At 70.0% G+C, this 55,228-nt stretch carries 54 protein-coding genes (1 of these 54 cut by a window edge); 35 read left to right on the top strand and 19 right to left on the bottom strand.

From position 1 onward, the window contains the following. Positions 1-197: 197 nt before the first annotated feature. Entirely contained in the window at positions 198-1,028 is an 831-nt protein-coding gene (kdsA, locus tag TSO221_RS04265; RefSeq protein ID WP_109117238.1) for a 3-deoxy-8-phosphooctulonate synthase, read from the bottom strand. Between the two features lie 59 nt (positions 1,029-1,087). Here kdsA and TSO221_RS04270 point away from each other — a divergent pair, with 59 nt between their 5' ends. Next, complete coding sequence (locus TSO221_RS04270) at positions 1,088-1,645, top strand: nucleotidyltransferase family protein (RefSeq protein ID WP_109117239.1); 558 nt, start codon at positions 1,088-1,090, stop codon at positions 1,643-1,645. Positions 1,646-1,657: 12 nt separating this feature from the next. Here TSO221_RS04270 and TSO221_RS04275 read toward each other — a convergent pair whose 3' ends face one another. After that, entirely contained in the window at positions 1,658-2,146 is a 489-nt protein-coding gene (locus TSO221_RS04275) for a response regulator (RefSeq protein ID WP_247877905.1), read from the bottom strand. 163 nt (positions 2,147-2,309) lie between these two features. Next, positions 2,310-2,912, bottom strand: coding sequence for a hypothetical protein (locus TSO221_RS35275; protein ID WP_158283987.1), 603 nt, complete (start codon positions 2,910-2,912; stop codon positions 2,310-2,312). Between the two features lie 211 nt (positions 2,913-3,123). Between TSO221_RS35275 and TSO221_RS04285 the strand changes: the two genes are divergently transcribed. After that, positions 3,124-4,521 (top strand): hypothetical protein, encoded by a 1,398-nt coding sequence (locus TSO221_RS04285; protein ID WP_109117242.1) that lies wholly within the window; start codon positions 3,124-3,126, stop codon positions 4,519-4,521. A 61-nt stretch (positions 4,522-4,582) separates the two neighbouring features. On the opposite strand, the gene TSO221_RS04290 is transcribed toward TSO221_RS04285, so the two are convergent. Continuing rightward, positions 4,583-5,359, bottom strand: a complete 777-nt coding sequence (locus TSO221_RS04290; RefSeq protein WP_109117243.1) for an alpha/beta fold hydrolase — start codon at positions 5,357-5,359, stop codon at positions 4,583-4,585. 125 nt (positions 5,360-5,484) lie between these two features. Between TSO221_RS04290 and murJ the strand changes: the two genes are divergently transcribed. Both murJ and fliN read left to right on the top strand, forming a co-directional pair. Then, positions 5,485-7,032, top strand: a complete 1,548-nt coding sequence (murJ, locus tag TSO221_RS04295) for a murein biosynthesis integral membrane protein MurJ (protein ID WP_109117244.1) — start codon at positions 5,485-5,487, stop codon at positions 7,030-7,032. 99 nt (positions 7,033-7,131) lie between these two features. Next, complete coding sequence (gene fliN / locus TSO221_RS04300; RefSeq protein ID WP_109117245.1) at positions 7,132-7,434, top strand: flagellar motor switch protein FliN; 303 nt, start codon at positions 7,132-7,134, stop codon at positions 7,432-7,434. A gap of 3 nt (positions 7,435-7,437) precedes the next feature. Here the strand turns inward: fliN and TSO221_RS04305 are convergent, their stop codons facing one another. Continuing rightward, positions 7,438-7,983 (bottom strand): septal ring lytic transglycosylase RlpA family protein, encoded by a 546-nt coding sequence (locus TSO221_RS04305; RefSeq protein WP_247877906.1) that lies wholly within the window; start codon positions 7,981-7,983, stop codon positions 7,438-7,440. Between the two features lie 515 nt (positions 7,984-8,498). Here TSO221_RS04305 and TSO221_RS04310 point away from each other — a divergent pair. Further along, on the top strand, positions 8,499-8,855 hold the full coding sequence (locus TSO221_RS04310) for a cupin domain-containing protein (protein ID WP_109117247.1): 357 nt from the start codon (positions 8,499-8,501) through the stop codon (positions 8,853-8,855). A gap of 63 nt (positions 8,856-8,918) precedes the next feature. Next, entirely contained in the window at positions 8,919-10,148 is a 1,230-nt protein-coding gene (locus tag TSO221_RS04315) for a diaminopropionate ammonia-lyase (protein ID WP_109117248.1), read from the top strand. Here the strand turns inward: TSO221_RS04315 and TSO221_RS04320 are convergent. Next, positions 10,100-10,837 (bottom strand): HAD family hydrolase, encoded by a 738-nt coding sequence (locus tag TSO221_RS04320; RefSeq protein WP_109117249.1) that lies wholly within the window; start codon positions 10,835-10,837, stop codon positions 10,100-10,102. The genes TSO221_RS04315 and TSO221_RS04320 overlap by 49 nt on opposite strands. Positions 10,838-10,968: 131 nt before the next feature. Between TSO221_RS04320 and speB the strand changes: the two genes are divergently transcribed. The 3 genes from speB to TSO221_RS04335 all read left to right on the top strand — a co-directional run bounded on the left by speB (position 10,969) and on the right by TSO221_RS04335 (position 13,496). After that, positions 10,969-11,940 carry an agmatinase gene (gene speB, locus TSO221_RS04325; protein ID WP_109117250.1) on the top strand — a complete coding sequence of 324 codons (972 nt, stop codon included), beginning with the start codon at positions 10,969-10,971 and terminating at the stop codon, positions 11,938-11,940. Continuing rightward, positions 11,941-13,101 carry an aminotransferase gene (locus TSO221_RS04330; RefSeq protein ID WP_109117251.1) on the top strand — a complete coding sequence of 387 codons (1,161 nt, stop codon included), beginning with the start codon at positions 11,941-11,943 and terminating at the stop codon, positions 13,099-13,101. 158 nt (positions 13,102-13,259) lie between these two features. Further along, on the top strand, positions 13,260-13,496 hold the full coding sequence (locus tag TSO221_RS04335) for a hypothetical protein (protein WP_109117252.1): 237 nt from the start codon (positions 13,260-13,262) through the stop codon (positions 13,494-13,496). Positions 13,497-13,560: 64 nt separating this feature from the next. Here TSO221_RS04335 and TSO221_RS04340 read toward each other — a convergent pair whose 3' ends face one another. From TSO221_RS04340 to TSO221_RS04350, 3 genes are all read right to left on the bottom strand, one after another. Further along, on the bottom strand, positions 13,561-13,938 hold the full coding sequence (locus TSO221_RS04340) for a hypothetical protein (protein WP_146208704.1): 378 nt from the start codon (positions 13,936-13,938) through the stop codon (positions 13,561-13,563). A gap of 9 nt (positions 13,939-13,947) precedes the next feature. Next, a complete protein-coding gene (locus tag TSO221_RS04345) occupies positions 13,948-14,349 on the bottom strand; it encodes a hypothetical protein (RefSeq protein WP_146208705.1) in 402 nt (133 codons plus the stop codon). Positions 14,350-14,502: 153 nt separating this feature from the next. Then, the gene (locus TSO221_RS04350; protein WP_109117255.1) at positions 14,503-15,177 is read right to left on the bottom strand and encodes an ATP-dependent Clp protease proteolytic subunit; all 675 of its coding nucleotides are present in this window, start codon (positions 15,175-15,177) and stop codon (positions 14,503-14,505) included. Positions 15,178-15,538: 361 nt separating this feature from the next. Between TSO221_RS04350 and TSO221_RS04355 the strand changes: the two genes are divergently transcribed. From TSO221_RS04355 to TSO221_RS04390, 8 genes are all read left to right on the top strand, one after another. Continuing rightward, a complete protein-coding gene (locus TSO221_RS04355; RefSeq protein WP_109117256.1) occupies positions 15,539-16,375 on the top strand; it encodes an ABC transporter ATP-binding protein in 837 nt (278 codons plus the stop codon). A 13-nt stretch (positions 16,376-16,388) separates the two neighbouring features. Continuing rightward, positions 16,389-17,201, top strand: a complete 813-nt coding sequence (locus TSO221_RS04360; protein ID WP_109117257.1) for an ABC transporter permease — start codon at positions 16,389-16,391, stop codon at positions 17,199-17,201. A gap of 25 nt (positions 17,202-17,226) precedes the next feature. Next, the gene (locus tag TSO221_RS04365) at positions 17,227-18,246 is read left to right on the top strand and encodes an ABC transporter substrate-binding protein (RefSeq protein ID WP_109117258.1); all 1,020 of its coding nucleotides are present in this window, start codon (positions 17,227-17,229) and stop codon (positions 18,244-18,246) included. A gap of 292 nt (positions 18,247-18,538) precedes the next feature. Beyond that, positions 18,539-18,970 carry an ArsC/Spx/MgsR family protein gene (locus tag TSO221_RS04370; protein WP_109117259.1) on the top strand — a complete coding sequence of 144 codons (432 nt, stop codon included), beginning with the start codon at positions 18,539-18,541 and terminating at the stop codon, positions 18,968-18,970. Between the two features lie 54 nt (positions 18,971-19,024). Further along, complete coding sequence (locus tag TSO221_RS04375) at positions 19,025-21,232, top strand: ATP-binding protein (protein ID WP_109117260.1); 2,208 nt, start codon at positions 19,025-19,027, stop codon at positions 21,230-21,232. Then, a complete protein-coding gene (locus tag TSO221_RS04380) occupies positions 21,232-23,175 on the top strand; it encodes a response regulator (RefSeq protein WP_146208706.1) in 1,944 nt (647 codons plus the stop codon). The genes TSO221_RS04375 and TSO221_RS04380 overlap by 1 nt, the downstream gene beginning before the upstream one ends. Before the next feature lie 99 nt (positions 23,176-23,274). Further along, the gene (locus TSO221_RS04385; protein ID WP_247877907.1) at positions 23,275-25,854 is read left to right on the top strand and encodes a response regulator; all 2,580 of its coding nucleotides are present in this window, start codon (positions 23,275-23,277) and stop codon (positions 25,852-25,854) included. 4 nt (positions 25,855-25,858) lie between these two features. Further along, complete coding sequence (locus TSO221_RS04390) at positions 25,859-27,745, top strand: response regulator (protein ID WP_109117263.1); 1,887 nt, start codon at positions 25,859-25,861, stop codon at positions 27,743-27,745. Here the strand turns inward: TSO221_RS04390 and TSO221_RS04395 are convergent. Together TSO221_RS04395 and TSO221_RS04400 are read right to left on the bottom strand one after the other, a co-directional pair. Then, a complete protein-coding gene (locus TSO221_RS04395; RefSeq protein WP_109117264.1) occupies positions 27,740-28,531 on the bottom strand; it encodes an alpha/beta hydrolase in 792 nt (263 codons plus the stop codon). The genes TSO221_RS04390 and TSO221_RS04395 overlap by 6 nt on opposite strands. Before the next feature lie 13 nt (positions 28,532-28,544). Then, complete coding sequence (locus tag TSO221_RS04400; RefSeq protein WP_199229382.1) at positions 28,545-29,177, bottom strand: dienelactone hydrolase family protein; 633 nt, start codon at positions 29,175-29,177, stop codon at positions 28,545-28,547. Positions 29,178-29,361: 184 nt separating this feature from the next. Here TSO221_RS04400 and TSO221_RS04405 point away from each other — a divergent pair, with 184 nt between their 5' ends. The 3 genes from TSO221_RS04405 (at position 29,362) to TSO221_RS04415 (ending at position 32,027) form a co-directional block, all read left to right on the top strand. Then, complete coding sequence (locus TSO221_RS04405; RefSeq protein WP_109117265.1) at positions 29,362-29,841, top strand: cupin domain-containing protein; 480 nt, start codon at positions 29,362-29,364, stop codon at positions 29,839-29,841. Between the two features lie 201 nt (positions 29,842-30,042). Further along, entirely contained in the window at positions 30,043-30,558 is a 516-nt protein-coding gene (cobU, locus tag TSO221_RS04410) for a bifunctional adenosylcobinamide kinase/adenosylcobinamide-phosphate guanylyltransferase (RefSeq protein ID WP_199229383.1), read from the top strand. Between the two features lie 5 nt (positions 30,559-30,563). After that, the gene (locus TSO221_RS04415) at positions 30,564-32,027 is read left to right on the top strand and encodes a cobyric acid synthase (protein ID WP_109117266.1); all 1,464 of its coding nucleotides are present in this window, start codon (positions 30,564-30,566) and stop codon (positions 32,025-32,027) included. Between the two features lie 11 nt (positions 32,028-32,038). Here the strand turns inward: TSO221_RS04415 and cbiB are convergent, their stop codons facing one another. Beyond that, positions 32,039-33,007: an adenosylcobinamide-phosphate synthase CbiB gene (gene cbiB / locus TSO221_RS04420; protein WP_109117267.1), complete on the bottom strand. Its 969-nt coding sequence runs from the start codon at positions 33,005-33,007 to the stop codon at positions 32,039-32,041. Between the two features lie 36 nt (positions 33,008-33,043). On the opposite strand from cbiB, the gene cobD reads away from it, so the two are divergent. The 10 genes from cobD to TSO221_RS04470 all read left to right on the top strand — a co-directional run bounded on the left by cobD (position 33,044) and on the right by TSO221_RS04470 (position 43,626). Beyond that, entirely contained in the window at positions 33,044-34,066 is a 1,023-nt protein-coding gene (gene cobD, locus TSO221_RS04425) for a threonine-phosphate decarboxylase CobD (protein WP_109117268.1), read from the top strand. A gap of 170 nt (positions 34,067-34,236) precedes the next feature. After that, positions 34,237-35,847: a diguanylate cyclase gene (locus tag TSO221_RS04430; RefSeq protein WP_109117269.1), complete on the top strand. Its 1,611-nt coding sequence runs from the start codon at positions 34,237-34,239 to the stop codon at positions 35,845-35,847. A 98-nt stretch (positions 35,848-35,945) separates the two neighbouring features. Beyond that, positions 35,946-36,470, top strand: a complete 525-nt coding sequence (locus TSO221_RS04435) for a GNAT family N-acetyltransferase (RefSeq protein WP_109117270.1) — start codon at positions 35,946-35,948, stop codon at positions 36,468-36,470. After that, the gene (locus tag TSO221_RS04440; protein ID WP_109117271.1) at positions 36,467-37,255 is read left to right on the top strand and encodes a YkgJ family cysteine cluster protein; all 789 of its coding nucleotides are present in this window, start codon (positions 36,467-36,469) and stop codon (positions 37,253-37,255) included. Before TSO221_RS04435 ends, TSO221_RS04440 begins: the two co-directional genes overlap by 4 nt. A 360-nt stretch (positions 37,256-37,615) precedes the next feature. Then, entirely contained in the window at positions 37,616-38,140 is a 525-nt protein-coding gene (locus TSO221_RS04445; protein WP_109117272.1) for a PAS domain-containing protein, read from the top strand. Continuing rightward, a complete protein-coding gene (locus tag TSO221_RS04450) occupies positions 38,115-39,419 on the top strand; it encodes a methyl-accepting chemotaxis protein (protein WP_146208707.1) in 1,305 nt (434 codons plus the stop codon). The genes TSO221_RS04445 and TSO221_RS04450 overlap by 26 nt, the downstream gene beginning before the upstream one ends. A 95-nt stretch (positions 39,420-39,514) precedes the next feature. After that, the gene (gene serS, locus TSO221_RS04455; protein WP_109117274.1) at positions 39,515-40,783 is read left to right on the top strand and encodes a serine--tRNA ligase; all 1,269 of its coding nucleotides are present in this window, start codon (positions 39,515-39,517) and stop codon (positions 40,781-40,783) included. Beyond that, positions 40,783-41,568 (top strand): 5'/3'-nucleotidase SurE, encoded by a 786-nt coding sequence (gene surE / locus TSO221_RS04460; protein WP_109117426.1) that lies wholly within the window; start codon positions 40,783-40,785, stop codon positions 41,566-41,568. The genes serS and surE overlap by 1 nt, the downstream gene beginning before the upstream one ends. A gap of 112 nt (positions 41,569-41,680) precedes the next feature. Further along, positions 41,681-42,349 (top strand): protein-L-isoaspartate(D-aspartate) O-methyltransferase, encoded by a 669-nt coding sequence (locus tag TSO221_RS04465; RefSeq protein ID WP_109117275.1) that lies wholly within the window; start codon positions 41,681-41,683, stop codon positions 42,347-42,349. Then, positions 42,346-43,626 carry a M23 family metallopeptidase gene (locus tag TSO221_RS04470; RefSeq protein ID WP_109117276.1) on the top strand — a complete coding sequence of 427 codons (1,281 nt, stop codon included), beginning with the start codon at positions 42,346-42,348 and terminating at the stop codon, positions 43,624-43,626. Before TSO221_RS04465 ends, TSO221_RS04470 begins: the two co-directional genes overlap by 4 nt. Here TSO221_RS04470 and TSO221_RS04475 read toward each other — a convergent pair. Next, a complete protein-coding gene (locus TSO221_RS04475; protein WP_109117277.1) occupies positions 43,583-44,458 on the bottom strand; it encodes an ATP-binding protein in 876 nt (291 codons plus the stop codon). The two genes, TSO221_RS04470 and TSO221_RS04475, sit on opposite strands and share 44 nt — an antisense overlap. 198 nt (positions 44,459-44,656) lie before the next feature. On the opposite strand from TSO221_RS04475, the gene yajC reads away from it, so the two are divergent. Genes yajC through TSO221_RS04495 form a run of 4 tightly spaced genes read left to right on the top strand, consistent with a single transcriptional unit; the run spans position 44,657 to position 48,075 of the window. Beyond that, positions 44,657-45,079, top strand: coding sequence for a preprotein translocase subunit YajC (gene yajC / locus TSO221_RS04480; protein WP_109117278.1), 423 nt, complete (start codon positions 44,657-44,659; stop codon positions 45,077-45,079). Between the two features lie 34 nt (positions 45,080-45,113). Continuing rightward, on the top strand, positions 45,114-46,712 hold the full coding sequence (gene secD, locus TSO221_RS04485; protein ID WP_109117279.1) for a protein translocase subunit SecD: 1,599 nt from the start codon (positions 45,114-45,116) through the stop codon (positions 46,710-46,712). 13 nt (positions 46,713-46,725) lie between these two features. After that, the gene (secF, locus tag TSO221_RS04490; RefSeq protein ID WP_109117280.1) at positions 46,726-47,682 is read left to right on the top strand and encodes a protein translocase subunit SecF; all 957 of its coding nucleotides are present in this window, start codon (positions 46,726-46,728) and stop codon (positions 47,680-47,682) included. Positions 47,683-47,700: 18 nt separating this feature from the next. After that, positions 47,701-48,075, top strand: a complete 375-nt coding sequence (locus tag TSO221_RS04495) for an Mth938-like domain-containing protein (protein WP_109117281.1) — start codon at positions 47,701-47,703, stop codon at positions 48,073-48,075. A 64-nt stretch (positions 48,076-48,139) separates the two neighbouring features. Here the strand turns inward: TSO221_RS04495 and TSO221_RS04500 are convergent, their stop codons facing one another. From TSO221_RS04500 to TSO221_RS04515, 4 genes are all read right to left on the bottom strand, one after another. Beyond that, entirely contained in the window at positions 48,140-48,745 is a 606-nt protein-coding gene (locus TSO221_RS04500; protein ID WP_109117282.1) for a superoxide dismutase, read from the bottom strand. A 63-nt stretch (positions 48,746-48,808) separates the two neighbouring features. Next, positions 48,809-50,098 carry a hydroxysqualene dehydroxylase HpnE gene (gene hpnE / locus TSO221_RS04505; RefSeq protein WP_109117427.1) on the bottom strand — a complete coding sequence of 430 codons (1,290 nt, stop codon included), beginning with the start codon at positions 50,096-50,098 and terminating at the stop codon, positions 48,809-48,811. Further along, a complete protein-coding gene (gene hpnD, locus TSO221_RS04510; RefSeq protein ID WP_109117283.1) occupies positions 50,095-50,976 on the bottom strand; it encodes a presqualene diphosphate synthase HpnD in 882 nt (293 codons plus the stop codon). The genes hpnE and hpnD overlap by 4 nt, the downstream gene beginning before the upstream one ends. Positions 50,977-50,988: 12 nt before the next feature. Then, a complete protein-coding gene (locus tag TSO221_RS04515) occupies positions 50,989-51,858 on the bottom strand; it encodes a squalene/phytoene synthase family protein (RefSeq protein ID WP_109117284.1) in 870 nt (289 codons plus the stop codon). 125 nt (positions 51,859-51,983) lie between these two features. On the opposite strand from TSO221_RS04515, the gene TSO221_RS04520 reads away from it, so the two are divergent. After that, entirely contained in the window at positions 51,984-52,838 is an 855-nt protein-coding gene (locus TSO221_RS04520) for a phytoene/squalene synthase family protein (RefSeq protein ID WP_109117285.1), read from the top strand. Between the two features lie 3 nt (positions 52,839-52,841). On the opposite strand, the gene TSO221_RS04525 is transcribed toward TSO221_RS04520, so the two are convergent. Beyond that, the gene (locus TSO221_RS04525) at positions 52,842-54,854 is read right to left on the bottom strand and encodes a HAMP domain-containing methyl-accepting chemotaxis protein (RefSeq protein ID WP_109117286.1); all 2,013 of its coding nucleotides are present in this window, start codon (positions 54,852-54,854) and stop codon (positions 52,842-52,844) included. Between the two features lie 93 nt (positions 54,855-54,947). Next, positions 54,948-55,228, bottom strand: partial view of a methylenetetrahydrofolate--tRNA-(uracil(54)-C(5))-methyltransferase (FADH(2)-oxidizing) TrmFO gene (gene trmFO, locus TSO221_RS04530; protein ID WP_109117287.1) — the final stretch only. 1,078 nt of this gene lie beyond the right edge of the window; 281 of the gene's 1,359 nt are visible here — the last part of the coding sequence; the start codon falls outside the window, past its right edge; the stop codon is at positions 54,948-54,950.

Consider the following 55,228-nt stretch of genomic DNA (forward strand, 5'->3'; position numbering starts at 1 on the left):
CAGCGTCACGTCGACCTCGACGGTCGGGTTGCCGCGGCTGTCCAGGATCTCGCGGGCGGTGATGTCGGTGATGGCGCTCATGTTGGCTGGTCCTCCGCTTCTTCGTCGCGTCGTTCGGGGCGTCGTACAGGCGCGCGGGCTTGATAGCTCCTGGAACCGGGGCTGGCAAGGCCGAGGTGCTGGGTTTTCCGGATGGGTCAGTCCTGCTTCGCCAGCCGGTCGAAGGCTTGGAGGCGCGCCAGCAGGGCCGGCATATCCTTCAGCGGAACCATGTTCGGGCCGTCGGAGGGGGCGCAGTCGGGGGTCTCGTGTGTCTCCATGAACACCGCGGCGACGCCCACGGCGATGGCGGCGCGTGCCAGCACCGGTACGAACTCGCGCTGGCCGCCGGACGTGGTGCCCTGACCGCCGGGCTGCTGGACCGAGTGGGTGGCGTCGAACACCACCGGGAAGCCGGTCTCCGCCATGATCGGCAGGGAGCGCATATCGCTGACCAGCGTGTTGTAGCCGAAGCTGGCGCCACGCTCGCACAGCAGGACGCGGTCATTACCGGACTCGATCAGCTTGGCGGCGACGTTCTTCATGTCCCATGGGGCAAGGAACTGGCCCTTCTTGACGTTCACCGCACGGCCGGTCTGCGCCGCGGCGATCAGCAGATCGGTCTGCCGGCACAGGAAGGCGGGGATCTGGAGGACGTCCACCGCCTCGGCCACCGGGGCGCACTGGTTCGCTTCGTGCACGTCGGTGATGACCGGGCAGCCGAAGCGTTCGCGCACCTCGGCGAAGATCGGCAGCGCCTTGTCCATGCCGAGACCGCGGGCGGTCTTGATCGAGGTGCGGTTGGCCTTGTCGAAGGACGACTTGTAGATCAGCCCGAGGCCGAGGGTGCCGCACATCTCGGCCAGCGCCGCCGCGGTTTCCAGCGCGTGGTCGCGGCTTTCCATCTGGCAGGGGCCGGCGATCAGCACGAAGGGCCGGTCATTGGCGATCGAAAGGGGGCCGATCTGGACGGTGCGCGGCGTGGTCATGGAACGGACTCCGGAAACGGGTGCTGGGCGGATGGGGGCGAACGCGCTAGCTATGAGCGATGCGGAGCAACGCGGATATCGTCGCCTTTATCGAAGGCCGCCCATTCATGATGGAGGCGTTGCGCGCTGTCGAGTCTCTTGGCCTGCCGGACGCTTGGATCGGCGCCGGCTTCATGCGCAACGCCATTTGGCGATATCTCCACGGGCAGGTTGTGGAGCCCGGTTCCGAGGATGTCGACGTGGTCTACTTCGATCCTGCGGACGCCCGTGTGGAGCGGGACCTCGGGTTAGAAATGGTGCTCGGCCGCGCTCTCCCCATGAACTGGTCGGTATGCAATCAAGCCCGCATGCACGGCCGCAACGGCGATGCTCCCTACCGTGACACGGCGGATGCTCTTCGCCACTGGCCGGAAACGGCAACGGCCGTCGCTGTGCGCTGGAGTGGCGGTCGAGTGGAGCTCTTGGCGCCATTCGGCCTGGAGGATCTTTTGGCGTTGAGGATCAGGCCGACGCCCGCGTTCCAACATAAGGTCGCGGTTTATCGCGCGCGCATCATTGAAAAGCGCTGGCGCGAGCGGTGGCCGCAGGCGGAGATCATCGAACCGGCCAGCGGTTGATCGGCGTTCTTGTCAGCCGCGCGCCCGCAAGCGGCGGCCGGCGAGGTCGAGGGCGGTCTTCAGCTGGGCCAGCGAGAACGGCTTGTGCACCACGCCCAGCGGGTAGGTTTCGGTGAGGCGGCGCATGGTGGCATGGTCGGCGTAGCCGGACAAAAAGACCGACCGGATGCCGAAACCCGCCGCCAGCCGGCGCGCTGCGACGATGCCGTCGCCGCCACCGGCGAGGCGCACGTCCATCAGCGCCAGTTCCGGCCGTTCGCGGTCGGCGAGGTCCACCGCCTCCTGCTCGGTGCGGGCTATGCCGCAGACGGTGTGGCCGAGGTCCTCCACCGCGTCCTTGATGATCTGCGCGATGGCCGGCTCGTCCTCGACGACGATCAGACGCAAGGTCCGGGCGGCGGCGACCGGCGGGGACGCGGCTGGGGCGGTGACGGGTGCGGCATCGGGCCCGCAGCGCGGCGGGGCAGGAACGAGAACCGTGTCGGGATCGTCCACTCGCACGATGCGCCTCCCCCTTTCTTTCGGGGCAAGGTTAAATTTTCTTTACCAATATAAAGTGGTATACGGGCAACTCGGGAAGATCAAGCGATAACTGCGCGGCATAGCCCGTTGCACCGGCGCGTATGGGCAAGGCGCGTTGATCGAAAGGGGTAGACGGAGGGGGTCAGCGCCGCGGCGGCCCAAGCCAGTCCACGGAACTGCCCGAGGAGGCTGCACGGGTTGGCCGCGGCGCGGCGGACCGCGGTGGCGGGGCGCCGGCCGATGTCATCCACGACATCGGGCCGATGCTGGCGACGACCGGAGCGAGCGGCGGAGGCGGGGGCGGGGCGACCGCCTGCATCGGTGGCGGCGAGGGCGGCGGCGAGGGCGCGGGCGCCACGTTCGCAGCGGGTGGTGGCTCGGGTAGCGGGGCCGGGGCGGCGTGCAGCAGGGAGGGTGGCGGCGGGTCGGGGCGGTCGGCATCGGCGACCGGGCCGGCGTTCACTTCGATGCGGCGGGCGGCGTCGCGGATGCTCAGCAACGTCTTGACGGCGGATTGCAGCAGCGGCGCCATGCGGGCGGCGTCGGCCAGTTCGGTCGGCGACAGCGCGGCGAACTGGGCGCGCACCTGCTCCACCGCGTCCTCGATGTGGGCGCGCAGATCGTCGGTGTCGCGCGCGACGCGCTCAAGGTCCTGCTTGAGCGACGAGATCTCGAGCGCCTGCCGCAGTTCGTGGAAGCCGATGGATTGCGCCGTGGCGCGCAGCGACCGGAATTCCTGGGCCATCCCCGATCAATCCTCGAAGCCCAAATGCCCGACGTTCTTCAGCCCCGGGCGCACCGTGTCACACGTTTAACCCCGTTGCGGAGTGCTGGAAACCGTTTGCGCCCTGCGGTTGCTTGTACTATTTTTCGCCGGCCGAAGGGAAGGGTTCCTTCGGTCGCGGTCCCGCCCCCGATTTGCCTCCCCCAAACCTCGTCAGGTCCGGATAGCCACGGTGTCGATCGATCGCACGGAACTCGAGCGGCTCCTTGCCGATCGCCCGCAGGGCAACCGCAGCGCCATGCAGGCGGTGCGCGACAGCTACGGCGACATCAGCCTGATGCGCGAACGCGGGCTGTCGTGGGCGCAGATCTCCGACGTGCTGGCCAAGCTCGGCATCAGCGCCCGCGGCGATCAGCCGATTTCCCCCGTCACCCTGCGCTCCGCCTTCTTCCTGGTCGGCGTCGAGATGCGCAACGGCGACGCCCCGGCCGAAGAGGGTGAGCCAGCCTCGCCGGAAACCCTGGAAGCCATCCATCGTGCCGCCATGGCCTCCGGCCGCCCCGGCGCCCCGGTGCCGGACATCTCCCTGGCGGTCGCCGATGTCGCCGAGTCCGGGCCGGAATCCGACCTGGAACCGGTCCTCGCCGCTCCGGCTGACGAACCGTCCCCCGAACCGCTCCTCCAGCCGGAGGAGCCGCGCACCGAGGACGCGGTCCTGGCGCCGCCACCGCTTCCTCCGCCCGCGCGCCCGCTTCCTCCCGTCCGCCCGCTGGAACAGCCGGGCTTCATCGATACGACGACCAGACATTCGAAAGGCGATCCCATGCTGGGTACGATCTTCGTCCTCAACGACCGCGGCGGCGTCGGCAAGACGCTGCTGTCCCATCACCTGATGGCGACGGCCATGCTGGAAGGCCTTCAGCTCAAGGTCGTGGAGTACGAGGTCAACGAGCGCCTCGCCCGCCTGTTCGGGCCGGAGGTGGTCGAGCACCGCCGCATCACCCAGGACTTCATGAACATGATGGGTTCGGGTGACGGATTCTACGAGTTCTGGGACCAGATCGGTCCCGAGCTGCAGCGCGGCGGCCGCCTCTATGACTTCGGCGGCAACATCAGCCAGTGGTTCTTCAACTGGGCCGAGGTGTCGGGCTTCGACTACTACGTCGGCGACGGCGAACGGCTGACCTTCATGGTGCCGGTCACCGTGGACCTCGCCTCGCTGTCCACCGGCATGGCGACGCTGGAGCGCATCGCCACCATCGCGCCCAAGGCCAGGCGCGTGCTGGTCGAGAACGGCACGTCGGGTCCGTTCAGCCAGCTCGAGGACAGCAACTACGCCCGCCGCAAGGCCGAGATGGTGGAGCGCGAGGGCGTCCAGGTCATCTCCATGGCGCCGTGCACCGCGCCGGCCTGGGCCCGCCTGACCGGCCACCGCCTGGATCAGGTGGCGCAGATGACCCGCGAGGACCTGGTGAAGCTGGGCATGACGCCGCCGGTGGCGTCGCGCTCGCTGATCATCATCCACGAGTGGCTGCGCAACATGCGCCAGGCGCTCGCCCCGTACATCGTGGACGCCTTCCGCCAGACGCCGGGCGTCGGCGGCAAGGGTGCCAAGCAGGGCGCGCTCTGAGCGACCGATCCGGTTTTCGGATGAGCACGGGGGCCGAGAGGCCCCCGTTTGCGTTCTGCGGTCAGATGAAGCCTTCGACCAACTCCGCGAACTCCTCAGGCCGTTCGGCGTGGATCCAGTGGCCGCCGGGAATCATCGCGATGCGGGCGTTCGGGAAGTGGCGGCGGATCTCCGGCTCGTACTCCGGCGTGATGTAGTCGGACCGGCTGCCGCCGATGAACAGCGTCGGCCCCTCGTAGCGGGCGTCGCCGAGGTCCGGGAAGCCGATCAGCGAGTCCATCTCCGCGCCGGCCGCGTCCAGGTTGATGCGCCAGCGGAACGCGCCGTTCTCCAGCACGAGGTTCTGCAGCAGGAAGGAACGCAGCGGCGCCTCCGGCACCGCGTCGACCAGCTGCGAGTCCACTTCGGACCGGCGGGTGCGGCCCTCCAGGTCGGCGCGCTTCATGGCGGCGATGAAGGGGGCGTGCGTGTGGGTGTAGCGCACCGGCGCGATGTCGGCGACCACCAGCCGCTCCACCCGGTCCGGGTGGCGGAGCGCGAGCGTCATCGCCGTCTTGCCGCCCATGGAGTGCCCGACCACCGCGGCGCGCGCGTAGCCGCGGTCGTCGAGGAAGCGCAGCACGTCCTCCGCCATCTCAGGATAGCTCATGGTCGGCGCCCACGGCGCGCCGCCGTGGTTGCGCAGATCGAGCGCGTAGACGTGCCGACGCTCGCCGAAGCGCTTGGCCAGCGTCTGCCAGTTGCGCGCCGAGCCGAACAGCCCGTGCAGCACCAGAAGCGGCGTGCCGCCGACGGTCTCGCCGGCTTCGAGGTAGGAGAGCGGAAGGCCCTGCGGCATGGTCGGTCCATCGTTTTGTCGAGACGCGCGATCCTAAACGCGCTTCGTTGATGACGAAACAGCCGGAATCGGTAGGATGCGCCGCGCCGGGCGCATGCCGGCACAGTCCTTGGGGTTTTTTCCGCGTGCTTCGCAACATCCTCTCCGTCGGCGGGCTGACGCTGGTCAGCCGCGTGCTGGGCTTCCTGCGTGACATCCTCACCGCCGCCCTGCTGGGCGCCGGGCCGGTGGCCGACGCCTTCTTCGTGGCGCTGCGGCTGCCCAACCACTTCCGTGCCCTGTTCGCAGAGGGCGCGTTCAGCGCGGCGTTCGTGCCGCTGTTCTCGGCCGCGCTGGTGCAGGACGGCAGGGAGGGGGCGAAGCGCTTCGCCGAGGAGGTGCAGGCGGTCCTGCTGCTCGTGCTGGGCGTGCTGAGCATCGCGCTGATCGTCGTCATGCCGCAGTTCATGCTGGTGTTCGCGCCGGGCTTCGCCGATGAGCCGGAGAAGTTCGACCTCGCGGTGCTGTTCACCCGCATCACCTTTCCGTACCTGCTGTTCATGTCGCTGGAATCGCTGCTGGCCGGCGTGCTGAACAGCGTCGGGCGCTTCGCGGCGGCGGCGGCGGCGCCGATCCTGCTGAATGTCTGCCTGATCGTCGCCATGGTCGCCGCGGCCCCCTTCATGCCCACCGTCGGCCACGCGCTGTCCATCGGCGTCTTCGTCGCCGGGCTGGCGCAGTACCTCTACCTCGTGTGGGACGCGCGCAAGGCGGGCATGGTGTTGCGCCTCGTTTGGCCGCGTTTGACGGCGGGGGTGAAGCGGTTCCTGACGGTGCTCGGGCCGGCGGCGCTGGGATCCGGGCTCACCCAGATCAACCTGTTCGTCGACACGCTGATCGCATCGCTGCTGCCGACCGGCGCGGTGTCGTATCTGTACTACGCGGACCGCCTGAACCAGCTGCCGCTGGGGGTCATCGGCATCGCCATCGGCACCGTGCTGCTGCCGGAGATGGCGCGTCGCATCAAGTCCGGCGACGAGGCCGGTGCCGTCGAGAGCCAGAACCGCGCGGTGGAGTTCACGCTGCTGCTGACGCTGCCCTGCGCGGCGGCGTTCCTGGTGTCGGCGCTGCCGATCCTGTCGGTGCTGTTCCAGCACGGTCGCTTCGGGCACACCGACGCCGTGCAGTCGGCGCTGACGCTCCAGGCCTACGCGTTGGGGCTGCCGGCCTTCGTGGTGATCCGCTCGTTGGTGTCCGGCTTCTACGCCCGGCACGACACGGCGACGCCGGTCCGGGTGGCGGTGGTGGCCATGCTGGCCAACGTCGCGCTGAAGGTGGTGCTGATGGGGCCGCTGGCCCAGGTCGGGCTGGCCGTGGCGACGTCGGTGGCGGCGTGGATCAACGCCGGGCTGCTGGCGTGGCTGCTGCACCGGCGGGGCCTGTTCTGCGCCGACGCCCGGCTGGCCCGCGCGCTGCCGCGCATGGCGGTGGCGACGGCCGCGCTGGGGCTGGCGCTGTGGATCGGGCAGGAGCGGCTGGCGCCCTGGCTGGGGGCGGTGGACCTGCCTCTCCGGGTGGCCGGGCTGGCGCTGCTGGTCGGGCTGGGGGGTGTGGTGTACGGCGTGGCCGTCGTGGTGCTGGGGCTGCTGCGGCGGTCCGATCTCGGGCTCTTCCGGCGGCGGCGCAAGGCCTGACGCCCCTTCGTTGTCGCAGCGCCGCCGGCCTGTTTTCGTTGCCCGGGTGGCCCGTTAGGGTTAAACCTTGATCGACACGGCCAAATCCTTCGGCGAGCCATGACGGACATCGACGACCTGCTGGGCTCCGGTTCCTCCGGCGGGGAAGACGCGGGCAATTTCGCCATCGGCGACGCGCCGGTGGAGATCAAGGTGGTGATCGGCACCGCCATGCTGCGTGTGCGCGACCTGCTGAAGCTCGGCCGCGGCGCCGTGGTCGAACTCGACCGCCACCTCAAGGACCCGACCGACGTCTACGTCGAGGGCGTGCTGGTCGCCCGTGGCGAGGTGGTCATCGTCGACGACAAGATCGGCGTCACCCTGACCGACTTCATCAAGTCCAGCCGCGAGTGGAAGCGCTGAGCGTCAACGCTCGTCGGGACGCTCCGCCACCTCGACCTCCTTGCCGCGCTTCATCGCGACCTCGGCGGGCCGCTCGCCGTCCAGCGTCTCGATCCGCACCGGGGCGAGGCCGGCCTCCTCCATGCCCAGTTCCGCCGCGGCGCGGCGCGACAGGTCGATGATCCGGCCGTCGATGTAGGGGCCGCGGTCGTTGATCGTCACCTGGATCGTCCGCCCGGTGTCGAGGTTCGTTACCTTTACCGCGGTGCCAAGCGGCAGCGTGCGGTGCGCTGCCGTCAGGGCGTGCTGGTTGAAGCGCACGCCGCTGGCCGTTTTGCGGCCGTGGAAGCCCGGCCCATACCACGATGCCTTGCCGGTCTGCTCGAACGCCGATGGCGGGGGCGTCTCCAGCAGGGCCATCCGAACCAATTGGTCGAGTTCCTCCACCAGTGACCCCTCGGGCACGGGCACGAGCGCCTCCTCCTCGCAGTCGGTGAACGGGGCGTTCGGGCAGAGGGGAAACGGCATGCCGCGGCCGGTGACGGAGGGGGAGAGGAGCGTCAGCGCCAAGGCCAGACCAGTGGCCGTTGCGAGGCGGAGTCCCTTTGGATCCCTCGTCATGTCCCACTGCATGGTCCCCCTCCCGTGCTTGCCAAAGCAGACCGTCTGCGCGATCCGAGGGGCGGAACATGTCGAATACGGGAAGGTTCCAGTCTTCTGTACTCCTGGATGAAGCGCAGATGAGAGTTATTCATCTTATGGGCAGGTTCACATCGGGGAGTTACGGTTTCAGATCTATGTATGCGTTCTCATTGTGTGTTCTAATTTCTAATTGGGAGAAAAGTGTTGGTGGTTGGGTGGTGGCAATGCTGTGAACGTATTGCTGTGTCTTGATCTCGACGGGCTATTACCAACGACAGGGCGGAGCAGCGTCGTTTCCGCCCTTCGGACTGCTTCCGTTTCGGGGTAATCCTTTGGGGACGCGCTTGGCGCATCCGCGGCTGGCGTCAGCGGGTGGGGCGCTGTGGCACCCTGCCGGGTGTTCCCGTGTTGGTTTGGGCGGCAGGGAATGCCAGGAGGGAGCGATGACCGCCGAGAGCACCGCGAAAAAGCTCGACACCGCCCAGGCGCCCTCCGGCGCGCCGGGGCGGAAACACCTCGCGTCCGGCAAGCACGTGGCGATGCGCCTATGGGACGTGGCGCCGGGCGGCGAGGCGCCGGCCGCGCGGCGCGACTACGAGACGGTCGGCTTCGTCATCGGCGGCCGGGCCGAACTGCACATCGAGGGGCAGGTGATTCAGTTGCGCCCCGGCGATTCCTGGGTCGTGCCGAAGGGGGCGGAGCACGCCTACCGCATCCTGGAGCGATTCCAGGCGGTCGAGGCGACGGCGCCGCCGGCCCCTTCGGTGCCCCGCGACGAGTTGTCCGCCGCGTCAGGCTAGGCGTCGCTTGACGGCAGTGTCCCGGCTCTGGTTTCGTGCGGCAAAGTCCAGGAGGAGCCGCCGATGCCGGACCTGTTGCCGCCCTGCTCGCCCCGCGTCTTTCACAACCCGCGGGCCGACCAGGACCGGGCCTATGGTCCGTCCGAACGCGCCATCCTCAGCCGCGCCGCCTTCGAGGAGGCGCGCAAGGAGATATCCGCGTGGCCGGGCTACGCGCCGACGCCGCTGCGCTCACTGAAGGGGCTGGCCCGCGCGGCTGGGATCGACCGGCTCTGGTACAAGGACGAGAGCGCGCGCTTCGCGCTCGGCAGCTTCAAGGCGCTGGGCGGGGCCTACGCGGTGCTGCGCCTGCTGGCGCGCGAGGTGTCGGCGCGGGCGCCTGGCGTGCCGGTGACGGCGCTGGACCTCGTGGTCGGCCGCTACGGCACCATCACCCGCACCCTCACCGTCACCACCGCAACCGATGGCAACCATGGGCGCTCGGTCGCCTGGGGCGCGCAGGTGTTTGGCTGCGGCTGCGTCATCTACGTGCCGGCCAAATGCTCGGAAGGCCGTCGGCGCGCCATCGCGGAGTACGGCGCCCGTGTCGTGCGGGTGGACGGCACTTACGACGACGCGGTGCGGCGGGCGGCGGCGGATGCGGCGGCGAACGGGTGGTTTGTCGTCTCCGACACGTCCTACACCGGCTACATGGACGTGCCGCGCGACGTGATGCAGGGCTACGCCGTGATGGTGGAGGAGGCGGTCTCGCAGCTTCCCGCCAGCGAGCGACCGACGCACGTCTTCGTGCAGGGCGGCGTCGGTGCGCTACCGGCCGCGGTGTGCGGCCATCTGTGGGAGACCTGGGGGCGGCAGCGCCCACGCTTCGTCTCGGTCGAGCCGCACGGCGCCGACTGCCTGTACCGCAGCGCCGTCGCCGGCCGGCCCTCGGCCGCCGAGGGGAGTCTGGAGACGGTGATGGCCGGGCTGGCCTGCGGCGAGCCCTCGCTGCTTGCCTGGGCGATCCTGGAGCGCGGCGCCGACGATTTCATGACCATCGACGATTCCGCCGCGATCGCCACCATGCGCCTGCTGGCCGAGGGCACGGCCGGTGACCGTCCGCTGGTGGCCGGCGAGTCCGGCGTGGCCGGGCTGGCGGCGCTGCTGTGCTCGGCCGCCGACCCGGAGGCGCGCGCCGCGCTTGGGTTGGCGCCGGACGCCCGCGTGCTGGTGTTCGGCACCGAGGGGGCGACCGACCCGGCGGTTTACGAGGATCTCGTCGGCCGCAGGCCGGAGGCGGTCAGCGGCGCGTGATCGCGCTGGCGCCGGGCCAGGGCCTGGAGGTCGCCGGCGATCAGGTAATTCGCCAGTTCCACCACGCCGTCGCCGGCACCGCCCTGTGTTACCAGGTCGGCGTCCTCGCGTACCGAGGAGATGGCGTTGGCCACCGCCACGCTGGCGCCGCACAGCGCCAGGAACGAGTGGTCGTTCTCCGCGTCGCCGATGCCGATCACCTTGGACGCCTCCAGCTGCAGTTCATCCAAGGCGAGTTGCAGGCCCGTCGCCTTGGTCAGCTCGGCCGGCAGGACCATCACCGCGCCCTTGTTGAACTCGACGGCGTTGTCGAGCGCCAGTTCGCGGAACGTATCGATCATCGTCTTCTCGTGCGGTATGCGGCTGGCGACGATGACCTGCCCGACCTCCAGTGGGATGCCCTTGCGGCGCAGCGCCTCGATGGCCTCGACGGGCGGCGGGGGACCGAGCAGGGTGCTGTCGCCGGTGTCGGGGCGGTGCACCACCGCGCCGTTCTCGGCGACGACGCGGTCGAACAGCGCCATCTCCGGGAAGGCAGCGCGCAGGCTCTCCAGCGTGCGGCCGGTGACCAGGACCAGCGTGAACCCCGCCCCCTTCAGCCGGTTCAGTGCGTCGAGCGCGGCGGGGGAGACGCAGCCCGCGTCGGCCAGCGTGCCGTCGTAGTCAATGGCCAGGGCCGTGTAGAGCATGACGTCCTCCGCGCGCAGCGATCCGTCACCGGGTAAGACAGCCGGGGTGGGGCTTTGGTTGCCGCTCTCTTGCGGGGGGACGATGAACCGGTCACCATGGCTGGTAAGACCGGACAACGGGATGACGAGGGATGGACCAGGGACAGGGCTTTTTCGAACCGCTCGATGTGGCGGTGTACCCGCGCTTCAGCGGGCTGCCGACCTTCATGCGCCTGCCGTACGTGGCTGATCCGGCGAAGGTTGACATCGCGCTGATCGGCGTGCCGTGGGACGCCGGCGTCACCAATCGCCCCGGCGCCCGGCACGGCCCGCGCGAGATCCGCAACCAGTCCAGCCTGATGCGCCGCGTCAACCACCAGACGCGGGTCTGCCCGTACGAACTGGCGCGCATCGCCGACCTCGGCGACGTCAGCGTCAACCCCTGCGACATGGACGAGACCATGGACCGGGTGGTGGACTTCTACAGCACGGTGCGCAAGGCCGGTGCGTTGCCGCTGTCGGCCGGCGGCGACCACATGGTGACGCTACCGATCCTGCGCGGCCTGTTCGATGGCACGCCGCTCGGGCTTGTGCACTTCGACGCGCACTCCGACACGACTGACAGCTATTTCGGCGGCACCAAGCTGACGCACGGCACGCCCTTCCGCCGCGCCATCGAGGAGGGGCTGCTCGACCCGAAGCGGATGATCCAGGTGGGCATCCGCGGCTCGATGTTCGATCTGCACGACCTCGACTTCGCGCGTGACGCCGGCGTGCGGATCCTGTTCATCGAGGAGGCGTTCGAACTGGGCACGGCCGGCGTGGTCGCCGAGATCCGCAAGGTGGTTGGCGAGGCGCCGTGCTATCTCACGTTCGACATCGACTGCCTGGACCCGGCCTTCGCGCCCGGCACCGGCACGCCGGAGATCGGCGGCTTCACCACCGCCCAGGCGCAGCAGATGCTGCGCGGCTTGCGCGGGGTGAACCTGACGGGCGGCGACGTGGTCGAGGTGGCACCGCCCTTCGACCCGAGCGGCGTCACCGCGCTGGTCGGCGCCACCATGATGTTCGAGATCCTGTGCCTGATGGCCGAGGCCGTGGGCGCGCGGAAGGGGAGAGTGTAAGTGAATCCGTTCGTTTCCGCGGTCGAAGCGCCGCCCATCGCCGAGGCGTGGAGCTGGGTCCAAGGCCGCGTGTTCCCGGCCGACAAGCCGCTGATCGACCTCTGCCAAGCGGTGCCCGGCTACGCTCCCGCGGAAGAGCTGCGCGCGCACCTAGCGCAGCAGGTCGACGCCTACGACACCGCCCGCTACACGGGAATCGCCGGCATCCCGCCGCTGCTCTCGGCGCTGGCCGTCCGTACGAGCCAGCTGTACGGCGGGCCGGTGAGGCCGGAGGAGGTGATGATCACCGCCGGCTGCAACCAGGCCTTCGTCGTCGCGGTGATGACGCTGGCCAAGCCTGGCGACAACGTTCTCCTGCCGGCACCCTGGTACTTCAATCACAAGATGACGCTGGACATGCTGGGTATCGAGGTCCGGCCGTTGCCCTGCCGTCCGGAGAACGGTCTCGTCCCCGACCCGGCCGACGCCGAGCGGCTGATTGACGCGCGCACCAAGGCCGTGGTCCTCATCACGCCGAACAACCCGACCGGCGCCATCGCTCCGCCCCAGACCATCGCGGCCTTCCACGACCTGTGCGCCGCTTGGGGAATCCATCTTCTGCTGGACGAGACCTACCGCGACTTCCCGATCCGCGAGGACGCGCCGCACGGCCTGTTCCGTCGGCCGGACTGGGGGAAGACGCTGGTGCACCTCTACAGCTTCTCCAAGGTGTACAGCCTCGCCGGCTACCGGGTGGGGGCGATCGTCGCGGCGCCGGAGTTGCTGGAGCAGGCGATGAAGGTGCTGGACTGCCTCGCCATCTGCGCACCGCACATCGGGCAGAAGGCGGCGCTCTACGGGCTGGACCACTTGTCCGGCTGGGTGGCCGAGCGGCGCGCCGACATCGCCGCGCGGATCACCGCCTTCCAGGAGGCCATGGGGGATGGCCGCACCGGCTACCAGATTGTCAGCATCGGCGCCTACTTCGCCTTCGTCCGCCATCCGTTCCCGGGGCGGCCGGCGACGGAGGTGGCGCGGGAAATGGCCGACCGCCACAACATCCTCTGCCTGCCAGGGCCGATGTTCGGGCCGGGGCAGGAGGCCTACCTGCGTTTCGCCTTCGCCAACGTGGATGCGGCGATGATGCCGGAGATCGCGCGGCGTCTGACCGAAAGCGTGTAAGGTTTGCCGAAACAATCAAAAGATGTAGCATAGTGTTTTTGATAAGCATCAAGAGCACTATGCGTCGAGAATATGGCAGGTATTACAGATTCTTCTCCGTGTTTGGATGGGCTTAGAGTGATTTTGCTAAGTCCATATTCAAATAATGGAGATAGATTGTGACCGACCAAGTCATCGGCGTGTACCAAGCAACGGTTGTGGAGGAGCAGGGTAACGTCGAGGGAACCGTGGGGCGCCGCCGGGAGTCGTACCTGACCTTCCTTGGTCTCGCGTTCCTGCTGATCATGCCGCTGGGGATCGTGTTCCATCCCGAGTGGCTGGCGACCGTGGCCGAGATCGGCACCCTGGTGGCGGCGGTCAGTATTCTGAGGCTGACCCTCGTGCCGAAGCAGTGACGGAAAAAGGCCCGCCACGAAGCGGGCCTTTCCATTCGGGCTCGATGCCGGCCCGGGCCGACGCCTACGACCCTGGTTCCTCGGAGACCGTGAGGCTGTTGTACATCAGCGTGCCGAACGGCGTCATGACCTGCCCGACGTAGCAGGCGCTGGACAGGAGGAAGGCGGTGGCGGCGCCGATTTCCAGCACATGGATGGGCAGGATGCGGCCGGCCGCGCCGCCCGCCAGCGCTGCGCCGCCCATGAAGTAAGCGGTCGCCGCGCCCGCCACGGCCATGCCGATGCCGCAGCCCACGCCCGCGGCCTCGGAATCCGTCAGCAGCGGTATGGTGCGATAGGTCGGCACCGCCTGGGCGTTGACCGCCTGCGCGGCAGCCACGACGGGGTTGGCAGCCGCGAGAGCGACCGCCAGAAGCCCGGCACACACTTTGACCGATCGCATGCGGGGCCGTTATGGAGCAGCCGGCGGCCGCGGGCGCATTATCTTGCCCGGACCATTCTCGGTCCGCGGTGCCATTTCGGAGCGCCCGGCGCCGGCTTCCGCCGCCATCTCGCCATTGCCGTTGCGCATCCGCTGGCCGCCGTTCTCGGTCATCACGGCGCCGTTCTCGGCGGCGCGCTGGCGCATCTTGCCCATGGTCTCCGTCATGATGGTCTCGCGCTCCTGCGGGGTCTGCGCGTTGCGCATCCGCTCGCGCACGGCGGCGCGCTCCTGCAGGGTCATCATCCGCTCGGGCGCCACTTCACGCGCCGGAGACGCCGCCTCCTGGGCGAGCGCCTGTCCCACCGACCCGACGGAAAGCCCGCCAACCATCGCACCCAGAACGAGACACCGGCTGAACCAGCACGTCATGGCACCCTCCTGCTGCGTGTCGCTCCCGAACGGCGCGCAGCCGTTCGAGGCATTTTAAACGCTACGGAATTGCCACGATGATAGATTGTATGCTGTGCAAAGTCATTGCGAAAGCGCAAGCGGTGCTGCGGTACTTTCGCGTTGGACGCAGGCTCAGTGGATCAGGTGCGTGACCACGTTGGCGCCAGCGGCGGACAGCGCGCCGGCCGTCTCGCGGTAGTCCACGGTGCCGGAGAAGCCACCGGCGGCGCGGACCTGCTCGATCCAACCCTGCGAGGCGCCCAGCGACACCAAGCGACTGACCATGGTGGTGGTGGTGCGCAGCGTCATGCGGCCGTCCTCGGCCATGCGCGGCGCGTGCACCATGAACTCGGCGTTCGGGGCGGCGTAGCGCGGGTAGCCGGCCAGGAAGACGCCGACGCACATGCTCTCGCACGCTTCGCCGCCGCGCACGCGGGTGGCGATGGGGCGGCCCTTCTCGCGCTCGGCGAGGATCAGGTCGATCATGCGGTAGCCGGCTGAGGTGAAGCCGCCGGGGCTGGCCAACTCGATCACCAGCGGCAGCGCGCGGGGCAGGGCCTGCACGGCGTCGGTCAGGCGCTGTTCGACACCCTTGGTGATGATGCCGTCAATGCGCAGCACGGCGGTACCGTCGGCGACGGTCTGGATCACGATGGCGTCGGGGAGGGCAGGAGCGCCGCCGGTGCGGGCGATCGCGCCGGCGTCGGCGTCGGAGCCGCTCCCAGAACCGGCCATCGTGGCATCGCTCAGGCACACGGTCAGCAGCGCGGTCAGGGCGATCATGCGGGTGAAAGCGCGAACCAACATCCAGTCCTCCTTGCGACGGACGGACATTGGCGGGGAAAGCTTAACGGAATGGTTAACGCGACCCGTGCCCGAAAGAGGTAGGTGGCGGCGACCAAGAGTTTTCCGAAACAATGCGCTAAAGAAGTCCACCGGAACGATAGGATTTTGATGGGATAAAGAAACCATGGACATGGTGTTTCACCGCCGCGTTTTGCGCTGCGCAACGGCTTATTGACACACTAGGCGACAGCGGCCGTTGACTTCAAGCGCTGCATTTCCGCATTGCAGCGGAAGCGTACGGGGGTGCCGGGGCTTGCGGGGCCGGCCTCGCTCGGTCATCATCGCCGCAAAAGAGTTCCGAACAGGGAAGAGACGCCGCCCGATGTCCGTTGCCAGAGCAGCCCCGCCCGCGCCCCATCCGGCGCTGGCGATCGAGGGCGTGACGTGTTCGTTCGCCTCCGCGCACGAGAAGGGCGCGGTCTACACCGCGGTCCGGGACGTGCATTTCACGGTGGGCACCGGGGAGTTCGTCTCCATCGTCGGGCCGACCGGCAGCGGCAAGTCCACCATCCTCAACGTCATCGCGGGCCTGCTGGCCCCCAGCGCCGGGCGCGCCGTGGTGTTCGGCGAGGACCTGCACGGCATCAATCCGCACGCCGGCTACATGTTCCAGGCCGACGCGCTGATGCCGTGGAAGTCGGCGCTCGACAACGTGGCGGCCGGGCTGGAGTTCCGCGGCGTGCCGCGAGCCGAGGCGCGGGAACGGGCGCGGCCGTGGCTGGCCCGCGTCGGGCTGGACCGCTTCGGCGAGCGCTTCCCGCACCAGCTCTCCGGCGGCATGCGCAAGCGCGTGGCGCTGGCGCAGACGCTGATCGTCGATCCCAAGATCATCCTGATGGACGAGCCGTTCTCCGCGCTCGACGTGCAGACGCGGCAGCTGATGGAGAACGAGCTGCTCGACCTGTGGTCGGCCGACCGCAAGTCGGTGGTCTTCATCACCCACGACCTGGAGGAGGCGATCGCGCTGTCCGACCGCGTGCTGGTGCTGTCGGCCGGGCCGGGCGCGCGCCTGATCGGCGAGTACCGCATCGACATCGACCGGCCGCGCGACGTGGCCGACATCCGCATGACCCCGCGTTTCCTCGACCTCCACCGCGAGATCTGGTCCCAGCTCCGCGACGAGGTGCTGAAGGGCTACGCGCAGACCAAGCTGCAGTGAGGGCAGGGACATCATGGCCGCCACCCCCCGACCCAAGCGCCTGCCCGGCCGCCCGGTGATCCTGCTGCTGCAGTCCTTCGTGCTGGTGGGATTCTTCCTGCTCTGGCACGTGCTGACCGCCACCAACATCATGAGCCCGTTCTTCTTCGGCACGCCGCTGGCGGTGCTGGAGCGGACGTGGAAGGACTTCGCCTCCGGGGTGATCTGGTACCACCTCTACATCACGCTGCTGGAGACGCTGCTGGCCTTCGCCATCGGCACGGTGGCGGGGATCGTCTTCGGCTTCTGGTTCGCCCGGGCGCCGCTGGTGTCGGCGGTGTTCGATCCGTACATCAAGGCGGTCAATGCGCTGCCCCGCGTGGTGCTGGCGCCGATCTTCATGCTGTGGCTGGGGCTGGGCATCTGGTCGAAGGTGGCGCTGGGCGTCACGCTGGTGTTCTTCATCGTCTTCTTCAACGTCTACCAGGGCGTCAAGGAGGTGAGCCCGGTGGTGCTCGCCAACGCCCGCATGCTGGGCGCCAGCTCACGCGACCTGCTGCGCCACGTCTATCTGCCGTCGGCGCTGGCCTGGGTGTTCTCGTCGCTGCACACGGCGGTGGGTTTCGCCATGGTCGGAGCGGTGGTGGGCGAGTACCTGGGCTCGGCCGCCGGCCTCGGCTACCGCATCCATCAGGCGGAGGGCGTGTTCGACACGGTCGGCGTGTTCTCCGGCATGCTGGTGTTGACCATCTTCGTGATCGTCATCGACGCCGTCGTCACCGTCATCGAGAAGCGCCTGCTGCACTGGCGCCCGCAGGAGGCGCACACCACCGGCGCGCAGGGGTAAGGTTCAAGGAAAGGGAGGGACAGGAATGCGTTTCGCCACGATGATCGCCGCCGCGGCGGTGGGGCTGCTCCTGGGAGCCGGCTCTGCCGGCGCCCAGCAGATCGAGAAGAAGGACCTCAAGCTGGCGGTGGGCGGCAAGCCGCTGCTCTACTATCTGCCGCTGACGCTGGCGGAGCGGCTCGGCTACTTCAAGGAAGCCGGGCTGAACGTCGAGATCAGCGACTTCGGCGGCGGCGCCAAGAGCCTGCAGGCGCTGGTCGGCGGTTCGGCCGACGTGGTGACCGGCGCCTTCGACCACACCATCCAGATGCAGGCGAAGAACCAGCCCATCGTCGCGGTGGTCGAGCTTGGCCGCTTCCCCGGCATTGTACTCGCCTCGGTCAAGAAGGCCGGCACCATCAAGGACGTGAAGGACCTGAAGGGCAAGAAGATCGGCGTCACGGCGCCGGGCTCCTCCACCAACTTCATGGTCAACTACCTGCTGACGCAGAACGGCCTGACGCCGAACGATGTGGCGTTCATCGGCGTCGGCGGCGGCCCGAGCGCGGTGGCGGCGGTCAAGCGCGGCGAGATCGACGCCATCTCCAACCTCGACCCGGTCATGAGCCAGTTGGAGAACGATGGCGACATCAGCATCATGGCCGACACCCGCACGCTGGAGGGCACGAAGACCGTCTACGGCGGCCAGTACCCGGCCGCGGTGCTGTACCTGAAGCCGGACTTCATCCAGCAGAACCCGAACACCACCCAGGCGCTGGTCAACGTCTTCGTCAGGACGCTGAAGTGGCTGGACAAGGCGAGCGCCGACGACGTGGTGAAGGTGCTGCCGGAGGAGTATTTCCTCGGCAACAAGGACCTGTACAAGTCGGCTTTCCTGCACTCGAAGCCAACCTACTCGCCCGACGGCCGCTTTACCCGCGAGGGGGCCGAGGTCGCCTACAAGGTGCTGAAGGCCTTCGACCCGGCGGTCGCCGGCGCGCCGATCGACGTCAGCAAGGCCTACACCGACACCTTCGTCGAGAAGGCGCAGACGCTGGTGAAGTGATTGCATAGAGCGGAAACCCGGCACGTCATTCCTTTCTTCATCGTCATGGCCGGGCTTGACCCGGCCATCCACGACCACGGCTCTTGCAAAGGTCCAGGTGCGTGGATGCCCGGGACAAGCCCGGGCATGACGGTGTTGGGATATGTCTGTCCTTCCGCTCGATAGCGGTCCTTGCGGAAGCCGTGCTGCACAGAAAATAGCCATTCATGAAATGTGGTTATTTCTCTTGCGATGCGGCATCCCGTCGCGGCATGCTCCCTGGAACGATTCCAATTCCAACGGAGTGCGAGCCATGGCCGAGGTGATCTTCTACGGGTTGGCGGACTGTCCGGCGAACGTCCGGCAGAAGCAGCAGCTGGTGGCGGCCGGCCACCGGATCGACGCGCGCGATCTGGCCGCGCAGGGCTGGACGCGCGCGACGCTGCGGCCGTTCTTCGGCGACCGCCCGGTGGACGAGTGGTTCAACCGCCGCGCCCCGGCGGTCAAGAGCGGCGCGGTCGATCCCGACGCTTTGGGCGAGGAGGCGGCGCTCGACGCCATGATCGCCGACGCGACGCTGATCCGTCGCCCGCTGCTGGAGGCCGAGGGCCGACGCGAGGCCGGCTTCGACCCGAACCTTCTCAACGCCTGGATCGGGCTGGTCCCCGGCGAGAGCTGCGATTCCAAGCACGCCCGCGGCCAGTGCGACCACGGGCACCACCATTTCCCGGCGCGCGCCGGATAAGCTTCGCAGCATAAACCTCTGGCGGTCGGCGCGGCCCGATGGTTGGATAGGGCCATGCAGCGGCCCGACCTCGACATCGCCTGGTTGCGCGGGTTCCTCGCGGTGGTGGACCGTGGGTCCATCGCTGCGGCGGCCACCGACCTCTCCCTCGCCGAAGACGCCCTGACCGACCGGCTGCGCCGGTTGGAGGAGAGCCTCGGCAAGCCGCTGTTCCTCTACGGCACCGCCGGGTTGCGGCTGACCGCGGAAGGCGGGCGGCTGCTCGACAACGCGCGCCGGCTGGTGCTGCTGCACGACGACGCGGTGGCGTGCCTCGACGACGAGGCGGCCTCCTGCCCGGCGCCCCCGGCGGGGTCGTGCGAGGCGGTGCGCATGCGCGAGTTGCTGGCCGACGCCATCGGCTGCGTCAGCGAAGGCTTCGTGCTGTTCGACGAACACGGCCGGTTGGTGGTGTGCAACGAGCGCTACCGCGACGCCTACCCGCTGCTGGCCGACCTGCTGCGTCCGGGCGTTCGCTTTGCCGAACTGCTGCACAAGGCGGTCGAGCGCGGCGCCGCCGGGCGGGACGTCACCGACCCCTCGGGCTGGATCGCCGAGCGCCTGTGGCGCCACACCCGCGCCGGCCCACCGTCCGACCACCAATTGGCCGATGGGCGCTGGTACCGGATCTCCGAGCACGCCACCCGCTCCGGCGGCATCGTCAAGATCCTCACTGACATCACCGAGCTGAAACGGCACGAGCAGGCCCTGGCCGACAGCGAGGAGCGTTACCGCCGGCTGGTCGAGATGGCGCCCTACGGCATCGTGGTGTGGGACGGAGGGCGCGTGCGCTTCGCCAACCGCGCCGCCGCCCGCATCCTCGGCACCGCCGACGCGGCGACGATGGCCGGGATGCCGCTGCTGGACGGTGGTGAGCGGCTGTTCGCCGTCCTGCCGCCGCCGGGCGCCGACGCGGTACCTGAAGGGCCGGTGGAGGCGCATGTTGCCGTGCCCGACGGCACCCATCGCGACGTCGAGGTCGGCGTGCACGCCTTCGCGGTGGACGGGGCCCCGGCGTGGCTCCTGGTGCTCAACGACGTCACCCGGCGCAAACAGGCGGAGCGCGCGCTGCATCAGGCGCAGAAGATGCAGGCGATCGGCCAGCTCGCCGGCGGCATTGCGCATGAGTTCAACAACATGCTGACGGCCATCGGTGGTTTCGCGCATATGGCGCGGCGCGCTCCCAACGACCGGGCACGCGTGGCGCAGTGCCTGACCGAGATCGTCAAGGCCACCGAGCGCGCCGCCGGGCTGACCAGCCAGTTGCTCAGCTTCGGCCGCGCCGGCCGGCCGGAGGCGGCGAAGCCGGTGCGCGTGGCCGCCCAACTCGACGACCTGCGCCGCTTCCTGCGCCCGATCCTCGGCGAGCGCTATTCCGTGGACGTCACGGTGCGCGACCCCGACGCGGTGGTGCTGATCGAGCCGGCGCTGCTGCACCAGACGCTGGTGAACCTGGCCATCAACGGCCGCGACGCCATGCCGGACGGCGGGCGCATCGCGGTGACAGTGGACCGGATGGCGGCTGGCGCCGCCGTGCTGGCCCGCCACGCCGACCTCCGGTCCGGCCTGTACGTGACCATCACCGTGCGCGACTCCGGAACCGGCATCGCGCCCGAGGTGCAGGACCGCATCTTCGAGCCGTTCTTCACCACCAAGGAGCTGGGCGAGGGCACCGGCCTCGGCCTGTCGCTGGTCTACTCCACGGTGACGCGGGCTGGCGGGGCGGTGGAGGTGGAGTCCGAACCGGGGCAGGGCACCTCCTTCACCCTGTGGCTGCCGGCGCACGGCGGCGCATCGCCCGCCGCCGACCTTTTCGACCTCGATGCCGGGGAGGCGGACGACGGCCTGTCCATGGCCGCCTCCGTCCTGCTGGTCGAGGACGAGGAGCAGGTGCGCGACTTCATCCGTCTGACGCTTGAGGACATGGGCATGCGCGTCTTCTGCGCCGGTGACGGCGCCGAGGCACTGGAGGCGTTCCAGGCGCACGCCGGGGCGTTCGATCTGCTGGTGACCGATCTGGTGATGCCGCGCATGGGCGGGGCGGAGACAGCGCGGGCGCTGCGCCGCGAGAACCCGGACCTGCCCATCGTGCTGATCTCCGGCTACCCGCCCGAGAAGGAGAACCTCGACGACCTGTTGGCGGACGTCCGGCGCGTGGTCTTCCTGCACAAGCCGATCAATCCGGACGAGCTGGCCGACAAGGTGCACGCGCTGGTGGTCTGATGGCTCCCCTCGAACGCCCCGCCTCGCTGCCCGATATGGTCGACAGCTACGACGTCGACGCGCTGCTGGTTGAACTCGGCGCCGAGCCGAAGGGCGACGAGGCGGCGCTGAACGTCTGCCTGACCCTGGAGGAGCTGTACGCCCCGCGCAGCCGCTTCCAGATGGCGGAGGAGTTGGGTGAGTTCCTCGACGCGCGGCGGATCACCCCCACCGAGCTGCTGCACACTGTCGAGCCGCAGCGCGCGTTCCGCGAGTGGCGCCGCCACGACCTCGTGCTGGAGCGCGTGACCCACGCCCAGGTGCTGCCCGGCCGCCGCACCGCCGCGCAGCGGCGCGAGGAGCTGGCGGCGCTGGAGGGCGAGGTGCTGGCCGTTACCGCGCAGCGCGCCCACCGCGGTGACGCGCCGGCCTTCGACGCGCGGACCTTTGCCAGCGCCGTCTCCAAGATCGCCCAGGCCACCAGGGGCTTCGCCGCCCGCTACGCGGTGGACGCGCTGGTGGCAAGCTGGCTCGCCGGATGCACCGGCTGGGAGATGAAGCTCGATCGCCTGCTCTCCCTGGTCAGCGACGCGCTGCCGCCGCTGGGCGAGGAGGTGCTCGACCAGATCGTCGGCGAGATCCTGGCCAGCGACGCCGGCGCGGGTGAACTGTTCGGCTGGGTGGAGGGGCTGCGCGCCTCGCTGGAGGTGCTGGCGCAACTGTGGCGGGGCGACACGGTGACCCACCCGCGCGCCCCGGCGGCGATCCGCCGCCTCAACGCCTACATCGCGTCGCACGAGGCGCGCGGGGCGCGGCGCGGGCTGGAGATCACACTGCACCGTGCGCTGGCGGGGGACGAGCGGCTGTGCCCGCTTACCGGCGGCGACCCGCGCGCCACCTCGATCATCGTGGACGAACTGGTGGCGACCGCGGCGCTGGCGGTGAAGCTGCGTGGGCGCGGCACCATCATGGGCGGCGAGCGGACCATGCGCCTGCTCGACCGCCGGGCGGCGAAGAACCTGACCGGCGACCGGCTGGAGATGTCGCTGCGCGGCAAGAGCCACTACGCCCGCGTTCTCGACCTGCTGACCTACGAGGGCGCGGCGTTCGGCGACCTGTGCCGGACGATGGTGACGGCGGCGCTGCGCACCCACCTCGACCACCGCGACTTCACCCAGCGCCTGTTCGAGAGCGCCCGCACCCCGCGCGCGCGCATCAAGGCGCTGTCCGACGTGCAGGCGCGCCTGCTGCGCTCCGGCCTGCCGGATGCGCTGAAGGACACCTACGCGCGCATGCTGGACGAGATCCAGTCCACCTACCTGCGCACCAACCGCATCCTCGTCCGCGTCGCCAAGGACCGCAGTCCGACGGTGGACGAGGTGATGGAGTACGCCACCCTGCTGGCCGAGAGCGCCTTCACCGAGGGCAAGTGCGCCGCCGCGGCGCGGGAGCTGGTCGGCTTCCATGTACGCACCACCGCCTTCCTGCGCGCCTTCCTGCAGCGCCGCAAGGACGAGACCGAACGCCGCGCCGAGCGCTTCGCCGCGTTCTTCGGCACGCTGCAGGCGGCGGGCATCCCGATGCGCGACATGGCGACGCTGCGCGTCCTGCTGGCCGACGACGAGCCGCAGGCGCGCTCCTACGTCGAGATGATCCTGCGCGACCTCGGCATCGCCGACATCGTCCTCGCCGAGGACGGCCGCGAGGCGCTGGAGGCGTTCGACGGGCAGGAGACGCTGTACGACCTCGTCATCTGCGACTGGAAGATGCCGCGGGTGACCGGGCTGGAGTTCCTCAAGCAGGTGCGCAGCGTACGGCCGGAGATGCCGTTCCTGATGGTGACCGCGCTGGCCACCATGATCGCGGTGGAGGAGGCGCTGGCGCACGACGTCACCGCCTACATCGCCAAGCCCTTCTCTCCCGAGCATCTGGAGGAGAAGATCCTGGTGCTGGTGAACCGCTGAATCCTTCGTTCCAGAAGGAAGTGTGCCCGCCCGAAACCCGATCTTAACCGCTGCCGGCCTATCACAGGCGTCCTGTCCCCCTGCCTCCGGATTCGCCCCGTGGACGCCACCAGTTCGCATCCTCCGCACGGCCGCGGCATCGCGTTGCCGGAAGTGCTGCTCGTCGTGCTCGGCCTGTCGGCGGTGGGCGGGCTGCTGGCACTGGCCGGCGGGCGGCCGGACGGGGCGGTCTTCGCGCCGGTGGCGGCGGCGCTGGGCACGGTGGTGATCGCGGTGGCCGGGCTGGCGTTCCTCGCCGTGCGCCGCGCCGTCCGCACCGCCGAGGCCATCGACCGTGGTGCGCGCGCGCTGGAGAACGCCAACCGCGAGCTGGCGGCCAGCCAGCAGCGCTTCCGCGATTTCGCCGAGGCCGCCTCCGACTGGTTCTGGGAGAGCGGGGCGGACCACCGCTACACCTACGTGTCGGAGCGTCTGGCCGGTATCGTCGGCTGCGACCCGCGCGCCCTGCTCGGCGAGTCCCTGCTCGACCTCGCCACCTTGTGCGAGGACGCGGATACCTGGGCCGAGTACCGCGCCGACATTGAGGCCGGCCGGCCGTTCCGCGACCTGGAGATCTCCCACCAGGACGAGGAGACCGGCAAGGTCTTCATCTTCCGCGTCAGCGGCCAGCCGGTGACCGACGACACCGGCGCCTTCGCCGGCTACCGCGGCAGCGGGCTCGACGTCACGGTCGAGACCATGGCGCTGATGGACGCGCGCTTCATGCAGGTGGTGGTGCACGACGCGCTGGACAGCATCTCGGAAGGCTTCGTGCTGTTCAACGCCGACGGCCGGCTGCTGTTCTGCAACGAGCGCTACCGGCAGGCCTATCCGAACATTGCCGACATCCTGGAGCCGGGTGTCACCTTCGAGGAGATCCTGCGCGTCGCGGCGGAGCGCGGCGGCTACGACTCCGGCGGCGACCTCAGCGCCTGGGTTCGCGACCGCCTGAACCGGCACCTCCAGCACGACGCGCCGGTCGACCGCCGCCTGTCCGACGGCTGCTGGTACCGCATCAGCGAGCACGCCACCGGGGCCGGCGGCGTGGTGAAGATCCTGATGGACATCACCGAGCTGAAGCTGCGCGAGAACGAGCTGGCCGGTCAGACCGAACGGCTGGAGGCCACCGTCGCCGCTCTCCAGGAAAGCGAGAACCGTTACCGTCAGCTGATCGAGCTGGCGCCCTACGGCGTCGCCATCTGGGATGGCGCGGCGATCCGCTTCGCCAACGCCTCGGCCGCAGCGGTCCTCGGCTGCGCCTCCTTCGGCGGGCTGGAGGGGGCGGAGCTGAAGCGCTTCTTCCAGGACGGGCCGGAACTGGAGGCCCACCTCATCATGGCCGCCGACGGCGAGCCCCAGCGCGTTGACTGCGAGGCGCAGCGCCCGACCGGCGAGCGCCGCCACCTGGAACTGGGCGCCTATCCCGTGGTCTACCAGGGCGGCACCGCCGTGCTGCTGGTGATGAACGACGTCACCGAACGCCGCCGCGCGGAGGAGGAACTGCAGCGCTCCCAGAAGATGGAGGCGGTCGGCCGCATGGCCGGCGGCGTCGCGCACGAGTTCAACAACATGCTGACCGCCATCGGCGGCTTCGCCCGGCTGGCGGAGCGGTCGCCGGGCGACGAGGCGCGTGTGCTGACCTGCGTGCGGGAGATCGCCAAGGCCTCCGACCGCGCCGCGGCGCTCACCGCCCAGTTGCTCGACTTTAGCCGCCGCAAGGCGAGCGAGGAAATGGAGGTGGTGCCGCTGGCCGACCTCGTGCGCGACCTGCGCGTCTTCCTCAAGCCGCTGATGAGCGCCGGCATCGCCATCGACCTGGACATTCAGGCGCCCGACGCGCACGCCGTCGCCAACCCGGTGACGCTCAACCAGGCGATCCTGAACCTCGCCCTCAACGCCCGCGACGCCATGCCCAAGGGGGGCACCCTGCACGTGACGCTGGACGTGGTCGAGCCCGACCGAGGCTTCTTCGAGCGGCACGAGTCCCTGCGGCCCGGCCGCTACGCGGTGATCCGCGTCGCCGACAGCGGCTGTGGCGTGCCCGAGGCGATCCGCGACCGCATCTGGGAGCCGTTCTTCACCACCAAGGAGCCCGGCAAGGGCACCGGCCTCGGCCTGTGGATGGTTTATGGCACCGCGCAGCAGGCCGGCGGCGTGGTCGAGATGGAATCCGAGCCGGGCAAGGGCGCCACCTTCACGTTCTACCTGCCCGCCGCCGAACCGCCGGCCGCCGGGGAGGCCGGCATCGAAGCGGTGCGCCTGCCCGAGGGCGAGGAGGCCACCGTGTTGCTGGTGGACGACGAGGAGTCGGTGCGCTCCTACCTGCGCCTCGCGCTGGAGGAGGCGGGCTGCAAGGTGGTCGAGGCGGCGGACGGCGTCGAGGCGCTGGCCCGCTGGGACGAGCACGGCGGGCTGTTCGACCTGCTGGTGACCGACGTTTCCATGCCGAACATGACCGGCCCTGAGCTGGCCTGCGCGCTGGACGAGCGTAATCCGGCCCTGCGCATGCTGTTCCTCACCGGCTACGCATCGCGGGACCAGGCGGAGGGGCTGACCGCGCGCCCGGGCGCCCAACTGCTGATGAAGCCGGTCGGCCCGGAGAAGCTGGTCCAAACCGTGCGCGAGTTGCTGTCGGAGTAACGCCGTGACCCTCACCACCGATACGGCCCCCGACGAGGCGCACGGCGGCATCCCCGATCCGGAGGCGGCCGGCGAGGCGCTGGTCTGCCAGTCCGCCGACGAGTTCTACCTGCCGCCGGGGCGCGAGGCGATTGGCCGCGTCTGCGAGCGTTTCCTCAACGAGAACGCGCTGACGCCCGGCGAACTGCTGCATTCCGCCCGGCACCAGACGGCGCTGTCGAACCATCCGCTGTTCGTCAGCATGATCCAGCAGGCCGAGCGCGCGCAGGGCCGCAAGCTCGGCACGCTGAACGCGCTGGTCAACGAGATCGCCCGGCAGACCCGCGACCGCACGCGCGACTGGCCGATCCCGGAGGTCACGCCAGAAACCTATGGATCGGTGATCGCCGAGGTGCTGTCGCGCGATGCCGCGTTCACCGGGCGCTTCCTGGTCGCTGCGGCGCTGGTGCTGCACCTGCAGCCGGCGCGGACCTTCGCCGAGAAGGCGGAGATGCTGCTGGACCTCGCCTCCACCACCGAGGACCCGGATGCGCTGGCTCCTGTCGACCAGTTCCTGGCTGAGATCCTGCGCGCCGAATCCGGCATGGCCTCGCTGGCCGGGGAGACGCCGTTCGTGCCGCTGGTCGAGGCCATCGTCGCGCTGGCCGCCGGCGACGCCGAACTGCCGGGCACCCTGCCGCTGCCGTTGCGCCAGCTAGAGACGCTGGTCCGCCGCGCGCCGATGCCACAGATTGCCGACGCGCTGATGGTCGCCTTCCGGCGTGAGCTGGCCAAGCCCGACCGCTTCGCCACCAACGGCGGCGACCTGTTCGGCATCGAGACGGTGCAACGCGAGCTGACCACGCTGGCCGCCATGGCGCAGCGGCTGCGCTCCGGCGACGGCTACCTGGGCGGCCCGAAGACTGAGGCGGCGTTCCAACGGCGCATGTCGCTGCTGGTCAGCGAGGATACGCTGCCCGAGATGGTCAAGGGCCGCAGCTTCATCCAGAAGCTGCGCACCCTGTTCGCCATGCAGGCGATGCCGCTGGCCCCCAACTCCAAGAAGGCGGTCGACGGCTACCTCAAGAGCTATCTGGACAGCCGCGAGTTCACCAGCCGCGTGCTGGACTGCTGGAAGGAGCGCACCGACAAGCTGAAGGGGTTGGCCGAGGTGCAGAAGATGGTCCTGGACTCCTCGTTCGCGCCAGAGGATCGCGAGTATCTGGCCGGGCTGGTGGATGAGACGCAAAACGCTTTCATCCGCACGCACCGGCTGCTGGCGGCGTTGACCTCCAAGGTCGATCCGTCGCCGGACACCGTGCTGGACATGGTCAAGCTGGCGGCCGACGGCGCCTTCTGCGTCGGCAAGAGCCGGACGGCGGTGGCCCGCGCGCTGTACCGGCAGGTGCACCGGCCGCGCTTCATCCGCACCTTCCTGCTCAGCGCACCGACCGGCAAGGAGCGCGGTGCCCGCGCCTCGTGGCTGAAGGCGTCGCTGTCGATGATCGGCGTGCCGTTCATCGACATGGGCGCGCTCCGCGTGTTGGTGGTGGACGACGAAGAGGGGCCGCGGATATACGTGGAATCGGTGCTGCGCGACCTCGGCGTCGGCACTGTGCACCTCGCCTGCGACGGCCAGGAGGCGCTGGAACGCTTCGAGGGCGATGACCAGCGCTATCACCTGATCATCTGCGACTGGATGATGCCCAGGGTGAGCGGGCTGGAGGTGCTGAAGTCGATCCGCGCGGCGCGGCCGGAGTTGCCCTTCCTGATGGTCACCGCCTTGGCCACCCTGCAGGCGGTCGAGCGCGCCATCGCCGCGCAGGTCACCGCCTACATTGCCAAGCCCTTCACGCCGGACCAGTTGGAGGACAAGGTCTTGCTGGTGCTGACGCAGAAGGCCAGCCTATAGGCGCTCCTCCAGCCACGTCGCGATCCGTTCCGCCACCTGCTCCCAGCCGGGCTCCAGCATCATGGTGTGGCCCATCTCCGGCACGATGACCGCCTCGGTGCCCAGGGCCCGCGCCGTGGCGTGCACCTGGCCGGTGGGGACCAGCAGATCCTCGCCGGCGCCCAGCACCAGGATCGGGATGTCGCGGTCCGGCACCGGCGGGAACGGGTGCCAGCCGTACATGTCCAGCAGGACGGCCTGCGACTCCTCCTGCAGGCAGGGCTCGTACAGCCGGGCCTCGGCGCGCGGCATGCGGTCGGAGAACATGGCCCGGCGGATGCCCTCGGGGTCCACCGCCTGCTCGCCGAAGGCGGTGAGCAGCGCCATCTGCTGGAAGACGTACGGGTCGCGGAAGGCCAGCGACAGGCTGCTCTCCCACAGCCCGTGCGGCGGGGCAGACGCCATCAGCACGCCGGCCGGCGCGCGGCGCTTGCGCAGAGCGCGCTGCACCGCCATGCCGCCCATGGAATGGCCGATCAGCACCGGCGGCGAGTCGAAGCCGTCGAACGCCTCCAGCACGTCGTCCACATAATCCGCCATCGTGTGGAATCGGATGCGGTCGCGTCCGGCGCTGCCGCCGTGGCCGCGCAAGCTGACGGCGTGCGCCGCCCAGCCGCGCTCCGCGAACCAGCCCAGCATCTTGGCGCCCCAGATCCAGGCGCCGCAATAGGCGCCGTGCACGAACAGCAACGGAGTCGGCTTGGCGCGGCCGGCGGGGCGGCGCGTCAGGATTTCCAGTCTCGGCATCGGTTCCCGGAGGTTACGGCGTCAGGTGGGTGTCGAACCAGGCGGCGGCGGACTCGGCGACCGCGTCCAGCGCGCCCGGCTCCCCGAACAGGTGACCGGCGCCGGGCACGATGTCCAGAGCCTTGATGCCGTGCAGCACGTTCAGCGCCTGCCGGTTCACCTCCAGCACCGTGTGGTCCTCGCCGCCGACGATCAGCAGCGTCGGCGCCGCGACGCCGTCCAGCCACACCTCGGCGACGTCGGGGCGCCCGCCACGCGACACCACGGCGCGCACATGGTGATGCTCCGCCGCCCGCGCCGCCGCGATCAATGCCGCCGCCGCGCCGGTCGCGGCGCCGAAATAGCCGATGGGCCGACCGCCCACCGCCGGATGGTCGCAGAGGAACTGGGTGGCCAACAGCATCCGCTCGGCCAGCAGGTGCGCGTCGACCGCGTTGGTGCGGTCCTGCGCCTCCTCGGGCGTCAGCATGTCGAACAGCAGCGTGCCGAACCCGGCCGCGCGCAACGCCGCGGCGACGTGGCGGTTGCGCGGGCTGTCGCGTCCGCTGCGGTTGCCGTGCGCGAACAGGACGACGGCGCGGAAACCCGGCGGCAAGGTCAGGGTTCCCGCCAGTCCGAGAGAGGCGATGCGGACGTCCTGCTCCATCGTGTTCCCCGGTTCGATGTGACGCGCCGCCGTTGGGCGATGAACGCCTCAACAGCTGTCGCCCGGCGCCGTCCCGACAGCCTAGCTTTCGCCGAACCTGCCGCGCAACCCACGGAGGCATTTGACGGGCGGCATCGCACAGGGCACATTGCGCGGACACTAAACAAACAGCAGGGGATGGATCATGCCCACCGATGCCGCCGCGACGGCGGGGCCGCACGCCCTGGACGCCACCACGCTGGAGGGGAACCGCGGGGCCACCGGCTATCCGGCGCCGTACCGGGCGCGCGTGGCCGGACGGGCCAAGGTGAAGCTGGGCGATCCGTTCGGTCTGAAGAATTTCGGCGTCAATCTGACGCGGCTGGAGCCGGGCGCCGAGTCGGCCCTTCGGCACTGGCACACCCTGCAGGACGAGTTCATCTACGTGCTGGAAGGCACCCTGGTGCTTGTCACCGATGCGGGCGAGCGCGAGTTGCGGCCGGGCATGTGTGCCGGCTTCCCCGCCGGCAGGGCGGACGGCCACCATCTGGTCAATCGCGGCACGGCCGCGGCCGTCTATCTGGAGGTCGGCGACCGCACGCCCGGCGATGAGGCGCACTATCCCGACGAAGACCTCCAGCATCGTGACGGCCGCTTCTTCCATCGTGACGGCACCCCCTGGTGAGCTTTGCTCCGCGGTGGTGCGCAGCGCGTTGCGGCTGACCGGGCTGGGCCTCAACATCGTCCGCAACTTGTGGTGCGTCAGAAGCTTGACGGCAGCATCGAGGTGGCGGGCGCGCCCGGTGAGGACACCAGCTTTACGATCCGCTTCCCGTGACGGATGTGAGGGTGGTACGCATCCCCGGTCGCTGGTGAAGGGGATGCAATGGCTGCCGACGTGACGCTGGTGCTGGGCGGCGCCCGCTCGGGCAAGAGCCGCTATGCCGAGGGGCTGGTGACGGCATGCCCCGGACCCTGGACCTATCTCGCCACCGCCGAGGCCTGGGACGACGAGATGCGCACCCGCATCGGCCGCCATCGCGAGGACCGCGGGCCGGACTGGATCACCGTGGAGGAGCCGCTCGACCTGCCCGGCGCGCTGCGCCGGCACGCGTTGCCAGGAGCGGCGGTGCTGGTGGATTGCCTGACGCTGTGGCTGTCCAACCTGTTGGGCGCCGAACGCGACGTGGACGCCGCGACGGCGGATCTGCTGGCGGCGCTCGACGCGGCGGAGGGGAGGGTGGTGCTGGTCTCCAACGAGGTCGGCCTGGGCATCGTGCCGAACAACGCGCTGGCCCGCGCCTTCCGTGACCACGCCGGGCGCCTGCACCAGCGCGTCGCGGCGCGGGCTGAGCGGGTGCGCTTCGTGATCGCCGGCCTGCCGATGAACGTCAAGGGGTGAGGGCGATGGCGCGCGCGCTGATGCTGCAGGGTACCGGGTCGGACGTCGGTAAGTCGCTGCTGGTGGCGGGGCTGTGCCGGGCGCTGGTGCGGCGCGGCCTGACGGTGCGGCCCTTCAAGCCGCAGAACATGTCGAACAACGCGGCGGTGACGGCGGACGGCGGCGAGATCGGCCGCGCCCAGGCGCTGCAGGCGCGGGCTTGCGGCGTGGCGTCGAGCGTCCACATGAACCCGGTTCTGCTGAAGCCGCAGACCGACGTCGGCGCCCAGGTGGTGGTGCAGGGCCGCGTGGTCGGTTCGGCGCGGGCGTCCGAGTATCTGGCGCGCAAGCGCGAGCTGCTGGGCGCCGTGCTGGACAGTTTCGCGCGGATGCGCGCGGAGGCCGACATCGTCATCGTCGAGGGCGCCGGCAGCCCGGCGGAGGTCAACCTGCGCGCCGGCGACATCGCCAACATGGGTTTCGCCTGCGCGGCCGACGTTCCGGTGGTGCTGGTCGGCGACATCGACCGTGGCGGCGTGATCGCCAGCCTGGTCGGCACGCACGCCCTGCTGGAGGCGGACGAGCGGGCGCGGGTGAAGGGATTCCTGATCAACAAGTTCCGCGGCGACGTGCGGCTGTTCGACGGCGGCCTGCGGATCATCGCGGAGCGCACCGGCTGGCCGGGCTTCGGTGTCGTGCCCTGGCTGCACGAGGCGCGCCGCCTGCCGGCCGAGGACGTGGTGGCGCTGGACACCGCCGGCACCCGGGGCGGCGGGCCGCTGCGCGTCGCCGTGCCGGTGCTGGCGCGCATCTCCAACTTCGATGACTTCGACCCGCTGGCGCTGGAGCCGGAGGTCTCGCTGACCATGGTGCGCGCCGGCCAACCGCTGCCCGGCGACGCCGACGTGGTGATCCTGCCGGGCAGCAAGGCGACCATCGCCGACCTCGCCTTCCTGCGCGCGCAGGGGTGGGACATCGACCTCGCCGCGCACCGCCGCCGCGGCGGGCGGGTGCTGGGGATCTGTGGCGGCTACCAGATGCTCGGCCGCCGGGTCGCCGATCCGCAGGGGATCGAGGGGCCGCCGGGGGAGGCGCCGGGCCTCGGCCTGCTGGACGTCGAGACGGTGCTGAGTGGCCCCAAGGTGCTGACCGAGGCTACCGGTGTCGAGACGGCGACCGGCGCGCCGGTGACCGGCTATGAGATGCACATGGGGCGCACCGATGGCCCGGACTGCGCCCGCCCCATGCTGCGCCTGGACGATGGCGCCGCGGATGGGGCGGTGTCCGAGGACGGGCGGGTGGCGGGGGGCTACCTGCACGGCTTGTTCGGATCCGACGCCTTTCGGAGCGCGTTCCTCAAGGGCCTGGGCGGACGGGGCGGGGGGCTCGCTTACGAGGCAACGGTGGAGCACGCATTGGACGCGGTCGCCGAGCGGCTGGAGGCGTGCGTGGACGTGGACGGCCTGCTGCGCGTGGCGGAGGGGGGCTGAACGTCGTTGGGCTAACCGCGCGCCACCAGCGCCAGCACCACCGCCGCTCCAGCCAGGACCAGGCAAGCGTTCCGGTAGAGCGTCAGCGCGCGGTCAATGTCGCGGTCGGTCGCCGCGGTCCGTCCCGCGCCCAACCACGCGTCCATGATCCGCGTGCCGCCGTAGGTGCGCGGGCCGCCGAGGCGGAGGTCGAGCGCGCCGGCCATCGCCGCCTCCGGCCAGCCGGCGTTGGGCGAGCGGTGGCGGCCGGCGTCGGCACGCACCGAGGCCCAGGCCTGCTGTGGCGAAGTATCGTCGGTGACGAACGCGGCGGCGGCGAGCAGCAGCGCCGCCAGCCGCGAGCCGGGCAGGTTCACCAGATCGTCGAAGCGCGCCGCCGCCCAGCCGAACGCCTCGTGCCGCGGCGTGCGGTGGCCGATCATGCTGTCGGCCGTGTTTGCCGCCTTGTACAGCGCGATGCCCGGCAACCCGCCGACCAGCAGCCAGAAGGCCGGCGCCACCACGCCGTCGGAAAAGTTCTCGGCCAGGCTCTCGATGGCGGCGCGGGCGACGGCCGGCTCGTCCAGCGTTGCCGGGTTGCGCCCGACGATGCGCCCGACCGCCTCGCGCCCCGCCGCCAGTCCGCCGGTGCGCAGTGCCTTGGCCACCACCGCCACATGGTCGTACAGGCTGCGCTGCGCCAGCAGCGTCGAGGCCAGCGCTGCCTCCCACAGCCAGCCGAGCGGCAGCAGATGGCAGAGCCCCGCCACCAGCGACGCCACGGCACCGACGATGGTCAGCAACACGCCCAGCGCAAGCACCCCGGCGAGCTTGCGCTGCCATCCCGGCGCGTCGTCGTGGTTGAGCATCCGGTCCAGGCGGTCTATGAGGGCGCCGATCCACACCACCGGGTGGCGGACGGCGGCGAAGACGGCGTCCGGGTATCCGGCCATGGCCTCAATCACGAGGGCGGCGGCGAGCACGGTCGGGTGTAGGTCCACGGGCGGCAGGTTCCAAGGGCGGGAAGAGGCGCGATCATGGCGGAAACAGCGGGCGGCACCAAGGACCAAGTCCTCCACGGCGGCGACCTGGACGCCGCGCGCGCGGCGTTCTCCGGGGCGCCGGAGCCGTGGATCGACCTGTCCACCGGCATCAACCCGTGGCCCTACCCTCTGCCCGCCATTCCGGACACCGCCTGGACCCGTCTGCCGGGCCGTGGCGACGAGGATGCATTGCGCACCGCCGCCGCGGCGTACTACGGCGCCCCCTCCGCCGCGCACACCGCTGCAGCGCCGGGCTCGCAGGCTTTGATCCAGATGCTGCCACGGCTGCGCCCTCCGGGCCGCGTCAGCGTGCTCGGGCCCACCTACGCCGAGCACGCCCGCGCCTGGGCCGCCGCCGGGCATGCGGTGCGGACGGTCGGGCGTGCCGAGGACCTTGACGGTGAGGTCGCGGTGATCGTCAACCCGAACAACCCGGATGGCCGCGCCGTCGGCCGGGCCGACCTGTTCGCCCTGGCCGGGCGCTTCGCCGCGCGCGGTGGCTGGCTGGTGGTGGACGAGGCCTTCGCCGACGTGGCGCCCGAACTCAGCGTCGCCGACGCCGTGGAGTGGCCGGGGCTGGTCGTCCTGCGCTCCTTCGGGAAGTTCTTCGGGCTGGCCGGCGTGCGGCTGGGCGTGGCGCTGGCGGCGGAACCGTTGGCCGCGGTGATCCGCGACGCCTTCGGCCCGTGGGCGGTGCCGGGACCCACCCTGGCGATCGCCACCCAGGCCTTCCGGGACGAGGCGTGGATCGCCGCCACGCGTCGCCGGCTGTCGGCGGAGGCCGCCGGGCTGGACCGCGCGCTGGCCGGGCTGGGCTTCACGGTGATCAGCGGCACGCCGCTCTATCGGCTTGCCAGTCACACATTTGCCACGCCAATCGTTAACGCGCTCGGCCGGGCTGGGGTGCTGGTACGCCGCTTCGAGGACCACCCGGAGTGGCTGCGCTTCGGTCTGCCGCCTGACGAGGCCGCGCAACGGCGCTTCGTCTCTGCCGTTCAGGATGTGGTTGATAAATAAAATTCGCATTACGTTTTAGATGGTTTATTGTCGTTGCGCGACACAATGGCGCACCCGAAGGGCTCACGCGCATCGGGTAGCCTCTATGCCGACAGTACCATTGCGGCTCAACGGAACGGTATGACACCCTCACCGCCATGTTCGACGCGGATGCTTCCCCGGCGACTGCGATGACCGGAGCCGGTGCCGAGCGGCCCCGGTCCTGGCGCATGTTCGACGCCTTGCCCACCGGCGTGTGCATTGCCACGCCCGCGGGCAGGATCGTCTACGCCAACCGGCATCTGCACGAATTGCTCGGCTACCCCTACGGCGAACTGGAGGGCGAGGATATCGGGCTGCTGCGCGGCGGCGACGGCGTGCTGCCGGTGCCGGGCCTGCCGCTGGAAGGCCGCGGTGGGCGTGAGCGCCGCTACCGCTGCCGCGACGGCGAGTTCGTCTGGGTGGTGGAGGCGTTGACTGACTTCCAGGGCGACGGCGGCGAAGCGTACGAGCTGCGCACCGTCACTGACGTGTCGCACCACCGCCGGGCCGAGGCGGCGTTGCGCGACCAACTGATGATGAAGGACGTGCTGTTCGAAACGCTGCCGGTCCCGGTCTTCGTGAAGGATCCGGACGGGCGCTTCGCCGACTGCAACGACGCGTTCGAGCGCTACACCGGCCTGCCGCGTCGCGCCGTCATCGAGAAGACCTCCTTCGACGTGCTCGCCCCGCCGCTGGCGAACGCGCACGCCGCCATGGACCGCGACCTGCTGGTCAACTGGGGCCAGCGCAGCTATGAGGAGTCGGTGCCGCACGCCGACGGCATGCCGCGTCGGGCACGGGTGTCGAAGGCGGTCTACCGCGACAACGTGGGCGAGGTGGCGGGCATCGTCGGCGTCATCCACGACCTCTCCGTCGAGGACCAGCCCAACGAGGCGCGGTTGCAGACCATCCTGGAGCAGAGCCCGATCGGCGTCTCCGTGTCGCGGCGCGAGGATGGGGTGGTCATCTTCGCCAACACCCGCTTCGCCGAGCTGACCGGCTTTCCGAGGGAGCGGGTGATCGGCTCGCTGGCGCGCGACTACTACGTGGACGACAACCAGCGCGAACGGGTGATCGAGCGGCTGCGCACCTCCGGGTCCGTGGTCAACATGGAGGTGCAGTTCCGTCGCGCCGACAGTTCGTCCTTCTGGACGCTGTTCACGGTGAACCAGGCGGTGATCCAGGGCGTCGAGGTCAACCTCGCCTGGATCTACGACTACACCGAGCGGCGCAACATGGAGGAGGCCTTGCGCGACATGGCCTCCAAGGACCCGCTGACCGGCATTTACAACCGCCGCTCCTTCATGGAACTGGGGCGCCAGCAGCTCGCCCGCTCGCAGCGCTTCCGCGAGCCGATGTCGGTGGTGGTGCTGGACGTCGACCACTTCAAGAAGATCAACGACAGCTACGGCCACGCCACCGGCGACGACGCGCTGCGCATGGTGGCGGGGGCCTGCTCGTCCATCCTGCGCGAGTACGACATCCTCGGCCGCCTGGGCGGCGAGGAGTTCGTGGTGGTGCTGCCCGGCACCACGCCGGACGAATCGCGCGTGGTGGCGGAGCGCCTGCGCCGCCACATCGCCCGCATGCCGGTACCCGGGCCGGAGGGGCGCTTCCACATGACCGCCAGCATGGGCATCGCCGGCGTGGAGTCGGCCGGCGACACGCTGGAGAAGGCCATCCACCGCGCCGATCTCGCCCTGTACCGGGCCAAGCGCGAGGGGCGCAACCGCGTCGTCGTCTTCGAATCGGGTATGTGACCTCCGGCCGATTCCCAAGGAATTATGGCGAAATCGCGTTCCGGCGCGGCGCGCGGATGGATTAGACTGCGCCGCGCTTTCGATCCAGAGGAGGAACCGTGGTCGCCCGTTTCGAGACCCAGCGCCTTCTGGCCGCCCGTGCCCGCCCCGACGATCTCGACGACCTCGCGCGCATGCACACCGATCCCGCGGTGATGGCGACGCTCGGCGGCCGGGTGTGGACCCGCGAGGAGACGAAGGCCTTCCTGGAGCGCGTGCTGGACCATTGGGACCGGCACGGCTACGGCGTATGGACGCTGCGCGCCAGGGAGAGCGGTGCCTTCGTCGGCCGCGCGGGCCTGCGCCGCAAGCTGATCGACGGCTACGAGGAGACCGAACTGCTGTACGCCTGCATGCCCGAACACTGGCGCCATGGCCTGACCACCGAAGCGGCGGAGGGCATCGTCGCCATCGCCTTCGAGCGACTGATGATGCCGAGCCTCGTCGCATTCACGCTGCCGGCCAACGCCGCGTCGCGGCGCGTCATGGAGAAGGCCGGCTTCGGCTACGAGCGCGACTTCATCCATGCTGGCGAGTTGCACGTGCTCTACCGTCGGCGCCAACGCCAGGACGCTGCGGCATGAGCATGGTGTCGAGCCGGCAGGAGCGCCGTCGGCAGGACCGCGAGGACGACAAGCTGCTGCGCCACGGCATCCCGCCAGGCGATGATGCCGGGCCACTGCTCGCCCAGACGCGCCGCTTGCTGCGGATGCTGCGCGCCGGCAGCGCGGCCGACGCGGCGGCGGAGATCCATGGCGGTTTCGATACGGCCCTGCGCCGCGCGCCGCGCGAGCCGGTGGCGTGCCGCAAGGGCTGCTCGCACTGCTGCATCAGTTACGTCGCCGCCACGGCGCCGGAGCTGTTCCTGATCGCCCGCAGCCTGAAGGGGCCGCGCCGGGCGGCTGCCGCCGCGCGCGTCGCCGATGCCGAGGCCGCCACACACGGCCTCGGCATCGGCGAGCGCTTCGCCGAACCGCGGCTCTGCCCGCTGCTGGAGAATGGCGCGTGCGGGATGTATCCGGTGCGCCCGAGCGCCTGCCGCAGTCTGGCGTCCTTCGACGCGGAACTCTGCGGGCGCAGCTTCGGAGCGAACAGCGGGGAGGGGCTGCCGGCCCCGGCCGCGCCCATGCACCTGCGCAGCGCCTATCAGGCGAGCCTGCGCGCGGCACTGACGCTGGCCGGCCTGCCGGCGGTGGCGTACGAGCTGAACGCCGGGCTCAACCGCGTGTTGAGCACGCCGGACGCCGAGGCACGATGGCTGAGGGGCGAGGACGTCTTCGAGGGCATCGCACCGGAGGCGGTGCCGAAGCCGCGCTTCGACGAGACGGTGCGGATCCTGGTGAACGAATTGCGCGCAGAAGGGCCGTAGCCCTGCCCCTTCCCCTTCCCCTTCCCGTGGGTCTGGGGAAGGGCTTGAAAGGCCTACAACGCCCCTACCTTGACCGACTCGGCCTGCACTTCGTCCACGTACGTTTCCAGTTTCACCGCCAGACGCACACCAGTGTGGTTGGCCAGCACGAGGTGGCGGGCGGCGCGACCGATGGCGCGGGTGGCCGTGAGGGCGCCACGGGGTTGCCGCCGTGCCGGCTCGGCCAGCAGGCGGCCCAGGGTTGGAAGGGCGGATCATCGTTACGCGTTTGAAATTTACGTTAAAATTGATCCAAATCAATCGCGGTTGGTATTACCATGCGACAAGCTCCGTACAACCAAAGAAGGGTACGAGGCAGGCATGGCGCGGCCAGACGTTCACCTCACGGGGCGAGAGCGCACCTTCCAGCCCGACGAGATCATCGTCTCTAAGACGGATCTCAAGGGGATCATCACCTACGCCAACGACGTCTTCATCCGCGTCAGCGGCTACGGCGAGGAAGAGTTGCTGGGCAGGCCGCACAACCTGATCCGCCATCCCGACATGCCGCGCTGCGTCTTCAAGCTGCTGTGGGACACGCTGGGGACGGGGCAGGAGATCTTCGCCTACGTCGTGAACCTCGCCCGCAACGGCGACCATTACTGGGTTCTGGCGCACGTCACGCCGGTGCACGACCGGAACGGGCGCATCATCGGTTACCACTCCAGCCGCCGCGTGCCGACGCGGCCGGCGGTGGAGAAGGCGGCCGGGCTCTATAAAGCGTTGCGGGCCGAAGAGGCCAGGCACCCCAGCCCCAAGGACGGCATCGCCGCCGCCGGGGCGATGTTGACCGCCATCCTGCGGGATAAGGGAGTGAGCTATGACGAATTTGTCTTCTCTCTCTAAGGGCCTGTGGGCGGTCGGCGGCACGGCGGCGGTGGTCGCGGTGCAGGGCGTGCTCGGCGCCGTGTCCGGCGAGTGGGTGCAGGCGGCGCTGGGCGTGGGCGGTCTGACGGCGTGCGGTCTGGCAGCGTGCTGGATCGCCGACGCGCGCGCCAAGATCTACCGGGCGGGCGCGGTGATGGAGGCGGCGGAGAAGGGCGACCTGCAGCCGCGCGTCCTGCACGTGCCGGGCGACGATGCGCTGGCGGTGATGCTGCGCAACACCAACCGCCTGCTCGACCGCGTCGAGGCGTTCGGCAAGGAGGCCAACGCCGCCATGCAGTACGCGGCGCAGGGCCGCTACTTCCGCCGCATCGTGATGACCGGCATGGTGGGCGACTTCGCCGTTTACGCCGGGCACGTCAACCAGGGCCTCGCCGCCATGGAGCGCCGCAGTGCCGAGTTCGTGGACAGCGCCACCAACATCGGCTCCAGCATCCGCGAGGTGGCGCAGATGCTCTCGGCCAGCGCGTCGGAGTTGGAGGCGGCGTCCGGCAGCATGAGCCACGTCGCATCCGAGACGTATGAGCAGTCCTCCGGCGCGGCGAGCGCGGCCGAGACCGTCTCGGGCAGCGTCGAGGGCGTGGCCGCGGCGACCTCGCAGGTGTCCGGTGCCATCGCCGAGGTGGCGCGCGGAGTCGCCCGCACGGCGGAACTGGCCAAGGATTCCGTGGGCAAGGTCGTGGAGGCGGACGGCACCATCCGCTCGCTGCTGGCGGCGTCGGAGGAGATCGGCGCGGTGGTCAGCCTGATCAACTCAATCGCCAGCCAGACCAACCTGCTGGCCTTGAACGCGACCATCGAGGCGGCGCGGGCCGGCGAGGCGGGCAAGGGATTCGCCGTCGTGGCCACCGAGGTGAAGAACCTCGCCAACCAGACCGCCGGCGCCACCGAGGAGATCACCAAGCAGATCGCCGCGGTGCAGGCGGTGACCAAGGCGACGGCCGAGGCCATCGGGCTGGTCGGCCGGATGATCCACGACATCGACGAGATCGCCGTCGGCATCGCCGGCGCCGCCGAGCAGCAGAGCGCCGCCATCGGCGAGATCAGCCGCTCGATCCGCGAGGCGTCGGAGGGTGTGCGCACCGTGGCCGGCGCCGTCACCCAGGTTGCCGCCGGCACGCAGGAGGCGAGCGCCGCAGCCGGGCAGGTGCTCAGCTCCGCCGGCGATCTGGCCAAGAGGGCATCCGATCTGAACCGGGACATCGACGATTTCGTCAACCGGGTGGTCGCGCAGCGGTAGGGAAGGGCGGACCGTCTGGATTTGGACCGTCTGGATTTGTCGGGGGAGGCGGACTATAACCGGCCTCCCACCTTCAATCGACGAAACCTCCCGCCATGCACGACCTCCGCGCCATCCGCGACAATCCCGAAGCCTTCGACCGCGGGCTCGCCCGCCGCGGGCTGGAGCCCATGTCCGGCACGGTGCTCGACCTGGATTCGCGCCGCCGCGCCGCGCAGACCCGCATGCAGGAGATGCAGGCCCGTCGCAACGAGGCGGCCAAGGAGATCGGGCTGGCCAAGAAGGAAGGCCGCGACGCCCAACCGATCCTCGACGAGATGGCGCAACTCAAGGAGCGGCTGCCGCAGGCCGAGGAGGAGGAGCGCCGCATCGGCGCCGAACTGGACGACCTGCTCGCCCGCCTGCCCAACCTGCCGGCCGACGACGTGCCCGACGGCCCGGACGAGACCGCCAACGTCGAGGTGCGCCGCTGGGGCGAGCCCAAGCCGATCGCCAGCGCCAAGCAGCATTTCGAGCTGGGCGAGGCGCTGAAGCTGATGGACTTCGACGCCGCCGCCCGCATGTCCGGCGCGCGCTTCACGGTGCTGAAGGGCGGTTTGGCGCGGCTGGAGCGGGCGCTGGCGCAGTTCATGCTCGATCTGCACACCACCGAGCACGGCTACACCGAGGTGGCGCCGCCGCTGATGGTGCGCGACACCGCGCTGTTCGGCACCGGCCAGCTGCCGAAGTTCGAGGAGGATCTGTTCCGCACCAACACGGACCATTTCCTGATCCCGACCTCGGAAGTGCCGCTGACCAACCTGGCCTCCGACCAGATCATCGAGCAGGAGAGCCTGCCGCACCGCTACACCGCGCTCACCCCCTGCTTCCGCGCCGAGGCCGGGTCGGCGGGCAAGGACACCCGCGGCATGATCCGCCAGCACCAGTTCTGGAAGGTGGAGATGGTCTCCGTCACCGCCCCCGAGCAGTCGGAGGCGGAGCACCAGCGCATGACCCGCTGCGCCGAGACGGTGCTGGAGAAGCTAGGCCTGCCCTACCGCACCATCGTGCTGTGCACCGGCGACATGGGCTTCTCTGCCCGCAAGACCTACGACGTCGAGGTCTGGCTGCCGGGGCAGGGCATGTACCGCGAGATCTCCAGCTGCTCCAACTGCGGCGACTTCCAGGCGCGGCGCATGAAGGCGCGCTGCCGCCCGAAGGGCGAGAAACAGACCCAGTCCGTGCACACGCTGAACGGCTCGGGCGTGGCGGTGGGGCGCTGCCTCATTGCGGTGATCGAGAACTACCAGCAGCCGGATGGGTCCATCCTGGTTCCCGACGCGCTCCGGCCCTACATGGGCGGGCTGGAGAGGATCGCGGCATGATGTTCGAGCTTCCCATGGACCTGTCCAAGGCGCGGATCCTCATCAGCAACGACGACGGCATCCACGCCCAGGGCATCCGCGTGCTGGAGACGATCGCCCGCACGTTGTCCGACGACGTCTGGGTGGTGGCGCCGGAGGCCGAGCAGTCGGCCGCCAGCCACTCACTGACCATCCACCGGCCGCTGCGCCTGAAGAAGGTGGGCGAGAAGCGCTACACGGTGGACGGCACGCCGACCGACTGCGTGCTGCTGGCGATCAACCACGTCTTCAAGGACGACCAGAAGCCGACGCTGGTGCTCTCCGGCATCAACCAGGGCTCCAACATCGGCGAGGACGTCACCTACTCCGGCACCATCGCCGCGGCGATGGAGGCGACGCTGCTCGGCGTCCCCGCGATCGCGCTGTCGGCGCATTTCGAGCGCCGCGACGCCATCCCCTGGGAGACGGCGGAGCGCTGGGGCGCGGAGGTGATCCGCAAGGCGGTGACCGTGCGCTGGCCGAAGAACGTGCTGCTGAACGTGAACTTCCCGGCGGTCGGGCCGGACGCGGTGACCGGCATCCACGTGGTGCGGCACGGCAAGCGCAAGATCGGCGACGAGCTGATGGAGCGCGTCGACCCGCGCGGCCGGCCCTACATCTGGATCGGCGCGCTGCGCGGCGAGTCCGAGGTGGCGCCGGACACGGACATCCACACCGTGTTCAACGGCGGCATCTCGATCACGCCGCTGTTCCTCGACCTGACCCACAACCCGACGCTGCAGACGCTGAAGCAGGCTTTTGCGTGAACGAGTCGATACCCCCCTCCCGGCCTCCCCCCGCTGGGCGGGGGGAGGAGAGAAAGCCCTCCCCCGCCCAGCGGGGGGAGGCCGGGAGGGGGTATCCGGCGGAGACCTTCCCATGACCATCGACGCGCGGAAGATCCGCCTGATCATGGCGTTGCGTCGGTCGGGAGTGACCGACACGAAGGTGCTCGCCGCGATCGAGCGGATCCCGCGCGAGATGTTCGTCCCCGCCTCGTTCCTCGACCAGGCATGGGAGGACACGGCGCTGCCCATCGACCTTGGGCAGACCATCAGCCAGCCGCTGGTGGTGGCGCTGATGACCCAGGCGCTGGAGGTCACCGACCGCCACCGCGTGCTGGAGGTCGGCACCGGCTCGGGCTATCAGGCGGCGGTGCTGTCGCGGCTGTGCCGGCGACTCTATTCCATCGAGCGGCTGCGGCCGCTGCTGAGCGAGGCGGAGAAGCGCTTCCACGCGCTGCGCCTGCACAACATCACCACCCGCCACGGCGACGGCACACGCGGCTGGCCGGAGGCGGCGCCCTTCCACCGCATCATGGTCACAGCCGCCGGCGGGCTGGAACCGCCAAAAGACTTGACGGAACAGCTCGCGGTTGGTGGTGTCATGGTGATTCCGCTCGCGGCGGGCAACTACGGCGACCAGCGCGTGGTCCGCATCCGCCGCACTGACCATGGTTTCGATCGGGAGGATCTGTGGCCCGTCCGCTTCGTGCCCCTGCTGTCCGACACGCCGCCGGACGATGCCCCGCGGGCCGACCCGGCATGAGCATGCGCGCTTTGGCGGTGTTCGCCGTCGTGCTGCCGCTGGCCGCCGCGTGCGAGCGCACCGCACCGCCGCCGCCGGTCACCACCGTCGGCAACGCGCCGGATTCGGCCGGCGGTGCCATCATCGTCGGGCGCGGCGACAGCCTGTACACGCTGTCGCGCCGCTACAACGTGCCGCTGCGCGACCTGATCGACGCCAACCGGCTGACCCCGCCCTACACGCTGGAACCGGGCCAGCGCCTCGTGCTGCCGACCTCGCGCCAGTACATCGTGCAGAAGGGCGACACGCTGACCAGCATCTCGCGCATGTTCAACGTCGAGATGACCGAGCTGTCGCGCCTCAACGGCCTCGCTGCGCCCTACGCCGTCCACACCGGCCAGCCGCTGCGCCTGCCGGCCGGCGGCAGCCGCATCACGGAGACCGCCGACGGCGCCGCCGCGCCTGCCGTGGCCGCCGCTCCCACCGCCAAGGTGAGCCGCGGCGGCGTGCAGGTGTCCGACCTGCCGCCGCCCGGCGGTGCTTCGGCCCCTCCGCCGGCCCCGGTCCCGTCTGGCAAGCCGGTGGGCACGCCGCTGGCCGCCCCGGGCACGTCGTCGGTCACCGCGCCGGCCGCTACCGCCGCAGGGGCCGCGGTCTCCGCCGCTCCGCTGCCCTCAGCCGTCAGCGATTACCAGCCCGGCCAAGCCCCCAAAACGCTGCGCCCGCCTGGATCCAAGCCGTCGCCGGCCGAGACCGCCGCTGCTCCGCCCCCTCCGCCGGCCGTCACTCCGGCCCCGGCGCCCGCCCCGCAGGAGGTCGCGGTCGCCGCACCGGCGAAGCCTGAGGTCGGCGCGCCGCCGCCGCGCGGCTCCGGCCGTTTCCTATGGCCGGTGAAGGGCAAGCTGTTGTCCGGCTTCGGGCCGAAGCCGGACGGGCTGAACAACGACGGCATCAACATTGGCGCGGCGAAGGGCACGGCGGTGGTGGCCGCCGACAACGGCGTCGTCGCCTACGCCGGCAACGAGCTGCGCGGCTTCGGCAACCTGCTGCTGGTCAAGCACGATGGCGGCTGGATCACCGCCTACGCCCACCTCGACAGCATGCTGGTGGAGCGTGGCGCCAAGGTGAAGCGCGGCGAGAAGATCGGCACGGTCGGCCAGAGCGGCTCGGTCAACACGCCGCAGCTGCATTTCGAGCTGCGCAAGGGGTCGCACGTGGTCGACCCCCGCGATCAGATGGACGGCAACCCGCAGCTCAGCGAAGGGGCTTCCCCAGCCGGCCGGCAAGGTCCTGGATGAATTGCCACGCGACGCGGCCCGAGCGGCTGCCGCGCGTGACCGACCATTCCACCGCCTCGGCGTGCAGCCGCTCGGCCGGCACGTCAAGGCCAAAGCGCTCGGCGTAGCCCTCGACCATGGCGAAGAAGGTCGGCTGGTCGCAGTTGTGGAAGCCCAGCCAGAGACCGAAGCGGTCGGACAGCGACACCTTCTCCTCGACCGCCTCCGCCGGGTTGATGGCGGTGGAGCGCTCGTTCTCGATCATGTCGCGCGGCATCAGGTGGCGGCGGTTGGAGGTGGCGTAGAACACCACGTTGTCCGGCCGCCCCTCGACTCCGCCCTCCAGCACCGCCTTCAGCGACTTGTAGTGGCTGTCGTCGTGGTCGAAGGACAGATCGTCGCAGAACAGGATGAAGCGCCGCTCCTGGCCCTTCAGCAGGTGCAGCAGGCGGGGCAGGGTGGGGATGTCCTCGCGGTGGATCTCCACCAGCGCCAGGGTGTCGGGTTTCTCCACCGTCACCTGAGCGTGCACCGCCTTGACCAGCGAGCTTTTGCCCATGCCGCGCGAGCCCCAGAGCAGCGCGTTGTTGGCCGGCAGGCCGGCGGCGAACTGCCGGGTGTTGTCCAGCAGGATGTCGCGTGCCCGCTCGATGCCCTGCAGCAGGCTGATCTCCACCCGGTTCACCACCGGGACCGGATCCAGGCGGTCGGGGTCGGCGTGCCAGACGAAGGCGTCGGCGGCCGCCACGTCCACCGGGCGGGCCGGCGGCGGGGCGAGGCGGTCGAGCGCGTCGGCGATGCGGGTCAGCAGCGGCAGGATCTGGGAGTCGGACGTTGGCACGGCGAAAACCATTCGATGGGTGGTGGAAAGCCGCCCCGACGTGTCCATCTATGGGCGGCGAGCCACCGTACCGGCCGGGGGCGCGGCGGACAAGCGGTAGGGCCATCGAACAGCATTGCCCAATCCCGTTGCATCGCGCCCCGGGCCGGCTATAGTCGCGCCCGTATCATGCCGCGCGCCAACGATTCATTAGATTAAGGAGCCACCAGGATGTTCGTATCGACGGCCTACGCCCAGACCGCCGGGGGCGCCGGGGGCGGCGACATGCTCGTTCAGTTCGCGCCGCTGATCCTGATCTTCGTCGTCTTCTACTTCCTGCTGATCCGTCCGCAGCAGAAGAAGCAGAAGGAGCACAAGGCGATGCTCGACTCCATCCGCCGCGGCGACCGCGTCGTGACCGGCGGCGGCATCATCGGCACCGTCAGCAAGGTGGACAACGACGAGCTGCAGGTCGAGATCGCCGAGGGCGTCAAGGTCCGCTGCATGCGCGGCACCATCAATCTGGTGCTCGCCCGCACCGAGCCGGCCAAGGGCGCTTCCGCCCCCGCCGCCGCGGGCGACACGGCCGCCGCCCCCGCCGAGAAGGCGGACGAGGGCAAGGGCGGCCTCGGCAAGCTGTTTGGCCGCAAGTAAGCCGCGGTCTGTGCTTTAGAGGGTTCGGCAGAGCATGCTCTACTTCTCGCGTTGGAAGATCTACACGATCCTGGCGGTCTGCCTGCTGGGCATCGTCCTTGCGTTGCCGAACGTCCTCGGCCGGGACACGCTGGCCGCCCTGCCGCACTGGTACGGGCAGAACCGCGTGCACCTCGGCCTCGACCTGCGCGGCGGCTCGCACCTGCTGCTCGAGGTCGATATGGGCGCGGTCGTCCGCGAGCGCCTGGAAGGCCTCGTGGACGGTGCCCGCACCCAGCTGCGCACCGCCAACATCGGCTACACCGGCCTGTCGGCCGGCGACCGGCAGGTGACCATCCAGCTGCGCGACCCGGCGCAGGCGGAGGAGGCGGTGCGACAGCTCAAGCAGCTCGCCATCAACGTTGGCGGCGGGCCGCTGGGCGGCGGCCTGCCGGACATCACCACGTCGGTCAATGGCAACACCGTCACGCTGGCGCTCAGCGACGAGGCGGTGCGCCAGCGCGCCCAGCAGGCGGTCGAGCAGTCCATCGAGATCGTCCGCCGCCGCATCGACGAGACCGGCGTCAGCGAGCCGACCATCGCCCGCCAGGGACTGGACCGCATCCTGGTCCAGCTGCCCGGCGTGGACGACCCGGACCGCGTGAAGCGGCTGCTCGGCACCACAGCGAAGATGACCTTCCGTCTGGTCGATCCGAACGCCGATCCGTCCACCGGCCGCGCCCCGCCGGGCTCGGAGATCCTGCCGAGCGCAGAGGGTGGCCGTGGCCAGGGCAGCTATGTCATCCGCCGCAAGATCGAGGTGGACGGCGCCAACCTGACCAACGCCACCGCCGGCACCAACAACCAGAACGGCGAGTGGGTGGTGAACTTCGAGTTCGACTCCCAGGGTGCCCGCCGCTTTGCCGAGGTGACCAAGCAGAACGTTGGCCGGCCCTTCGCCATCGTGCTCGACAACAAGGTGATCTCGGCTCCGGTCATCCGTGAACCGATCACCGGCGGCCGCGGCCAGATCAGCGGCAGCTTCAACGCCCAGTCGGCCAACGACCTCGCCGTGCTGCTGCGCGCCGGCGCGCTGCCGGCGCCGCTGAAGGTGATCGAGGAGCGCACGGTCGGCCCCGATCTCGGCGCCGATTCGATCCGTGCCGGCCTGATCTCGGTGATCGTCGGCTTTGGCATGGTGTGCGTCTACATGCTCGCCGCCTACGGGCTGTTCGGCGCCATGGCGTGCTTCGGCCTGCTGGTCAACCTGGTGCTGACCATCGCCGCGCTGTCGATCATGCAGGCCACGCTGACGCTGCCGGGCATCGCCGGCATCCTGCTGATGCTGGGCCTCGCGGTCGACGCCAACATCCTGATCAACGAGCGCATCCGCGAGGAGGCCAAGAAGGGCCGCACGCCGTTCGCGGCGATGGAGGCCGGCTTCTCGCGCGCCTACGCCACGATCATCGACGCCAACCTGACCACCGCCATCAAGATGGCGCTGCTGTTCATCTTCGGCGTCGGCACGGTGAAGGGCTTCGCGGTCACCATCACCTTCGGCATCCTGATTTCCATGTTCACCGCCACCGTGCTGGTCCGCCTGCTGATGGTGAGCTGGCTGCGCCGGGCCAAGCCCGCCGCGCTGCCGGTGTAAGGGGGAAGATCCCATGTTCCATCTCCGCCTCGTCCCGGACAACACGCGCATCCCGTTCATGCGCGGCCGTTACGCCGGCATCATCACCTCCATCGTGCTCTCGGTGCTGTCGGTGGGGCTCTACTTCTATCCGGGGCTGAACTACGGCATCGACTTCGCCGGCGGCATCGTCATCGAGGCGCGCACGCCGGAGGCCACTGACTTCGGCAAGGTGCGCCACGTCCTGCACGGCCTCAACATGGGCACGGCGGCGTTGCAGGAGTTCGGCTCGGCCAACGACGTGCTGATCCGGCTGGAGCGCCAGCCGGGCGACGACGCCGCGCAGCAGCGCGCCGCCGACCAGGTTCGCGCCACGCTGGCCAAGGAGTTCCCGGGCACCCAGGTGCGCCGCGTCGAGGCGGTGGGCGCCTCGGTGTCGGGCGAGCTGTTCCGCAACGGCATGTTGGCGCTCGGCCTCGCCATGGGCGCGATGCTGATCTACATCTGGTTCCGCTTCGAATGGCAGTTCGGCGCCGGCGCGGTGGTCACGCTGTTGCTGGACGTGACCAAGACCATCGGCTTCTACGTGCTGTTCGACCTGCAGTTCAACCTGACGGCGATCGCCGCGATCCTCACGATCATGGGCTACTCCATCAACGACAAGGTGGTGGTGTACGACCGCATGCGCGAGAATCTGCGCATCTACAAGAAGATGCCGCTGCGCGAGCTGATCGATCTGTCGATCAACGAGACTTTGAACCGCACGCTGGGCACCTCGCTGGCGACGCTGCTGTCGATCATCCCGCTGGCGGTCTTCGGCGGCGAGGCGTTGCAGGAGTTCGGCATCGTGCTGATCTTCGGCATTTTCCTGGCGACATCCTCGTCGATCTTCATCGCCGCGCCCATCTTGCTGTTCCTGGGCGAGAACCGCCTGCGCCGCGGCGCTCCCGAGGCCACCGCTCCCGGCGGTCAGCCGCAGCAGGTCCCGTAGACAGCAAGGTATTCCGGCATGGATGTCACGCCGCTCATCCCGGCGGATCGGCAGGTCATCGACGGCTACGGCGACGGGCAGTTCTGCGTGCGCGGCACGTGGCTGCCCGGCCCGCTGATCGTGTTCCCCGACCGCACCCTGACCTGGGAGGTTACCGGATTCGCCGCCCTGACGGTGGAGAGCTTTGCCCCGATCACCGAGGCCGACCCACCGGTGGAGATCCTGCTGCTTGGCGCCGGGCCGCGCAACCAACTGGTGCCGCGGGCGCTCCGCGAGAGCCTGCGGGCGCGCGGCGTCGTTGTGGACGGCATGGACACCGGCGCCGCCTGCCGGACGTACAACGTGCTTCTGGCGGAAGGGCGACGGGTGGCGGCGGCACTGCTTCCCGCCTAGGGAAACGAGAAAGGGCCCCCTGCCGGGGGCCCTCTTTGTATCCGTACGTCTGTACGTGTACGTCTCAGGCCGGGGCCTTCGAGAGGCGCTCGGCGACGAACTCCCAGTTCACCAGGCTTTCCAGGAACGCCTTCACGAAGTCGGCGCGGCGGTTTTGGTAATCGACGTAGTAGGCGTGCTCCCACACGTCGACGGTCAGCAGCGGGAACAGGCCCTTGGCGACCGGGGTGTCGGCGTTGCCGGTCTTGGAGACCTTCAGCTTGCCGCCTTCGATGTAGAGCCACGCCCAGCCCGAGCCGAACTGCGTGATGGCGGCCTGCGAGAACTCCTCCTTGAACTTGTCGACCGAGCCGAAGTCGGAAACGATGCGCTTCTCCAGCTCGGACGGGATGGCGCCGCCGCCGTTCTTCTTCATGCTCTGCCAGTAGAAGGTGTGGTTCCACACTTGGCCGGCGTTGTTGAAGATGCCGACCTTGCCGGCGTCGCCGGCGGACTGCTGGATCAGCTCTTCCAGGCTGGCGTTGGCGAGGGGCGAATCCTTCGTCAGGTTGTTCAGGTTGGTGACGTAGGTCTGGTGGTGCTTGTCATGGTGCAGATGCAGGGTCTGCGACGACATGAACGGCTCCAGGGCGTCATACGCGTACGGGAGCGGCGGCAGTTCGAACGCCATAGGATCGATACCCTCTCTTCTTGATTGCGTGCGGTGCCTTGCTCGGCACTTCGCCTCCAGGGCTCAAATATGTCCGCTGCGCCGCAAAGTGAAGGCCGGAAATCGGCCGAGGCGCGCAAAAGGGGTAATCCGAGCGCGCAGGACCGCCTCCGCCGCCCGCTCGCCGGAGCGCACAGCGCCCTCCAGCGTAGCCGGCAGGCCGGTGTCGGTCCAGTCGCCGGCCAGGAACAGCGTGGGATGTGCGGTGCGCGCCGGGGGGCGGGAGGCGGCGTGCGTCGGGCTTTGATCGGTGGTGGCGCGCCGTTCCTTGACGACTCGGTACGGGGGCAGGGGGGCGGCGGTGCCCAGCGCCCCCGCCGCATCGGCCCACAGCTGCGCGGCGATCTCCTCCGCCGGCAACGCGGCCAGCGCATCGGCGGCGCTGACCGTCACCGACAACACGTCGCCACGGGCGAACAGCCACTCGGCCGTACCGCCGACCAGCGCCAGGAAGGGCAGGCCTCCGGGCAGGGGGGCGGGACGGTCCAGCCGGAAATGCGCGTTGACGATGGCCGGGCCGGGCGGCGGCGCCGTCACCTCCGGCAGCAGCTTTTCCACGCCCCAGGCCGGCAGGGCAAGGACCAGCGACCCGTCGGCTCCGAGGTCCACACGCACGCCGGCGGCACGGAAGCCGGTGGGGTCCACCGCCTCGACCCGGACGTTAAGGTGCACGGTGGCGCCGAGGGCCTTCAGGCGCCCTAGGATCGGTTCGATGAAGGCGTGCGACAGCCCCTTCGTCGCGATCTGCGGGCGGCAGGCCGCCTCGCCGCGCAGCAGCGTCTCGCGCAGGATCGCGGCGAAGAGGCGGGCCGAGGCCTTCTCGTAGGGCATGTTGATGCCGGAGACCACCAACGGCGCCCACAGCCGTTCGTACAACGCCCCTCCGGGTGGCAGCGCGTCGGCGACCGTGGCCGTCCTGCCCGCGGTCAGCAGCGTCAACGCCGCGAGGTAGTCGCGCACCCGGCTGCCCGGCACGCGGCGCGCCTCGTCGAACAACCACAGGCCGCCGGGACACAGGGTCCAGTGCTGGCCGGTGCGGAGGTCGTGGAAGGGAAAGGCGGCAGGGTGGACCTCGGCCAGCCGGTCGCGCGCGCCGACACGCTCCAGCAGACCGAGCAGCGCCCGGTTGCCGCTCAGCACGAGGTGGCTGCCATTGTCGATCACGCGGTCGAGCGTGGCGTCGTGGAAGGAGCGGCAGCGGCCACCGGCCTGCGGGGCGGCTTCGTAGACGACGACGCGGTGGCCGGCCTCGGCGAGGCGCAGCGCGCAGGCAAGCCCGGCAAGGCCGGCGCCGGCGATGTGGGTGGTGGTCACGCTGACGGCGGCCGGCCAAGTGCGCAGCGCAGGGTCACCCAGGCGCACTCGCGCTTCTTGATGCGCACGCCGCGCGACAGGTCGTGCCAGCCCCGGGCTGTCAGGCGGGCGAGCAGGCGACGGTACAGCAGCATCATGGCCTCGGCCGCCCATAGCCGGCGGCGGTTGCAGCGGGCCAGAGCCAGCCTCGCCTCGGCGAAGCGCGTCTCGGCGCGCAGTGCCAACGCCTCGCAGGCCTGCGGCAGGTTGGGGTTGGCGAGCACTTCCGCGGGATCGACGGAGAAGATGCCGGCGCCCATCAGCACCTCGCGCGGCAGGTAGAGCCGGCCGAGCGGCGCGTCCTCGGCGAGATCCCGCAGGATGTTGGTCAGCTGCAACGCCTCGCCCAGCGCAATGGCGAAGGCCTCGGTGGAGACATCGGCGCGGTCGAAGACGCGGATCGCCAGCAGCCCCACCGCTCCGGCCACCCGGCGGCAGTAGACGCCCAGCGTGTGCAGGTCGGGTGCCCGCATGGCGCCGGAGAGGTCCATGGCCATGCCGTCGATCACCGCCTCCAGCTCGGCGCGCGGCAGGCCGTAGCGCTCGATGGCGCCCTTCAGCGCGGCGGCCATCGGGCTGGACGGGGCGCCGCCGGCGTAGAGGTTGCGGATCTCTTGGCGCCACGCGTGCAGGGCCTGATGCTTGGCCTTGGGGTCGCCCGGCTCATCGACGATGTCGTCGATGTGGCGGCAGTAGGCGTAGATGGCGAACATCGCCGCGCGCTTGGATCGCGGCAACAGCAGCATCGGCCAGTAGAAGGTGCTGCCCGAGCGCCCCGCCACCGCCGCCGGTGTGTCGCCGGAGGAGTCCGGCGCGATGTCCGACAGCGGTGCGGTCATTCCCTCATCCTGCTACTGCGTGATTCCTCGCGCGATGCCGCGGGCCAGGGCAAACACCTTCTGGTGCGCCGCCAGCTCGACGCGCGTCTTCATGGGATCGCGCACCCGGAGCCGATACGCAAGCGATTCCGCAACGCTGAGGATCACGGCGGCCTCCATGCGCAGGCCGCGGTGCTTGATCATGCCGGGCAGGGCCGAGGCGCGCTCGATCAGACGGTCGGTGTGGTCGAGCAGGCGGTCGAAGATGGCCCGCAGCTTGGGGTCGGATTCGGATTCCACCAGACGCTCGACGCTGACGCCGGCCTCGTCGAACCACGCCAGCGGTACGTAGCAGCGGCCGAGCGCCGCCCAGTCGTCCCGCACGTCCTGCAGGTGGTTGAGCACCTGCAGCGCCGAGCACAGCGCGTCCGCCGCCGGCCCGGCCTCCGGCCCCTCGCCGTGCAACTCCAGCAGGTAGCGGCCAACCGGGTTCGCCGAGAATCGGCAGTACAGCAGCAGGTCGCTCCAAGTGTGGCAGCGAGCCCCCACGGAGTCGCGGCGGAAGGCGCGCAGCGCCTGGCGTGCGTGGCGGTCGGACACACCGGTCGCCTGCAGGCTGGCGCGCAGGTCGAGCGCCGGCTTCAGGTAGGCGTGCTTGGCCTGACCGGAGGTCAGGGCGCGCTCCAGCGCGTCGAGGTAGGCGAGCTTGCTCTCCGCCTCAAGGTCGGGGTCGTCGGCGATATCGTCGGCCAGCCGCACGAACTTGTAGAACGCCATCACGTGCGGGCGCAGGTGGCGCGGGATCAGCCGCGAGGCCACCGGAAAATTCTCGCTGCGCGCGTCCTTGCGCGCGAAGGGACCAGGCTTGGGGGTGGTGGTCGGGACGACGTTGAAATCGGCCATCGCTCGCCTGCTCCTGCTGCCAATCGGGGCTGGCGCGCCGCCCCTTGTACCCTAATATAATCGCCGCCCGGGCCTTGACCCGTCCCAACGATGCCTCCACCCCTATTTTTCCGGACCGGCCCCCGATGGCGAATGAAGCAGCCGACCTGTCTTATTGCGGACAGGAGGTTCGGCGATACGACAACGACCGTTTTCTGACCTGCCTATTCGCTCCGGCGGAGCGGCGCGAGACGCTGTTCGCCCTGTGCGCCTTCAACATCGAGATCGCCAAGACCCGCGAGGTCGTCAGCGAGCCGATGCTCGGCCAGATGCGCCTGCAATGGTGGCGCGACGCGGTCGAGGCCGCCTACGAGGGCGGCGCGGCGCCGGTGCACGCGGTGACGCAACCGCTGGCGGAGGCCATCCGGGGGCACGGGCTGACCCGCGGCCACTTCGACCGCCTGATCGACGCCCGCGAGGCCGACCTGGACGACGAGCCGCCGGCCAGCCTGGACTGTCTGGTCAACTACGCCGACGCGACGGCGGCACCGCTGGTGCTGCTGGCGCTGGAGACGCTTGGCATGCGCGACGCCGCGGCGGCCGAGGCGGGGCAGCACGCGGCTGTCGCCTATGCCTTGGCGGGGCTGCTGCGCGCGGTGCCGCACCTCGCCCGGCAGAACCGTGTGCTGCTGCCGGCGGACCGGCTCGCCGCGCACGGCGTGCGGGTGCGCGACGTGATCGAGGGTAAGGCCGGGGACAAGCTGCGGCCGGTGGTGCGCGAGGTGGCGGAGCGGGCGCGCGAGCATCTGGCCAAGGCGCGGGCGGTGCGGCGGGAGGTGCCGCGTGCGGCGGTGCCGGCGCTGCTGGGGGCAACGCTGGCCGACATCTACCTGGGCGTGCTGGCGCGCGAGGACCATGAGGTCCTAGCGGCCCGTGTGCAGATGCCGCACCCGATGCGCCAGCTCAAGCTGGCCTGGGCGGCGGTGCGGGGGCGGTACTAGCACCTATACCCCGCGCACCTGCCGGATGAACCGCTCCACCTCGCCGGACAGCCGCACCGACTGTTCCGACAGGGCACGGGCGGCGTGCAGGACCTCGCCGGCGGCGGAGCCGGTGCCGTCGGCGGCCTGCTGGACCTGCCCGATGGTGGACGAGATGTCCTGCGTGCCGACCGCCGCCTGTTGGACGTTGCGGGCGATTTCGCGGGTCGCGGCGTCCTGCTGCTCGACCGCGGCGGCGATGGTGGTGGCGATCTGGTTGATCTCGGCGATGGTCTGGACGATGTCGACGATGGCTTCCACCGCGCTGCCGGTCGCTCCCTGCATGGCGGTGATTTGCTGGCCGATGTCCTCCGTCGCCCGGGCGGTCTGGGTCGCGAGATTCTTCACCTCGCTGGCTACCACCGCGAACCCCTTGCCGGCTTCACCGGCCCGCGCCGCCTCGATCGTCGCGTTGAGGGCGAGGAGGTTGGTCTGGCTGGCGATGTCGTTGATCAGGTTCACCACCTCGCCGATGGTGCGGGCCTGATCGGCGAGCGCGCGGACGGTGGTGCTGGTGGCCTGGGCGCGGTCCTGGGCGCGCTGCGCGATGGCGGCGGACTGGCCGACCTGCCGAGTGATCTCGCCGATGGAGCTGGTCATCTCCTCGGCGGATGCGGCCACGGTCTGGACGTTGGCTGCGGTCTGCTGTGCCGAGCTGGCAACCACGGCGGCCTGCCCGCGGCTTTGTTCGGCGGTGGCCGACAGGCGTTGCGCGTTGGATTCGAGCTGCGTGGCCGAGGTGGAGACCCCCTCCACCACCGTGCGCACGCTGGCCTCGAAGCTGTCGGCGAGTTGCGCCATGGCGCGGCGCTTCTCCGCCTCGGCGCGGTGCTCCTGCTGCACCTGCTCCTCGCGCATGCGCTCCATGGCCTGGGCATTGTCCTTGAACACTTGAACCGCCTGCGCCATCTCGCCGATCTCGTCATGGCGGCCGCGGTGCGGCACCTCGGTGCCCAACTCGCCCTTGGCAAGCCGGTCCATGGCGGCGGTCATGGCGTGGATCGGCTTGGTGATGCCACGGCCGATCCACCACGCGGCGAGCATGCCGAGCGCCACCGCCAGCACGGTGAGGACGATGGAGCGTTGCTCGGTCGCCTGCGCGGCGCCGGTGGCCTCGCGCTCGATCACGCCCTGGTCGGCCTTGACCGAGGTGCGGATGGCGCCGGCCTTCTCGGCGATCTGGGCACCGATGCGGTCGAGGGTCTCGGTGCGCAGGCGCTCGCTCTCGCCGACGACGGCGACCAGTGTCTCGATGGAGGACTCGAAGCGCGGGATGCTGGCGAGCGCTCCGGCCAGCAGCTCGCTATGGTGAACCTCCTTGACCTGCTTGTCCAGCTCGGCGATGGCCGCGGCGAGTTCCTTCAGCTTGGACAGCGCGTAGACCGACTCCGTCTGGGCGTGGGTGTCCAGGTACTTCATGGCGTGAGCCTGCGCCGTCAGCAGCTTCTCCTGCGCCGCGGCGGCGAGGTAGGCGATGCGATGCTCGCCGTCGGTCGCGGCGGATTCCGCCAATTCGCCGAGCTTGGTGCGCATGTTGTTGGTGCTGCGGGCGAGCGGGCCGTCCACCACCTCGTTGCGCTTGGTGGTCAACTCGCCAAGGCGGGCGAGTGCGGCGCGGTAGGCGTCGGTCTGACCGGCGATGCCCTGTATGAGCGGCGAGCGGGTGGGGTGGCTGACCTCCCGCTGGGCCTCGGCGACGGCGCGGGCGAACGCCTCGAAGGCGCGTTCGGCCTGCTGGAACGCCTCCGGCGCGCGCGACGCCAGGAAGGCGTTGGTGTGGCGCTGCAGGGTGGCGGCGCCCAGCTCAAGCTCGTCCACCGCGGTGGCGTCGTGCGCCATGTCGGCGAAGGCATCGAACTTGCCGCGCACCACATCCAGCCCGAGCACCGCAATGACGTTCAGCGCGATCACCAGCGCCTGCACGATGGCGAATCCGGCGAAGATCCGGCCGCCGATCCGGAGTTTGCCCACACTCATCAGCTCAGTCCTTTTCCGCGCCGGTCTGCGCCGGTTGGTATGACCATAGCGTCAGCGTGCCGATAAAGGAAAGATGGTTTACGTTTGGGTCAATTATTGAGCAGATGCCGATTCGGTGTTCAACCAGCCGGCCAGATCCTCCAATGCGCGCTGCGTGTAGGCGCGCTTGCGCTCGCGACCGCGGATGCGGTCATCGACCGGCGGGAACAGGCCGAAGTTGACGTTCATCGGTTGGAAGGTTTCCGCTTCGGCCCCGCCAGTGATGTGGCCGAGCAGCGCGCCGAGCGCCGTGGTGACGGGCGGCGGCGGCTGTTGGCGTCCCAGGCGTTCGGCCGCCGTGAACAGGCCGGACAGCAGGCCGACGGCCGCGCTCT

This window comes from Azospirillum sp. TSO22-1, from assembly GCF_003116015.1.
Lineage (GTDB): Bacteria > Pseudomonadota > Alphaproteobacteria > Azospirillales > Azospirillaceae > Azospirillum.

What these genes read in the sequence shown, in the direction of transcription:
- kdsA (WP_109117238.1), bottom strand. Translation starts at nt 1,028, where the DNA reads ATGACCACGCCGCGCACCGTCCAGATCGGCCCCCTTTCGATCGCCAAT.
- TSO221_RS04270 (WP_109117239.1), top strand. Translation starts at nt 1,088, where the DNA reads ATGCGGAGCAACGCGGATATCGTCGCCTTTATCGAAGGCCGCCCATTC.
- TSO221_RS35275 (WP_158283987.1), bottom strand. Translation starts at nt 2,912, where the DNA reads ATGGCCCAGGAATTCCGGTCGCTGCGCGCCACGGCGCAATCCATCGGC.
- TSO221_RS04290 (WP_109117243.1), bottom strand. Translation starts at nt 5,359, where the DNA reads ATGCCGCAGGGCCTTCCGCTCTCCTACCTCGAAGCCGGCGAGACCGTC.
- fliN (WP_109117245.1), top strand. Translation starts at nt 7,132, where the DNA reads ATGACGGACATCGACGACCTGCTGGGCTCCGGTTCCTCCGGCGGGGAA.
- TSO221_RS04310 (WP_109117247.1), top strand. Translation starts at nt 8,499, where the DNA reads ATGACCGCCGAGAGCACCGCGAAAAAGCTCGACACCGCCCAGGCGCCC.
- TSO221_RS04315 (WP_109117248.1), top strand. Translation starts at nt 8,919, where the DNA reads ATGCCGGACCTGTTGCCGCCCTGCTCGCCCCGCGTCTTTCACAACCCG.
- TSO221_RS04320 (WP_109117249.1), bottom strand. Translation starts at nt 10,837, where the DNA reads ATGCTCTACACGGCCCTGGCCATTGACTACGACGGCACGCTGGCCGAC.
- speB (WP_109117250.1), top strand. Translation starts at nt 10,969, where the DNA reads ATGGACCAGGGACAGGGCTTTTTCGAACCGCTCGATGTGGCGGTGTAC.
- TSO221_RS04340 (WP_146208704.1), bottom strand. Translation starts at nt 13,938, where the DNA reads ATGCGATCGGTCAAAGTGTGTGCCGGGCTTCTGGCGGTCGCTCTCGCG.
- TSO221_RS04345 (WP_146208705.1), bottom strand. Translation starts at nt 14,349, where the DNA reads ATGACGTGCTGGTTCAGCCGGTGTCTCGTTCTGGGTGCGATGGTTGGC.
- TSO221_RS04350 (WP_109117255.1), bottom strand. Translation starts at nt 15,177, where the DNA reads ATGTTGGTTCGCGCTTTCACCCGCATGATCGCCCTGACCGCGCTGCTG.
- TSO221_RS04355 (WP_109117256.1), top strand. Translation starts at nt 15,539, where the DNA reads ATGTCCGTTGCCAGAGCAGCCCCGCCCGCGCCCCATCCGGCGCTGGCG.
- TSO221_RS04360 (WP_109117257.1), top strand. Translation starts at nt 16,389, where the DNA reads ATGGCCGCCACCCCCCGACCCAAGCGCCTGCCCGGCCGCCCGGTGATC.
- TSO221_RS04365 (WP_109117258.1), top strand. Translation starts at nt 17,227, where the DNA reads ATGCGTTTCGCCACGATGATCGCCGCCGCGGCGGTGGGGCTGCTCCTG.
- TSO221_RS04370 (WP_109117259.1), top strand. Translation starts at nt 18,539, where the DNA reads ATGGCCGAGGTGATCTTCTACGGGTTGGCGGACTGTCCGGCGAACGTC.
- TSO221_RS04375 (WP_109117260.1), top strand. Translation starts at nt 19,025, where the DNA reads ATGCAGCGGCCCGACCTCGACATCGCCTGGTTGCGCGGGTTCCTCGCG.
- TSO221_RS04380 (WP_146208706.1), top strand. Translation starts at nt 21,232, where the DNA reads ATGGCTCCCCTCGAACGCCCCGCCTCGCTGCCCGATATGGTCGACAGC.
- TSO221_RS04395 (WP_109117264.1), bottom strand. Translation starts at nt 28,531, where the DNA reads ATGCCGAGACTGGAAATCCTGACGCGCCGCCCCGCCGGCCGCGCCAAG.
- TSO221_RS04400 (WP_199229382.1), bottom strand. Translation starts at nt 29,177, where the DNA reads ATGGAGCAGGACGTCCGCATCGCCTCTCTCGGACTGGCGGGAACCCTG.
- TSO221_RS04405 (WP_109117265.1), top strand. Translation starts at nt 29,362, where the DNA reads ATGCCCACCGATGCCGCCGCGACGGCGGGGCCGCACGCCCTGGACGCC.
- cobU (WP_199229383.1), top strand. Translation starts at nt 30,043, where the DNA reads ATGGCTGCCGACGTGACGCTGGTGCTGGGCGGCGCCCGCTCGGGCAAG.
- TSO221_RS04415 (WP_109117266.1), top strand. Translation starts at nt 30,564, where the DNA reads ATGGCGCGCGCGCTGATGCTGCAGGGTACCGGGTCGGACGTCGGTAAG.
- cobD (WP_109117268.1), top strand. Translation starts at nt 33,044, where the DNA reads ATGGCGGAAACAGCGGGCGGCACCAAGGACCAAGTCCTCCACGGCGGC.
- TSO221_RS04430 (WP_109117269.1), top strand. Translation starts at nt 34,237, where the DNA reads ATGACCGGAGCCGGTGCCGAGCGGCCCCGGTCCTGGCGCATGTTCGAC.
- TSO221_RS04440 (WP_109117271.1), top strand. Translation starts at nt 36,467, where the DNA reads ATGAGCATGGTGTCGAGCCGGCAGGAGCGCCGTCGGCAGGACCGCGAG.
- TSO221_RS04445 (WP_109117272.1), top strand. Translation starts at nt 37,616, where the DNA reads ATGGCGCGGCCAGACGTTCACCTCACGGGGCGAGAGCGCACCTTCCAG.
- TSO221_RS04450 (WP_146208707.1), top strand. Translation starts at nt 38,115, where the DNA reads ATGACGAATTTGTCTTCTCTCTCTAAGGGCCTGTGGGCGGTCGGCGGC.
- serS (WP_109117274.1), top strand. Translation starts at nt 39,515, where the DNA reads ATGCACGACCTCCGCGCCATCCGCGACAATCCCGAAGCCTTCGACCGC.
- surE (WP_109117426.1), top strand. Translation starts at nt 40,783, where the DNA reads ATGTTCGAGCTTCCCATGGACCTGTCCAAGGCGCGGATCCTCATCAGC.
- TSO221_RS04465 (WP_109117275.1), top strand. Translation starts at nt 41,681, where the DNA reads ATGACCATCGACGCGCGGAAGATCCGCCTGATCATGGCGTTGCGTCGG.
- TSO221_RS04470 (WP_109117276.1), top strand. Translation starts at nt 42,346, where the DNA reads ATGAGCATGCGCGCTTTGGCGGTGTTCGCCGTCGTGCTGCCGCTGGCC.
- TSO221_RS04475 (WP_109117277.1), bottom strand. Translation starts at nt 44,458, where the DNA reads ATGGTTTTCGCCGTGCCAACGTCCGACTCCCAGATCCTGCCGCTGCTG.
- yajC (WP_109117278.1), top strand. Translation starts at nt 44,657, where the DNA reads ATGTTCGTATCGACGGCCTACGCCCAGACCGCCGGGGGCGCCGGGGGC.
- secD (WP_109117279.1), top strand. Translation starts at nt 45,114, where the DNA reads ATGCTCTACTTCTCGCGTTGGAAGATCTACACGATCCTGGCGGTCTGC.
- secF (WP_109117280.1), top strand. Translation starts at nt 46,726, where the DNA reads ATGTTCCATCTCCGCCTCGTCCCGGACAACACGCGCATCCCGTTCATG.
- TSO221_RS04495 (WP_109117281.1), top strand. Translation starts at nt 47,701, where the DNA reads ATGGATGTCACGCCGCTCATCCCGGCGGATCGGCAGGTCATCGACGGC.
- TSO221_RS04500 (WP_109117282.1), bottom strand. Translation starts at nt 48,745, where the DNA reads ATGGCGTTCGAACTGCCGCCGCTCCCGTACGCGTATGACGCCCTGGAG.
- hpnD (WP_109117283.1), bottom strand. Translation starts at nt 50,976, where the DNA reads ATGACCGCACCGCTGTCGGACATCGCGCCGGACTCCTCCGGCGACACA.
- TSO221_RS04515 (WP_109117284.1), bottom strand. Translation starts at nt 51,858, where the DNA reads ATGGCCGATTTCAACGTCGTCCCGACCACCACCCCCAAGCCTGGTCCC.
- TSO221_RS04520 (WP_109117285.1), top strand. Translation starts at nt 51,984, where the DNA reads ATGGCGAATGAAGCAGCCGACCTGTCTTATTGCGGACAGGAGGTTCGG.
- TSO221_RS04525 (WP_109117286.1), bottom strand. Translation starts at nt 54,854, where the DNA reads ATGAGTGTGGGCAAACTCCGGATCGGCGGCCGGATCTTCGCCGGATTC.